Genomic DNA, 57,671 nt, shown 5'->3' with positions numbered 1-57,671 from the left:
TGATCCGGGCATTCCGGCAGTGCGGCAGTGGGTGACGAACATCACGGCAGAAGTGGTCCAGAAATACGATGTCGATGGCATCCAGTTCGACGACTATTTCTATTATGAAACGCAAGGCTCACAGCTTAAAGATGACAAGACGTTCAAACGTTTTGGGACGCGTTTCGCTAGCAAGTATGACTGGCGGCGCTACAATACCTACACGCTGGTGCAGGAAATATCGCACAAGATCAAGGCGATCAAACCACAAGTTCGTTTTGGCATCAGTCCTGGTGGTGTCTGGCGCAATCATGTTGATGATCCGCTCGGTTCGCCGACGCGGGCTGGCAAGACCAATTACGATGGTGATTTTGCCGATACGCGCGCTTGGGTGAAAGATGGTCTCATCGATTACATAGCACCGCAGGTCTATTGGTCTTCGGGACGAAAGGATGTGCCTTACGGGCCAATCGTCAAATGGTGGGCGGATACCGTTCGTGGAACGAAGACCGATCTATATATCGGGATGGCGCTCTACCGGGCAGGCACAGCGAGTAAGTCGGAACCCGAATGGCTTTCTGGTAATGGTGTGGACGAAATCAAGCGCCAGCTCGATATCAATGCCTCTACACCGGAAGTTAAAGGCAGCATTCTTTTCCGTCAGGGCTTTTTGTCCGACCCCAAGCTTAAGAGCGTTTCGTCCTACCTGAAAAAGAGCTGGGGCAAGTGCCGCGCGCTAAAATAATGAGCGTGAGCGAATATAATTATTATCTGATTGATTTCGATCAAAGAACGCTCTCCTGATGGGGTGTTAATGATCGCTTGTTGTCAGGTTCCACCAGAACTGACAGCCCGGGACGTCGAGGCCCAACCTAAAGCGACGTCCCGGCTAATCTGAAGCCATTCAATCTCAATTATTTCAAGGATCTGTCGAGCGCACCAGCGCGATCTTTTGCAATGTTGCATGATCGACAGCCAGCGGGTGCTGTCAACATTGCCCTCCATCTCTCTAAATCGGCACCCGCGAAATTTCTTATGTTTATTATTATTTATCGCATGAAACTGCAGTGTATTTGAGTATAGTTGATTTTAATCAAGGCGCTGTTGCGTCAGGGGAAATACAGAGCTCAATCTGATTAAATAAAATAATTTGCCGCATAATTCAGCTGTGCGGGTTCGCAAGATGATGACGCAGAGGATGTTTCGACATGGGGTTTAATCGCAAACAGTGGATCGTAACCGGTGTGGTCGTGGCTCTGGCAGTCGGAGGCTATTATGCCTGGAAGACATTGAGTGACCCCGGATTGCCCGACGGCATTGCAGGCGGAAACGGGCGTATTGAGGCTGTTGAGATCGACGTTTCGACCAAAAGCCCCGGACGTATCCGTGAAATCCTGGCCGATGAAGGTCAGTTCGTTGAAGCGAATGCCATTCTTGCCCGGATGGATACAGCTCAGCTTGAAAGCCAGCGCAAACAGGCGGAAGCACAATTGCGGCGGGCTGAGATAAGCATTGATACCGCGAAAAGCCTCGTCGCCCAGCGTGAAGCCGAACAAACAGCCGCTGAAGCAACTGTCGCGCAGCGCGAAGCGCAATTGGACGCTGCCAAGCGCCGGCTTGCCCGCTCTCAGCAGCTTTCGGAATCCCGCACGGTTTCGCAGCAGGTACTTGATGATGACCGCGCAACTGCGCAAGGTGCAGAAGCTGCAGTGGGAGCTGCCAAGGCCCAGCTTGCGGCAACCGCTGCCGCGATCAGTGCTGCCAAGGCGCAGGTGGTCGATGCAGAAGCAGCAGTTGAAGCTGCAAAGGCTGCGATCGATACCATCGACACGGATATCAACGACGCGACGTTACGCTCGCCCAAGCCGGGGCGTGTGCAATATCGTGTTGCACAACCCGGTGAAGTTCTTTCAGCTGGTGGCCGCGTACTCAATCTGGTCGATGTCAGTGATGTCTATATGACATTCTTCCTGCCAACATCGCAGGCTGGACGTGTCGCTATTGGAGCGGATGCGCGCATCGTTCTTGATGCAGCACCACAATATGTGATTCCAGCCAAAATCAGCTTTGTTGCCGATGTTGCGCAGTTCACGCCAAAGTCGGTTGAAACAGAAGAAGAGCGCCAGAAGCTGATGTTCCGTGTGAAGGCAAAGATCCCACAGGATCTGCTGCAAAAGTACATCCAGCAGGTGAAAACCGGCCTGCCGGGAATGGCTTATGTCAAGCTTGATGCGAATGCAGAGTGGCCGAAGAACCTCGCGGAAACCGTAAAATGAGTGCGGCTTCGATAAAGGCTGACGTTGGAGACGGCGGCTTTGTCGTCCGTGCCGAAGGTGTAGGGCTGTCCTATGGGTCGGCTGTTGCCCTTCATAGTATCGCGCTTGATATCCCGGCAGGCTGCATGGTTGGCCTGATCGGTCCCGATGGCGTTGGCAAGTCGAGCCTTCTGTCGCTCGTTGCTGGCGCGCGGGCCATGCAACAGGGGAAAATTGAGGTGCTGGGTGGCGACATTGCCAACAAGCGCCATCGTGAATCGGTTTTTCCCCGCATTGCTTACATGCCGCAAGGGCTGGGCAAGAACCTCTATCCGACGCTGTCGGTGTTTGAAAATATCGAGTTCTTTGGTCGCTTGTTTGGACATGACAAGCATGAACGTGAGCGCCGTATTGCCGATCTTTTGGCGCGAACGGGTATGTCTCCTTTTGCGGACCGCCCGGCGGGCAAGCTCTCCGGCGGTATGAAGCAGAAGACCAGTCTATGCTGCTCACTGATCCATGATCCTGATCTGCTGATCCTTGATGAACCGACAACGGGTGTCGATCCATTGTCTCGACGCCAGTTTTGGGAGCTGATCGACGACATTCGCAAAGATCGCCCCGGCATGAGCGTTATTGTGGCAACCGCTTACATGGAAGAGGCCGAGCGCTTTGACTGGCTTGTTGCGATGAATGACGGGGCAATTCTTGCGACGGGCACATCGCAGGAACTGCTTGAACAAACCAATACGCCAAATCTTGATGCGGCTTTTATTGCTCTGCTACCGGAAGAGTTAAGGGAAGGGCACAAGGAAGTTGTCATGCCGCCGCGTAATGCGGAGGCAGATAACGATATTGCCATTGAGGCCGAGCATGTCACCGTGCGGTTTGGCAACTTTACTGCCGTCAATAACGTGAGCTTCCGTATTCCGCGTGGCGAGATTTTTGGATTTCTTGGCTCAAATGGTTGCGGTAAATCTACGACGATGAAGGTTTTGACTGGCCTTTTGCCTGCCAGCGAAGGCACGGCAAGGCTTTTCGGACGTGAGGTTGATCCCAAGGATATCGATATACGCCGCCGCGTTGGCTACATGTCGCAAGCCTTTTCGCTTTATTCCGAACTAACAGTGCATCAGAACCTGGAGCTGCACGCAAAGCTTTTTGGTATGGAAGCGAAAGACACGCAACGCAGAATCAAGGAACTCGCACAACGTTTTGATTTGGCTGACGTTATGGATGAACTTCCAGACTCGATGCCTCTCGGTATTCGCCAACGCCTGTCGCTCGCTGTCGCACTTATTCATTCACCGGATATACTCATTCTGGATGAGCCGACATCAGGTGTCGATCCAGTGGCACGCGATGCATTTTGGCAGATTCTTGCCGATCTTTCGCGCAATGATAATGTGACGATCTTCGTCTCGACCCATTTCATGAATGAGGCCGAGCTTTGCGATCGTATTTCCCTGATGCATGCTGGCAAGGTTCTGATCAGCGATACGCCAAAGGCGATCACTGAGAGCCGCAATTCTGCAACGCTCGAAGATGCCTTTATTGCCTATCTCGAAGAAGCGATAGGTGAGACTGCGCCGCAGAAAAGCAATCAGGAAAAACTCGATCCGATACAAGAAAAGAAGCAGGAGAAGAACCCAAAGCCTTCGTCCAGCTGGTTGCCTAATCCCCGGCGAATGCTTGCATTTTCTCGGCGCGAGGCGCTGGAACTCAAGCGCGATCCGATCCGGGCGACGCTCGCCATTCTTGGCACAGTTATTCTCATGTTCGTCATTGGTTACGGCATCAATCTCGATGTCGAGGATCTGACATTTGCCGTTCTTGATCGCGACGACACGACGATCAGTCGGGATTATACTCAACAGCTGGCCGGTTCCCGTTATTTCACGGAAAAGCCGCCGATCACCGATTATGCTGATCTCGACCGCCGGATGCGGGATGGTGAAATCAGTTTGGCTATCGAAATACCACCAAATTTCGGGAGCAATGTTGCACGTGGTCGTCCGGTTGAAGTTGGCGCATGGATTGATGGCGCAATGCCGACGCGTGCCGAAACCGTGCGGGGTTATGTGCAGGGCATGCACGCCAATTGGATGACACAAAAGGCGCGTGAGCTGTACGGAAACGCTGCCACCGTCGGTAATTTCAATCTTGAAATTCGTTATCGCTACAATCCGGATGTGCAGAGCCTTGTGGCGATGGTTCCGGCTGTCATCCCGCTGCTGCTCTTGATGATCCCGGCCATGCTCGCGGTGCTGAGCGTGGTACGCGAAAAGGAACTCGGTTCGATCATCAATTTCTACGTGACACCGGTTACGAAGTTCGAGTTTCTGCTTGGCAAGCAATTGCCCTACATTGCGTTGGCCTTTCTCAATTTCCTGATGCTGACAGCCTTTGCGGTCTTCATATTCCGCGTGCCATTTACGGGAAGCTTCCTGACCTATGCCACGGCAGCGCTGCTCTATGTCATCATCACGACCGGCATGGGCCTGGTGATATCGACTTTCATCAACAGTCAGATCGCAGCGATTTTTGGCACAGCATTGCTGACGCTCATTCCTGCTGTGCAATATTCCGGTATTATCGATCCGGTCTCATCCTTGCAGGGGGCGGGCGCGTTTATCGGCAAGATTTACCCGACGACCTATTTCGTGACGATCTCGCGCGGGACTTTCTCAAAAGCGCTTGATTTTACCGATCTGGCGGGATCGTTCCTGCCGCTGCTGATTGCGATACCGGTGCTTACCGTTCTCGGCATTGTTCTCCTCAAGAAACAGGCGGGCTGAGATGCGGATTTCCAACATATTCCAGCTTGGTATCAAGGAACTGCGCGGATTAGCGCGTGATCCGATGCTTCTGCTTCTCATCGTCTATGCTTTCACGCTCGCAATCTATACGGCTGCGAAGGCGATGCCCGAAAACCTCAACAATGCTGCCATAGCCATTGTTGATGAAGATCAGTCTCCGGTTTCAGGTCGGATCACCACAGCGTTTTATCCGCCATATTTCGTACCGCCAAAACTCATCTCGTCTCACGAGATGGATAAGCGTATGGATGCGGGTCTTGATACATTCGCGCTCGATATTCCGCCGAATTTCCAGCGTGATCTGCTCGCCGGGCGCGCGCCAACAATCCAGCTGAACGTTGACGCGACCCGCATGAGCCAGGCCTTTACGGGTGGCGGTTATGTGCAATCGATTGTCTCAAGCGAAGTGACTGAGTTTCTCAATCGCTATCGCGGTGACGCCCAAACGCCGGTTGGCCTCAATTTGCGTGCAAGGTTCAATCAGGATTTGAACAAAGGGTGGTTCGGCGCAATCACTAATGTCATCTCGTCGGTAACGATGCTTTCGATCATTCTGACAGGTGCTGCCCTTATCCGGGAGCGCGAGCATGGCACCATCGAACATCTGTTGGTGATGCCGGTAACACCGCTTGAAATCATGGTCTCTAAAGTCTGGTCTATGGGCGCGGTGGTGCTGTTTGCGACGGCCTTTTCGCTGATCGTTGTGGTGCAGGGCATATTGGCGGTGCCGATCAATGGGTCGCTGACATTGTTTCTCGTGGGTGCTGCACTGCAGCTCTTCGCAACCACCAGCCTTGGGATTTTCCTCGCCACGATTGCTGGTTCAATGCCGCAGTTCGGACTTCTCCTGATGCTGGTCCTGCTGCCTCTTCAGGTTCTGTCAGGTGGCACGACACCGCGCGAGAGCATGCCTGAAATCATCCAGAATATAATGCTGGCCGCGCCCAACACACATTTTGTCATGCTGGCGCAATCGGTGTTGTTCCGTGGTGCAGGCCTCAGTGTCGTGTGGCCGCAATTGCTGGCAATGATCGTGATTGGCAGCGTACTTTTCTTCTTTGCGCTGCGTCGCTTCCGTGACTTCTTGAGATAAGAAAAGCTTTGCAATTCAACCATCTGAATCATTTCGTTCCGAATATGATTCAGATGGGGCACATTGTTGCAGTTGATAATCTTCCATCCCCTTGCTATCGCTCGCATCAGGAAATGGTTCTGCCCGCGAGGGTGGATGAAAAGGGAACACGGTGGAACATTAGATTGTTGATACCGAGACTGCCCCCGCAACTGTGACCGGAGAGTCATCCTCCCATGATCGTACTTCACGATCATAGCCACTGAACATTTTAGTTCGGGAAGGCGGAGGACCGATGTAGACCCGGAAGTCAGGAGACCTGCCGTTTCTAGTCACCCATGGCTGACACGAGGGGTGTTCAGTCGCGGCCGTCCGTTGCGGTGACATTGTGAAATGTTGCCGTGGGACAAAGACAGGGCTTGCGCGCTGATTTCTGACACCTGCGGTTATGCAAAGCTCGCGCAGGAAGTAGAAATAAATGTGTATTCTCAGACTATCGGTATATCTTGCATCCACGGTTCTGGTGGTTATTCCGCTGGACGCATTCGCCCAGACAAGCAAGCCGGATGGCCTTGTGCTTGATACGATCGTTGTTACGCCGCTTCGCCGAGCGACATCGTTGCAGCGCTCGACCTCTTCCGTCACGGTGATTAATAAGGCTGAAATTGAGCGCTCAGCATCGCCCGATCTGCAATCGCTGCTGCAATATTATCCCGGGATTTCGATCACCGCGAATGGCGGGCAGGGCTCATCTTCCAATCTCTATATTCGCGGCATGTCTTCGAAACAGACAGTTGTGCTGGTGAATGGTGTGCGGACTGCGTCGGCAACGACCGGGGCCACTGCACTTGCTAACATTCCTCTGAGTTCGATTGATCGTATCGAGATCGCAAAAGGCGCGCATTCCTCGCAATATGGCGCTGACGCGATGGGCGGCGTCATTAACATCATCACCAAGCAGGGCGGAGCTTGTGGTGAGCGATCCTTCTGCGGGAGCGTGACAACAGGTGTAACGCATCCATGGGGCGGTTATGCATCCGGCTCTGTGCAGGGACACAGCAAGGATGGTATCGATTACGCGTTCGGCGCAGCTGTTACCGGCACGCAGGGCTACAATTTTACGACGCCCGAAGCTTTTGGCTATGAGCCTGATCGTGATGGCTTTCTGCAAGGGTCGTTCAACTTCTCGCTGTCGAAGGACTTTGACTGGGGCAAGATTTACACGGATGGGCTGCTGAGCCGTGGGCGCAATCAATATGATGCAAAGGCGCCGTCAGCTAACGAGGCTTACACAACTGCCTTTAGTGGCAAGCTGGGGGCACGGGTAGATCATACGTCAGATTGGTCTTCGACGATCGAGTTCAGTTCCGGTCTGGATCACAGTCGGAATTTCCGCAAAGGCGTCGGTGGTTCTGATCGGTTTGAAACCAAACGCTATGGCTTCTTTGCTTCCACGGAGAAGCAATTTGATACGGGCAACGTCTCGCATGTTGTGACCGGAGGCGTTGAGGCCTATCGCGAAGAGGTGAATGCAACGACTGCTTATGCCGAAACAAGCCGAAATCTGGCTGCGGTGTTTGGGCAATATTCGCTTGAATATGACGCGCTGCGTTTCGATGGCGGTCTACGCTATGATTATAACGAGCAGTTCGGCGATGTCATGACTTACAATCTTGGTGCGAGTTATGAAATCTTGCCTGATCTTGTGCTGCGTTCGTCCTTTGGCACTGGTTTTCGAGCTCCTACTTTCAACGAGCTCTACTATCCCGGCTTTGCCAATGCTGATCTGCAACCGGAGAAGTCCCGCTCTTATGAGATTGGCGTCAACTGGCAGGCCAGTGCCAATACAAGCCTCGATATTGCTTTCTATCAGACATGGCTACGCGATGCGATCATGAGCACAGCGCCTTCCTATTTGCCTTATAATATCGCGCGTGCGCAGGTTACGGGTTTTGAGGCGGCACTTGCTCATCGCTTCAACGATAGCTGGGGCGTCAAAGGCTCCATTGATCTGAAACGTCCGATAGACGAAGACACAGAGAATGACCTCGCTTATCGAGAGCGAGTGAAAGCGACAGCAGAAGTGAACTTTAAGCCGGTTGAGAAGCTCGATCTGACGGCAAGGATGCGTTATGGCGGCTCTCGCTACACGAGTGCTGCGAATACGACCAAGCTTGATCCTTACGTGACGGCGGATTTCATCGCGCTTTATGACATCGACAAACAATCTCAGCTCAAGCTCTCCGTGGAGAATATTTTCGACAAGGATTATCAGACGACCTCTGGCTATAATGCGCCAGGGCGCAGCTTCAATGTCGGGCTGACGCGGAATTTCTGATGAGACGCACAATATGAGAGTGCAGCCAGGATTGTGGAAAATCAGGCTTTGCCTTGTGGTGGGGCTGGTTCTGGCTGCCTTTCATCCGGCTCAGGCGCAGGAGCCACCCAAGCGTGTGGTATCGATCAATGTCTGCACCGATCAGCTGGCGATGTTACTCGCCGATGAGAAGCAGTTACAATCAGTGTCGTATTTGTCGCGCGATCCGCTTTTGTCGGTGATGACGGAGAAGGCAAAGCGGCTGCCGGTCAACCATGGGCAGGCAGAAGAGGTCTTCCTCATGAAGCCCGATCTGGTGCTGGCTGGAATATTTTCTTCGCGCGCTACAGTCGAATTGTTGCGCGATCTGGGTGTGCGTGTTGAAGAGTTTGCGCCTGCGCGTTCCTTTGAAGATATCACGGTACATATGAAGCGGATGGGTGAATTGCTGGGACGCAAAAAAGAAGCGGACGCGCAGATTGCTGCGATGGACGCTGCACTTTCGGCTATCAAACGGCCTGATCGTAAGCTGACTGTCGCGCTTTATTATGCGAATAGCTACACGTCGGGGCGCGGTACTCTGATTGACGAGGCGATCCGCATGGCCGGGCTTGATAATATCGCCGACAAAGCCGGCGTCCGTGGCTCGGCGATGCTGCCGCTGGAAATGCTGGTGATGGAAAAGCCTGATATTCTGGTACGTGGATCACGCGGGCGACCGCCGGCGCTGGCATTCGAAAATTTCGAACATCCGGCATTGCGCGCGCTGGAAGGGCACACGCGAACAGTAGCACTCAACGATAATCTGACTGTTTGTGGTGGGCCGTTCAGCGTTGAGGCGGTGGCAAGACTTGCGGAGGTCGCTCGTGACTGAAACAAGCCGCTTCTATTTTTTGCTTTTTGTGCTTGTCCTGTTGGTTATTGCATTATTTTCTCTTTCACTGCTGGTTGGCCCTGCGTCGATCAGCGTTGGTGACAGTGTTCGGGCGCTGTTGACCGGGCAGGGCGATGCAATTGTGCTGGTGATGCGCGAAATCCGTTTGCCACGTGCACTCCTTGCACTGTTGATTGGCGCCTCGTTAGGCCTTTCAGGCGCTGCTCTTCAGGGCTATTTGCGCAATCCGCTGGCCGAACCGGGATTGCTTGGCGTGAGTTCTTCGGCCTCCCTTGGTGCGGTGATTGCAATTTATACGGGGCTGTCGCAGGTCTTCCCGCTGGCATTGCCTTTGCTGGCGCTGGTCGGTGCATTTATGTCGGTCTTTCTGGTGAAGGCGCTTGCAGGGCGGCATGCCGGAACGCTCGCCGTCATTCTTGCAGGTGTTGCCGTGACTAGTCTGGCGGGTGCAATGACAGCCCTTGCGCTCAATCTTTCACCCAACCCATTTGCTGCTATGGAAATCGTATTCTGGATGCTGGGCTCGTTAGCCGACCGGTCCATGACCCACGTATGGCTTGCAGCACCTTTCATTCTGATTGGCTGGGTGATGCTGTTTTCGTTGGGACGCGCTCTTGATAGCCTCACATTGGGTTCGGACGCTGCGGCAAGCATGGGCGTCAATCTTTCGCGTGTTCAGGTGTTAGCTGTTGTTGGAACCGCGGCCGCCGTTGGTGCATCAACGGCGGTTGCCGGTGCAATCGGGTTTGTGGGGCTGGTGGTGCCACATATCCTGCGCCCGCTGGTTGGCGCACGCCCTTCGCGACTTTTGGTTGCCAGTGCCTTTGGTGGTGCCGTGTTGCTTCTTGCCGCTGATGTTCTGGTCAGAGTTGTCATGCCGGGGCGTGAACTGAAGCTTGGTGTGCTGACAGCCATTATTGGTGCTCCGTTCTTCCTCTGGCTGGTATTCAAATATCGGAGACGGCTGGTATGAGCTCTTTTTCAGTCAAAAATCTTAATGTGTCGCTCGCCAGAAAGCCTGTGCTCGAAGCTGTGGAGTTTCACGCAGGTGAGGGTGAACTTATCGGTCTGATTGGCCCGAATGGTGCCGGAAAAACGACACTGCTGCGTGCCCTTTCAGGGCTAACGGTATCGACGGGTGATATCCTGTTGGATGGAAATGATCTGAGAAGGATACGTGTGGCCGATCGTGCGAAGGTCATTGCGTATCTTCCGCAGGAGCGCGATGTGGCATGGCCGGTTACGGTCAGAACGCTTGTTTCGCTTGGGCGTTCGGCGTTAAAGCCAGTTTTTGCCGGGCTGGACAGGCACGATGAAGCAATTGTCGAAACGGCCTTGCAGCGCATGGGTGTCGCTGAACTTGCCTCACGCCCGGCCAATGAGCTTTCTGGAGGCGAAAGAGCACGAGCATTGATTGCTCGTGTATTGGCGCAGGATACACCTATCATTTTGGCTGATGAGCCGGTTGCAGGACTGGACCCGGCGCATCAGCTGGAGTTGATGGAGCTGTTTGCCGAACTTGCTCAGGAGAAGAGGACGGTGATCGCCTCTCTGCATGATCTTGGTCTGGCAGCGAAATATTGCACTCGCCTGATTGTACTCAACAAAGGCAGGCTGGTTGCAGATGGTGCGCCGGAAGATGTACTGACCCCGGCGCTCTTGAAGGATATTTACGGAATTGACGCGCATCTGATGAAGATCGATGACGAATTCATCGTTCATGCGCGCAGGCGCCTCCGGTAGCTATACCTTCTCCCATTGCCGCTTGCGACTGGAACTATAGATTGCCTCGACCGTCTTCTGGACTTCATAACCCTCGCGGAAATCCGCGTGATTTGTATTGTGCCCTGCGATGCTCAGCAGAAAGTCTCGTACTTCGATTGTTTTCAAATCATTGAAGCCAATCTGATGGCCGCCTGCCACACAGAATGCGCCGTAGGGCTCATGATCGGGGCCAGCGAAAATCTTGCGGAAGCCTTGCTGCCCTTTTTTGTCCGAAAATAGAAACAGGTCGAGTTCGTTGAAGCGTTCCTGCGAGAAAAAGATGGAACCCTTGGAACCCGATATCTCAAAGTCATGCTGCATTTTGCGCCCACTTGCCACCCAATTGGCTTCGAGCGTTCCCGTCGCGCCATTCTCGAATGACACAAAAGCATGGCAGATATCATCGACTTCTACCGCTTTCATCTGTGATGGATTAGCGTAATCGGGACGTTCAGCGATTGCGGTCACGCTCTTCCCCATCACTTCTGCAATCGGGCCAACCAGATAGCGCGCGGCTGCAATGATATGGCTGCCAATATCAGCGAGCGCTCCGCCTCCGCCAGCGGGATCAAGCCGCCACGTCCATGGAATGCGGTCATCTGCCATGAAATCTTCCGCATGAATGCCACGGAAATTTCTGATCTCGCCGATTTCGCCACTGTCGATGATGTCTTTTGCCAACTTGATCATCGGGTTCTTGAGATAATTGAACCCGACAGCAGTTTTAATGCCTCTGCGTTCTGCTGCCAATGTCATTTCAAGGCATTCTGCGGCCGTGGGCGCGAGAGGCTTTTCGCAATAGACATGCTTGCCTGCATTAATTGCTGCTAGCGCCATTTCCTTGTGAAAGCGATTTGGTGTGGTGATATCCACGAGATCAATGGCCGCATCAGTGATCAGGTCATGCCAGTTTCCGGTTGAATGAGCGAAGCCAAGCTGTCGTGCAGCCCGGCTGGCGGTGGTTTCATCCACGTCCGCCAGCATGTGTAGTTCAACCGTTATCGGAAGGTCAAAAACCCGGTTTACATTAGCAAGGGCAAGAGCATGGGTCTTCCCCATGAAGCCAGATCCGATCAGACCCGTTACAACAGCCATTTTCTCCTCCCAGAGCAAAATTTAAAAACTGTTTCCTGCTTTTCAGGATGCATTTCGACTGTAGCTTATGTGATTGACATGAGCTAACAGAAATGGAATTATAATTCCACGACAAATTTCTAATGAATGTTTCATTCTATTAAGGATCGAAAGTCGGAGCGAAATTGCCGGGAATAAATGCGTGGAGGCAGCCCCGGAATTAGCTCTGAATAAGATGCAGATAAATTAACAAACCGGCGGGGAGTGCCGGGCAGGGAGGAGTGAACATGAAATCTCTTTTGAAATCGGCAGTTGCTGGTGTTGCGCTCATGGCTGCGTCTTTCGCAGCGCAGGCACAGGAAGTCAGCATCGTGGTTGTCAGCCACGGTCAGGCATCCGATCCATTCTGGTCGGTTGTAAAGAATGGCGTTGCAGAAGCCGCCAAGGATACGGGTGCGAAGGTTGACTATCGTGCTCCTGAAACGTTCGATATGGTGCAGATGGCACAATTGATCGATGCTGCAATTAATCAGAATCCACAGGGGATCGTCGTTTCTATCCCGGATGCGGACGCACTTGGACCGTCGATTGAACGGGCAGTTGCGGCAGGTATTCCGGTTATTTAGATGAATTCCGGATCCGATGCATCCAAGAAGCTTGGCGCTTTGCTGCATGTCGGTCAGGACGAGTTCGATGCTGGCAAGGTTGCCGGTGAAGCTCTGAAAAAGGCTGGTGGCAAGAAGGGCATTTGCGTCAATCAGGAAGTCGGCAATGTCTCGCTTGATCAACGTTGCGCAGGTTTCAAGGAAGGCTTTGGCGATGTGTCCGTTCTGCCGACATCGGCTGATCCGACTGAAAACGAATCCAAGGTCCGCGCAGCACTTGCGTCCGATACTGCCGTCGATACGATCCTGACCCTTAACGCGACACTTGCCGGCGAACCAGCAGTGAAGGCCGCTTCGGAAAGTGGGCGAGAAGGCATTCATATCGCGACTTTCGATATGTCGGCTGGCTTCCTTGAAGCAGTTGAAAGTGGCAAGGCGGATTTCGCAATTGATCAGCAACAGTTCCTGCAGGGTTACCTGCCGGTCGCATTCCTTGCGCTCAATGCAAAATATGGTCTGATGCCAGGTGGTAATGTGCCTTCGGGACCAAACCTGATCACCAAGGACAAGGCCAAGCAGGTGGTTGAACTGTCTGCCAAGGGCATTCGCTAACAAAGCGTAATTTCAGAATGCCTCACCCGCCCATGTAAATGGGCGGGAACGGGCACCTGTACCCTGAATAATGCTGCGAGGGTTAGAGCACGTTTTTCTCAGATTGAATCAACGTGTTGCTCTAAGTATTTGTTTATATGCGCATATTTCTGAAAGCTGTTTTGCACTTTTCGGGGATGCGCTTGAAGGAGGAAATCATGAGTGAGCCAAACTCACCGGAACAGCCTGCTCAGGCAACCGCAAATAGCCCGGCTATCACTGCTGCACAGAGCGATGAACGGCTGAAAAATGCCAGTCCGTTGCAGCGGATGTTGAGCCGGCCTGAACTGGGTGCGGTTTCCGGGCTTGTGCTCATTACGATCTTCTTCTTATCGACTGCCAATCCTGCGATGTTTACCGCCGCCGGTATCATGAATTTCATGGCACCTGCTTCTCAGCTAGGCATTCTGGCCGTTGCTGCTGCACTGCTGATGATTGGTGGGGAGTTCGACCTTTCCATCGGATCAATGATTGCTTTCGCTGGACTGATATTTGCAGCAGCGCTGGTCGTTTTGCAGGTGCCTCTTATCATTGCGATCATTCTGACGCTGGTTTTTGCAGCTCTCATTGGCGCGATCAATGCGCAGATTGTTCTCAAAACCGGACTGCCGTCCTTCATTGTAACGCTGGCATTTCTCTTCATTCTGCGCGGGCTTTCGCTGGTCGGTCTCAAATGGGCGACAGGTGGCGCGACACAGTTGCGCGGTGTGAAGGAAGCCGTTGGTACCAGCTATCTCGCGGGATTGTTTTCGGGCGATGCTTTTCAGGGGCTCTTCGCGTGGCTTGCAGAAAATGACCTAATCGCAAAATTCCCGAACGGACAGCCGACGGTCAAGGGCGTTCCTGTGGAAGTGCTTTGGTTTATCGGTATCGCATTACTGGCCACGTATGTTCTGGTGCGGACGCGTTTTGGCAACTGGATTTTTGCATCAGGTGGTGACGCGCTGGCAGCGCGCAATTCCGGTGTCCCTGTCCGCCGCGTGAAGACCATCCTTTTCATGTGTACGGCGATGGCCGCAGCGCTCGTTGCAATTCTCACCGTGCTTGATGCCGGATCGACGGATGCCCGCCGCGGATTTCAGAAGGAGTTTGAGGCGATCATCGCGGCGGTCATCGGCGGATGTCTGCTGACAGGCGGTTATGGCTCGGCGATTGGTGCGTTCTTTGGCTCGATCATCTTCGGCATGGTGCTGATCGGCCTGACTTACACGACGATTGATCAGGACTGGTATCTGGTTTTCCTTGGCGGAATGCTGCTGATCGCCGTTCTCTTCAATAACTTCATTCGTAAGCGCGCCACTGGCGAGCGTTGATAGGGAAGGTAAGTCATGACAACCCCAATCATTGAAGTTCGCAATCTCGTCAAACACTTTGGTCCGGTTATTGCACTGAATGGTGTATCACTCAGTGTAGAGCCAGGGCAGGTGCATTGTCTGCTCGGCGATAACGGCGCAGGTAAATCGACGCTGATTAAGACACTTTCCGGCGTCCACAAGCCAACGAGCGGTGAGTTTTTCGTCGAAGGCAAACAGGTGACCTTCAACAGTCCGCGCGATGCGCTCGATCATGGTATTGCAACCGTCTATCAGGACCTTGCCATGATCCCGCTCATGTCTGTTATGCGGAATTTCTTTCTCGGTCGCGAACCGACCAGGGGCATTGGGCCACTTCGCTGGTTTGACGCGCAGTTTGCAGAAGATGTGACGCGTGAGGAGATGAAGAAGATCGGCATCGATGTGCGCGATCCTCAGCAAGCGGTTGGAACGCTTTCGGGGGGCGAGCGGCAATGTGTGGCGATTGCGCGTGCGGTGTATTTTGGTGCGAAAGTGCTGATCCTAGATGAGCCGACGTCCGCCCTTGGTGTACGTCAGACAGCAATGGTGCTGAAATACATCAATCTTGTGCGTGAACGTGGGCTTGGAGTGATTTTCATCACGCATAATGTGCGTCATGCGCATGCTGTTGGTGACAAGTTCACGGTGCTCAATCGCGGTGCCACGCTCGGAACGCGCACGAAAGAGGATGTCGATATGGACGAGTTGCAGAGCTTGATGGCGGGCGGACAGGAACTGGCTGCGCTGACATCCGAACTCGGTGGACGTGTTTAGGCCAGTTATTGGAGTTAAGAATGAGCGGACAATTGACCGGTAAGGTTGCTGTCATCACTGGCGGAACCCAGGGACTTGGTGCGGCCACGGCGCGGCTTTTTGCAGAACGGGGCGCAAATGGCATTGTGATCTGCGGGCGTTCCGCCGGGAAGGGCAGCGCACAGGTTGATGCATTGGAAAAGCTGGGCGCGAAAGCTGTCTTTGTTCAGGCTGACCTTGAGAAGGTAGAGGATTGCCGCAAAGTAATTGCTGCAGCTGATCAGTCCTTTGGCAGAGTGGATATCCTTGTTAATGCGGCGGGGTTGACGGATCGCGGTGATATACTCGACACCACGCCTGAATTGTTTGATCGACTTTTTGCCGTTAACACGCGTGCGCCGTTCTTCCTCATTCAGGAGGCAATCAAATTGTTCCGGCGGGACAAGGTTGAAGGCACTATTGTCAATATATCGTCCATGTCTTCGATGGGCGGGCAGCCTTTCATCGCAGCTTACTGTGCTTCCAAGGGGGCACTTGATACATTGACCCGCAATGTCGCTTACTCGGTTTTACGCAATCGTATCCGCGTCAACAGCCTTAATATTGGCTGGATGGCATCGGATGGCGAAGATCGTATACAGCGCGAATTTCATGGTGCGCCCGCCAACTGGCTTGATGAAGCCGTGAAGGCACAGCCATTTGGCCGTTTGATTGATCCTGCCGAAGTTGCTCGTGCGATTGCATTTCTCGCGTCTTCTGAGTCCGGGCTTATGACGGGTGCGATCGTTAATTTTGACCAGTCGATCTGGGGTGCATACGATTCGTCACCGCACCCTGAGAAGCCGCTTTGACGCTCCAGCCAGACAATTCTGTGCAAAATCCTTCCCAAATGTGCAGGATTTTTGCACCGAATAGTCAAAAAATTCCAAACTTTAGTGATCCTGCTTGCTCTTACAATTTCTTGTGATTAACCAATCAGTCCTTAGATACCGTTGAAATTGCGCTAAAAGGATGAGAAATCGTGGAGCAGGCAACGAGCGGAAAACGCAAAGGCGGACGCAAAGCGCTTTGGGCAGCTGTAGCAGTCATCGCCATCGCCGCAGCAGGTGCGGTCGGATACAAGATTACCCTCGAGAAGACAATCAACGCTCAGCTTGAAAGACGTGGCGGCAAGGCGGCTTCCGCTTCTGCTGACTTTTTCGGTCGCATTCATCTGACGGATGTTGTTCTTCCGCTCAAAGATGGCACCGATATGCGCATTGCTTCAGTTGAGGGGCGCCCGAAGATTTTGTTCCTCAATGGCATGCTTGATGCCAAGGGTATCAATACCGAGGTCGCGCAGTTCAGGATTTCTGTGCCAAGTGTTCGCATCGACGACGCGAACTTTGATATTCAGATGCTTCGCGATACGTTTGGCAATGGCGAGCTGAGCCTTGCAGAGCGTGTGGGTCGTGTTTCGGCCAAGCGCATGTCTGTACCGGAAATCAACATTGTTCAGATGTTGAATGGAAAAGAACAGAAGACATCCTACAAGGATGTGGTTCTGGAAGACGTCGTTCATGGCCATGTCGCCCGCTATTCCTCTGGCGGGGCAACCTTCGATATCGACCTTTCGTTGCCTGACGAAAATGGCACGATCAACGAAGAGCGTTTGGCGGGCACGATCGGCGTTTCCGAAGGTAAGGATATCGACGGCGTATTCATCGCGCGTCTTTACACTGACAAAGCCGGACCTAACGATACGGAAGCCAAACCGGTTTATGGTCCGTTTTCTGCCAAGAACATTGTTGTAAAGGGCACAAAGACGAGCTTCAGCTACGATGAAGTCAGCAGCAACGGTTTCACAATGCGTTTGCCAGCTGAACCATTTACAGAAACGCTTCAGAAGCTTGAAACTGTCAAGAATCTCGATGACCTTCCGCCGGAAGAACGTAAAGAGTTCTTCATGCGCCTGATCGGCATCTTCGATACGATCGGCAAGGGCGATATCGAAATGACCGGCATGAAGATTAAGCCGGGCGAAGGTAAGGAAGGTGAAGGCAGCATCGACAAAATGATGATGGCCTTCGACAACAAGAAGCTCGACATGTCGATGAATGGCTTCTCGGTTGGCAACGGCACAGACTATATGAAGCTGGAAGAGTTCTCACTCAAGGGCTTTAACTGGGCGCCTTCAGCAGATGCCGTGACAAAGTTCGCCGGTCTGAGTGAAGAGGAAATGGAAAATTTCCCGTTCACGACGATGCTGCCTGAATTTGGCACATTGGTTATCAAGGGTGTTGATGCCGATCTTCCGGGTGATAGCCACGCCAATGACGACGTCGATGTTGAAGAAGATCAGGACGGCACAGCAACGCCACCAGCGTCCGGCCTGCCGGAACGTATCAAGTTCAGCATGAAAAGCTATGAGCTTGCGCTGAATAAGCCGTTTAACGGTATTCCGACTGATATTCGCGTTGCTTATGAAGATATGTCGCTGCCTCTTCCTGCAAACAGCAGTGAAGAAATGTATCAGCAGCTGCGTAAGCTCGGTTATGATCGCGTGACGATTTCGTCCAATCTGGAAGCAAACTGGGATGAAGCAAGCCAGAGCCTGATCATCAAGGATCTTTCGCTCAGCGGTAAGGATATGGGCAAGGTTTCCATGTCTGGTCTGATGGGTGGTTTCACCAAGGAGTTCTTCTCGGGTGACAAGGTGATGGCACAGGTTGCGCTTCTCGGTCTCAAGGCTCGCGAAGTGAAGCTTAAGATCGAAGAGCAGGGCATGATCGCCAAGGGCCTTCAGTTCTATGCCGAAGAAAATGACATGACGGTGGATGAAGCGCGTAGCACGCTGACGTTGATTGCCAGTGCAGTTCTGCAGGAACTTGCCGCTGACCAGCCAAAGCTTCAGGATGCGATTACCGCATTCTCCACTTTCCTTGCAAAGCCGAATGTTTTTGAACTGACGGTGAAGTCGAAATCCGACAGAGGTATTGGTGCGCTGGAAATGGTTGCTGCATCGCAGGATCCGCTATCGCTGCTCGAAAAGGTTGATATCGAGGCGAAGGCTGAGTAAGGGCTTTTTCCCGTCGATTGATCAATAAGAAACGCCGGCTGAATTCAGCCGGCGTTTGCATTTCTCGGCCGCTCTGAAGCCTTGAATCGACGCATTGTGCTTTCTAAAAATCGATATCGATTTATGGGACGATGCGATAGGGTGAGGGAATTAAAACTCCATCATTCGGAATTCATCCAATGCTTAAAAACATAAATCCATTGCTCACCGGATCACTTCTCGAAGTGCTTGCGGATATGGGCCATGGCGACGATCTGGTTATTGTTGACGCTAATTATCCTGCACAGGCTTCTGGCGTGCAGGTTCTGGACTTTCCGGGCGTCAGCGCGACTGATGTTGCAGAAGCTGTGCTCTCACTGCTGCCGCTCGACGACTTTGTCGATAAGCCAGTGGCTGTGATGGAAGCGCCGAATGAAACGCCTGCGATTTTTGGTGAGTTTGAAGCCATCATCGAGAAGGCTGAAGGACGCAAGATCGCCGTCGATGCGATTGAACGCTTTGCATTCTATGATCGCGCGACTGCTGCCTATGCAGTCATCCGCTCCGGCGAAAAGCGCCTTTATGGCAATATCATTTTCAAGAAGGGCGTTATTCGCTCCTGAACTGAAATAGAAAAGGCCCCGGAAACCCCGGGGCCTTTTGTTTTATACGGAGATTACTGCTGTGGCTTAGGCTTGTGATGTTCCATCATGCCTTTGCCGTGATGTTGCTGACCTCTCGGGCCATTGTGATTGAACTTTTTCGATGCGCGTAGTTCGTGGCGGTCGAGTTTGCCATCGTCGTTGCGGTCGAGAGCTGCAAATTCCTTCTGGCGCTGCTTCTCAATCGCTTCCAGCGTTATTTTACCGTCGCCCTTGACGTCGAGGCGACGTTCCATGCGGTCGGCGGCACGGCTCACAATGCGCTTGAGCGCAAGTGCTTCGATTTCTTCACGAGAGAGCACACCGTCGCCATTGGTATCGGCGGCTTTCAATTCTTCCATACGAGAAAACTTCTCAAGATCAATCGGGCCACGCTTGCCTTTGGCTCCATCATTTTGCGTAATGGAAGTATCCGTCGCCGACTTGTCTGTATTATCGCTCGAGTTATCCTGAGCAAACGCAGGGGCTGAAAGCAATGCCGATGCGATTACGGCAATATACAATGTCTTCGATTTCATAGTGCTTTGACTCCATCACTCTATACAAGGGCGCCATTGATTGGCGTGTGAGTAATGTCGGCCATATTAGGTGAACCTGATATGAACAAGCCAATTAATAATTCGTAATGTTATGATGGCTTCTTTGCGAGGTATCTTTCTCTGAACATGGAGAAGAGACCTGCTGCCACAACGATGCTTGCGCCTGCGATGACGTTCCAGGTCAGTTGTTCATGGAACACGAGGACGGCAATGAAAGCGCCGATGACGAGCTGTAAGTATGTGAGGGGCTGTACTTCACCCGCTTCGAGAATGTCATAGGCCCGAATGAGGCAGTAATGGCTTGCAATGCCGCAGGCGCAGAGGGCTGCCATCCACGGCCAATCGTGAGGGGCAATCGGTTCCAGATGAAACAGGCCAACCGCTGTAAGAACAACCGCACCGCCAATGCCCGTATAGAAGAAACTGGTCATCGCACTGTCGTATTTGCTGACAGCACGTGTCGCGATTACGTAAATTGCAAACATTGTTGTTGCCGTTAGCGGGAACAACAGGTTCCAGTCGAAATGGACATGCGTCGGGTCAATGATGAGCAGAACGCCAAACAGTCCAACGACAATGGCCGTCCATCGACGCCAGCCCACCTGCTCGCCCAGGAAGGGCACAGAGAGCATCGTGACGAGCAGAGGTCCTACCTGAAAGATTGACTGTGCCATGGCCATACCGACCCTGCTCAGGCCGAATACGAAGACAACAATTTCCGCGGCGAGCAGCACTCCGCGAAAAATCTGTAACAGAGGGCGCTTGGTTGCAGCTGCACGAGCAATGCCCCCGGATCTGGTGGCAAGCAGAATCACAAACACGGCAAAAGCCCAGTACCGCACCATCGTGATAAATATCGGTGAGTAATGCGATCCGAGATATTTCGAGATGCCGTCCTGCGCAGCGAAAATGGCGACGGCAACAAGCGTAAATGTGTAACCAAGGCTTTTGGGGGTCATGAGGCACTCATAATCCCACAGCAACAGTTTCGCCATGTTTAATTATGCGTGGCCGTCGCTATTTATGCTCGATATTTCCAGGGAGTGAAAAGCACATTCAAAGCCCGCGAAAGGGCAGAGGCCTTATCGTCCGGCCATCGGGTAATCAGCGGTAACTCTTTGTAAGAAGAGGAGAAAATGGTGGGTGATGTAGGGATCGAACCTACGACCCGCTGATTAAGAGTCAGCTGCTCTACCAACTGAGCTAATCACCCACTCGCTTCTCCGAGGCAGCGGCCCCGGTGAGGTGAGCGGTTCTATAAAGGCCGCTTTTCTGTCTGTCTAGCCTTCAATCGAAAAAAACCGAAAAAAAGTGGAGTGCTTTTCAAAAAGCCCGGGAATGCGAGGTTTTCTCAAAATGCCTTTTGCACGCATTTCGTGTATAAGTAACGACTAATCGTTTTAATTGCTGAGAAATGAATATTCGAAAGGAATCAAATCACGCATGATTCTGTTTTTGAATCATTTTTTCGGCTCGATGTTGTAACCGGCCTTGTAAATTTCCATATTTGCAAAGCTCGTTCGGGCATGTCCATGCCGCGCAATTGAGGGGACTGGCATTATTCGTCTGGGCTAAATCATTTGCGCTGCAAATGTCGCAGTCATGTCATCAATTTTTGATGCTTGTCTGAGATGGTTGGGCATATAAAAGACTTGATAAGCAAGTATGATTTTTGCCATTGAGTAAAAATGCTGCAAGCGTTTGCGATGCGCAGGCAGGCGAGGGGTTCATGCACCGGATTGTCCTCGTTTTAGAAAACCCGAAGCTGCTTTGCGGCTTCATAATCCGGTTAGCGGCATTTTGAGGACGGAATGGAAAGCATAATTAGCGATCTCGGGCAGTTCATTTCCGATCATCGGACATGGGCGGGTCCTATCGTGGGCATTATAGCCTTCGGCGAGTCTCTCGCTATTATCGGAATGTTCATTCCAGCCACGCCGATCATGCTTGCGATTGGTGGTCTGGTCGGTGCCGGGATCGTTGAGCCTTGGCCAATCATCATCGGCGCGATAATCGGTGCTGTTATCGGCGATATCGTTTCTTATTTAATCGGCTGGTGGCTCGGTCGTAGCATTATCCATAAGTGGCCGCTGAACAAGTACCGCAGCGGTGTGGCGCGTGCGCGCCTGCTGTTCAGACGGTATGGTTTTTCCGCGGTATTCCTTGGGCGTTTCTTCGGACCAGTACGTTGTACCGTGCCTATGGTCGCGGGCATGATGTCGATGGATCAGAAGCGTTTCCAGACAGCCAACATCCTGTCGGCCATGGTTTGGGCGCCTGTCATGTTCCTGCCAGGCTGGCTTGCTGGTCGCGGCTGGCTTGCGGGTCGCGATTCCGGTGCTTTTGCGAAAATGAATGGCGACCACATGTTCTGGTTCGTCATTGGCATTACGGTTGTGACGATCGTCGTAACAGTGATCGGCGTGCGCTTCTTCAAGGGCCGTCCGCGGCGCGAGCGTAAGCGCGGCGTGCATGTTTCACCGGCTGAATAACATATGTTCTTGCGCACAAGCCGTGCGTCTGCATAATGCAGCGATCACATGTTCATATGACAATATGGCATTCAGGAGCAGGCAAAGGGCCTGCTTCGTGTCTCTTTAAAAGGTTCATCGCGCTTTATGCCCGACGACAGTTCTGACGATTCGTCTTCACGAAGTCCCGCTCCCTGTACGGGAGCATCAGACTTAACAGGCTTTGAGCTTTCTCACGCCGTTTGCAGTTTCTTCTGGTCGATCCGTGTTTCAGCGGCTCGGGAAGGAAACGCATGCGGCGTTTTTTCTGTTTCCTCTTTCTTGTGATTTAGAACACCGATCTGCGGAAATCAGATCGGTGTTCTGATCGTTTGTTTTAACGCGCATCTTGTCCGAAAACTGCTTCACACTTTTCGGGATGCGCTCTTACAGGAGCCGACACATCATGGATTGGTCCATGGACTGGATTGCCGACCCCAATGCCTGGATAGGTCTCGTGACCCTGGTGGTGCTGGAAATTGTTCTCGGCATCGACAATCTCGTCTTTATCGCAATTCTGGCCGATAAACTCCCGCCCCATCAGCGTAATCGTGCGCGCATAATTGGCCTGTCGCTGGCCTTGCTGATGCGCCTTGCGCTGCTCGCATCCATTTCGTGGATCGTGACATTGCGCGAGCCATTGGTTACCGTGATGGAGCTTTCGTTCTCCGGCCGCGATATCATCATGCTGGTCGGTGGTCTGTTCTTGCTTGCCAAGGGCACGATGGAACTGCATGAGCGTCTTGAAGGCGCACATGGGCCCAAGAATACCCGTGTTGCACATGCAATTTTCTGGCAGGTGATCGTTCAGATCGTGGTGCTTGATGCTGTCTTCTCGCTCGATAGCGTGATCACGGCTGTCGGCATGGTGCAGCATTTGCCGGTTATGATGATTGCAGTGATTATTGCTATCGCGGTGATGATGTTGGCTTCTCGTCCGCTCATGGACTTTGTCAACAAGCACCCGACGGTGGTTATCCTCTGCCTTGGCTTCCTGATGATGATCGGTTTCAGTTTGATCGTTGAAGGTTTCGGCTTCCATATTCCAAAGGGCTATCTCTACGCGGCTATCGGCTTCTCAGTGCTGATTGAGGCTGCGAACCAGATGGCGCGCAAGAATCGTGAGAAACTGGTCACCACCAACGATCTGCGTGAAAGAACCGCTGGTGCTGTGTTGCGTCTGCTGGGTGGCCATCGTGGCGATAATCCCCTGTCGGATACGGTTGATGTAATTGCTCAGCAAACCGCAGCCAGCGATGTCTTCCTGCCGGAAGAAAAAGAGATGATACGCGGCGTTCTCGATCTTGCAGATCGTCCTGTGCGCTCGATCATGTCGCCGCGAAACGAAATCGAATGGCTTGATCTTGATGAAGATGAAGCGGAACTTCATCTGGCGATCCGCAAACTTTCACATTCGCGCGTAATCATTGCCCGTCGTCAGGTCGATGAGTTTGTCGGTGTTGCTTCAGTGAAGGATTTGCTGCTCGATATGAGCGATAAAAAGCCAATTGACTGGGACAGCATCGTCAAGCAGCCGCTGGTCATACATGAAAACGCCAATGTGTTGCGGGTCATGGAACAGCTTCGTGTTTCGCCTGTACAGCTGGCTGTTGTCGTCGATGAGCACGGCTCGTTCGAGGGTATTGTAACGCCTACTGATGTTCTTGAAGCAATCGCTGGTGAATTTCCTGATGAAGACGAAGAAGCCGCTGTTGCGGAATCGGATGGACAGGGTGGCTATCTTGTTGATGGCTTCACCGATATTCGCCGTCTGAGCAGCATCCTTCAGCGGGATCTCGTTGATGATGGTGATCGCTACACGACCCTTGCAGGTTACATTCTCTGGCATTTGGGGCATCTGCCTCTGGGCGGAGAAAGCTTTGTGGCGGATGGGTTCGCATTCACAATCGAGGCCATGAGTGGCCGGCATGTCGAGAAGGTGCGGATTAAACCCGTTTACGATTACGAGGTGTAATCTGGAATAATTTTGCGGGCATCTGCAGAGATGCTCGCAAAATATTTCACCCTGTTAACTCCTATAAAATAAGTCGGATATTGACTTTATCGTAGAAGCCTTCAAAATTAACCCATCGTTCATTGTTGCGGCGAAAGCACGGCACTGAAGTGGCGATCGTGAAACGGGCGCGAACAGGAGGCTCTTATGAACCGCAAACTGCAACTGCTGGCGCGAGGCTTAAAAGATGCCGTATTGCGCATGACAGCTCATCTCGAGCAGCCTTGGCGGGGAATGAAGCTGAACGCCGAAGAAATAGCTGAGCGGCGTCGTAGCCGTCTTGAGCGCGGTGAACAGAGTTTTCTGTGGTGCTGGCAGCATCGTGGTTTCTGGTAGACGACAAAATTTGAAAAAAGTTTCGAAAGCCGGGAGCATTTGTTCCCGGCTTTCTTGTTTTTATTTCCTTGAACGGCGGTTCAGTGGAAAATTTTTCTCATGCTCATTTTGTAATTAGGCGCACGTTCCAAGAATGATTGCGAAAGTAGTTTATATATTTAAATCAATGATTTAGATTGATTCTTGCTGCTCTCACTGTAGATTTGTTTCCTATAGCACAGGCCCAAAAATCGGAATCGGTTTTTGGAAGCTTGATGCACAGATTCAATAGTTTAGAGCGTCCTTTGTGGGTCCAAGAGGGTGCCCGGCGCTCTGACTGAAGTCGATTTATGGGCGCTTTGCGCAAGCAAAGTGAGAAGGGTGCAATCTATGAAGAAAATTATTCTATACGCGGCTGTGGCGCTTGGCCTGGGCGCGGCTCCTGTTCATGCTGATGAGCCAAAGGAAATTCTCAACGTTTCGTATGATATCGCGCGTGAGTTGTATGAGCAGGTCAACAAAGCATTCGTTGCTGACTGGAAGACGAAGACGGGTGAAGATCTCACAGTCAATCAGTCCCATGCTGGTTCATCTAAGCAGGCCCGCTCTATTCTGGAAGGCCTTGAAGCTGATGTCGTGACCTTCAATCAGGTGACTGACGTTCAGGTTCTGCATGACAAAGGTAACCTGATCCCTGCCGATTGGCAGCAGCGTTTGCCGAATAATTCCTCGCCTTACTATTCATTCCCTGCTTTCCTTGTCCGTGAAGGCAATCCGAAGGGGATCAAGAACTGGGATGACCTTGCACGCGAAGATGTAAAGGTCGTTTTCCCGAACCCTAAGACTTCTGGTAATGCACGCTATACCTATCTGGCAGCGACTGCGTATGCCAATGAAGCGTTCAAAGGCGACCAGGAAAAGGTTCGTGAGTTTATCGGTAAGATCTTCAAGAACGTGCCGGTGTTTGATACCGGTGGTCGTGGTGCAACGACTACCTTTGCCGAACGCGGCATTGGCGATGTACTCGTAACCTTCGAAGCCGAGACACGTGGCACCGAGAAGGTTCTGGGCGAAGACAAATATGATGTTGTTGTGCCCGAAGTCAGCCTGCTGGCTGAGTTCCCTGTAACGGTGGTGGATAAGGTCGTGGACAAGCGTGGTTCGCGCAAGATCGCGGAAGCTTATCTCAATTACCTTTACGCACCGGAAGGTCAGGAAATTCTCGCGCAGAACTTCAATCGCGTACACGACAAGGACGTGATCGCCAGGCACAAGGATATTTATCCGGATGTGCGTCTGGTAACAGTCGAAGATGCTTTCGGCGGTTGGGAAAAAGTGCAGAAAGATCACTTTGCCGAAGGCGGTGTGCTTGATCAGCTGTTCACAGCTAAGTAAACAGGACTATCTGGCGAGAGCATCCAGCTCTCGCCTTTCTTTTGGAAAAATCCAGTGTCGCTTCTGAGCATGAAACGCAATTCGGTGCTGCCGGGGTTCGGACTGACCCTTGGCTGTACTTTGCTTTATCTGGCTATCATTGTAGCCCTGCCGCTTCTGGCAATGATCTTGAAAACTGCGAGCCTTGGCTGGAGTGATTTCTGGAGGATCGTCACATCGGATCGCGCACTGGCAACTTACCGCATAACGTTAAGCGCTGCTGCTGTTGCCACTATTCTCAATGGACTGTTTGGCTTGTTGCTGGCCTGGGTGCTGTCACGTTATCAGTTTCCGGGTAAGCGATTGATTGATGCGGCAGTTGATCTGCCGTTCGCGCTGCCAACTGCCATTGCCGGTTTGGCACTGGTGACGTTGTTTGCGCCAAATGGTTGGTTTGGTCGCTATTTGGAGCCACTTGGTATCAAGGTTGCCTATGCGCCGCTCGGTATCATGATTGCCATGTTCTTCACCAGCATCCCCTTTGTCATCCGGACGGTACAGCCGGTGCTTGAAGACATGAGTGCGGATGTGGAAGAGGCCGCACGCAGTTTGGGTGCAAGTCCATGGCAGGTTTTCTCGCACATTATCTGGCCAACGATTTTTCCGGCTTTTCTCGCTGGTGCGTCGCTGTCATTTGCGCGCAGCCTCGGCGAATTTGGATCGATTGTTTTCATCTCCGGTAATTTGCCCTTTGAAACGGAAGTGACGTCGCTACTCGTTTTCATTCGGCTGGACGAATATGATTATCCGGCCGCAGCCGCTTTGGCCTCCGTCATGTTGCTGATGGCGTTCTTTATGCTACTCGTGACCAATCTTATTCAGGCAAGGCAGCTTCGTTATGCAGAGCGCTAGTGCGAGCCAACAGGCGCGCAATGCGCCCGGACCTATGCGCAACCTGCTGATCTGGCTGGCGACCATTCTGTCGATCATTTGTATCGGCGCACCGCTGGCGCTTATTTTTTCTTATGCCTTCAGCAAGGGCGTTGGCGTCTTTTTCGGCGAGATCCTCAAGCCTGATACGCTGCATGCCATCTGGCTGACCATTCTTACTGCGATTGTCGTCGTGCCGATCAACATGGCATTCGGTATTTGCGTTGCGTGGCTCGTCACGAAGTTTCGCTTCCCGGGCCGAAGACTGTTGATTACCTTCGTGGAAATCCCGTTCTCGGTTTCACCGATTGTTGCTGGTGTGACCTATCTCTTCCTCTATGGTTCGCAAGGCCTGCTCGGGCCGTTACTCGAATCTTATGATGTGAAGGTGATGTTCACGGTTCCGGCGATCTTTCTGGTGAGCCTGTTTGTGACATCGCCTTTTGTGGCGCGTGAGCTGATCCCGCTGATGGAAGTGCAGGGCAGTGATGAGGAAGAGGCAGCCCTTACGCTCGGTGCCAACGCGTGGCAGACATTTTTCTACGTCACTTTGCCCAACATTAAGTGGGCGTTGCTTTATGGCGCTGTGCTTTGCAATGCGCGCGTCATGGGCGAATTTGGTGCCGTGTCGGTCGTATCTGGTGCTATTCGCGGCAAAACCAATACGCTGCCGTTGCAGGTCGAACTTCTGTTCAATGATTATAATGTTGCCGGCGCTTTTGCGGCTGCTTCAACACTGGCTGGTATTGCGCTTCTAACGCTCGTTCTGAAGATCTGGCTCGAACGAAAGCAGCATAGCTAAAAAGAAACCGCCCGTTCTTGTAAAGTAACGGGCGGTTTGCGGTCACGCTGCTTGGGAGAGCGTGTGTGCGATCGGTTCGCGGTGCAGCGAAGAGGCTAAGATCGAGCCTTCCGGCCAGCTGCTGAAGCCGCTTTCAATATTGATGTGCCCGGCATGGCCGACATCGACAAAACCTGAACCCCAGACATTTGCGAGTGCTTCCGCCTTGGCGAAGCTCATATAATTGTCATTGCGGCTTGCAACGACAATGGATGGGAAAGTCAGTTCATGACGCGGTAAAGGAGCGAAACTGCTAAAACGTCTATCCTTGCGGGCCATGGTCTCGACGTCTGCAGGAGCGACCAGAAGAGCACCCGCAACATGCGCTGCCGCAGGGCGGCTTGCGAGATGTGATACAAGAATACAGCCAAGACTATGAGCTACCAGAACCGCGCCGGGATTTTCGGCGAGCTTGGCTTCGAGCGCGTGCATCCAGTCGGATAGCACCGGATAGTGCCAGTCATCTTGTTCGACGAGCACTGCTGACGGATCGTCATGCAACCATTGGCGCTGCCAGTGGCCTGCTTCCGATCCCTTATAACCGGGGATGATCAATGTCGCAGGCATGCGTTAGTTCCTCTTGGAAAGGCCTTGGGAGAAGGCTATTTGTGCTGTGCATTGGGAGGTTATGCGAAGCAATTTCCAAGATAGGGACTGTTTGATGCCAGTTTAAGGAAAATTAATTCAAATTGAGGCGGGTAAGTGAAAATTATACCCGCCTTTCAGGTGCTACTTCTTTTGCTTGTCGTTCCAGCGAAGAACGAATTGCGACTTCTCGAAAACCAGAACCACGATCAGCGATATGGCGAATGGTATCAGAAGGTAAAGCAAGCGGAAGACGATGAGAGCTGCCAGAACATCGGCCTGATTCATATCCGGCAATCCTGTGAGGAACACCAGTTCGAGAACGCCCAGTCCGCCGGGTGCGTGGGATATGAGGGCTGCCGAGAATGAGACCAGAAAGATGCCGAGGATGATCAGGAAGCCGGGGTTTCCTGCTTCTGGAAGCGCAAAATAAATGATGCCAGCAGCGCCGATCAATTCGAGCGGAGCCACGATGAGCTGTTGTGTCACCACCGGCAGACGCGGATACTCCAGACGAAACTTTCCGATCTGCAATGGGCGAAGCTGCAGCCAGCTGCCAAAGACATAGAGCAGAACGAAAGCAAGCATAATCAATGCGATGACTATGGAGACTGTCGGGGTCAGGTCTTCATTGAAGCGCATCAGGATATGCGGCTCCAGCAGTAGAACGATGCTGGATGTAATGATGACACCGAGCACGAAGGTGAATGAGCAGAATGCGATCAGTACCGCAATTTCACTGCCAGGCATGCCCTGCGAGGAATAGGCGCGGTAACGCACAACAGCGCCCGAGACAACCGATGCACCGATATTGTGCGACAAAGCGTAGGTGGTGAAAGAGCAAAGTGCGATGAAGAGCCAGGATATTTTGCGGCGCAGATGAAGAAGCGCGATGCGGTCGTAACCTGCAAGTGAGCTATAAGCGAGAAGTGCGGCTGCGCTCGCGAGCAACCAATGATGGGCGCGGATCGCATAAAGGCTATCCAGAACGTCATCAAGAGATATGCTGCGCAATTCCCGATAAAGAAGCCATGCTGAAATAGCGACTGCGCAGATGCCTATTACTGGCCAGATATAATCCTTGAATTTCATTAACTGGCCACCGCACATTCAATTCGCATGTTTTCCCCTTTGCTCATCTGTCTTTCCGATCCTTCAGGTTGCTTTGGGTTCCATCCCATTCATTGCAACCGGTGGTTCGGACGGTGCGTGAGGTGCCTGAACGCTCTCGCTCCGCTTTCCATTTATAATAGCTCTCTCCATGGCCCCAGCGATTTCCGCTTCGCCAAGAATGACTGAGTCTGCACCAAGATCGTGCAGATATTGTGCTTCAGCTGGCGAACAGGCACGCACAATAATGCGCAAATCCGGGTTCGCCGCGCGGGCAAGTGATGTTGCACGACCTGCTTCAAATGCATTTGGAATGGCAATCACGAGATTGATTGCCTCCTCAGGATTCGCCGCCTTCCATATTTCAGCATCTGACGCATTTCCCGCAATAGCTTCAATGCCAATTTCTTTCAATCTGAAATAAATCTTGGGCGAATCTTCGATCACGAGAAAAGGCATGTGCTTTTCCTGAAGGCTTGCCGCCACACGCTTGCCGATTTGCCCATAGCCAACGACGATTGTGTGACGTTTGAGAGCAGTCAGCGGCAGAGGTTCGGGTTCCGATACATCCACATTCGCTTCACCAGAGTCAGCGGCCGTTATGTCGTTGCCCATTCTTTTCTCAATCCATGGTCGCATCCGCTCGGCAACGATGAACATGACCGGATTGAGGAAGATGGAGAGAATTGCCCCGGCGAGAATCAAATCACGACCTTCGGGGGGCAGCAGATTGAGGCTGACACCGAGGCCTGCCAGAATGAACGAGAATTCGCCGATCTGTGCAAGGCTTGCCGAAATTGTCAGAGCAGTTCCAACTGGTCGCTTGAAAAGGCGGACGATAAAAAACGCGGCAACCGATTTGCCGATCAGAATAATGGCGAGAGTTGCAATCAGGGGCAGGGGATCACGGATGAGGCTCATCGGATCAAACAGCATGCCAACGGAAATAAAGAACAGCACTGCGAAAGCGTCCCGCAGCGGCAGAGATTCTTCCGCTGCCCGATGACTGAGTTCGGACTCGCTCATCACCATGCCTGCGAAAAACGCACCCAGTGCAAAAGAAACGCCAAACAGATGGGCTGCGCCAAAAGCAACACCGAGCGCAATGGCGAGAACACCCAACCTGAAAAGTTCACGCGAGCCGGTCTGAACAATGACATTCAGCAACCAGGGGATCACCTTGCGCCCCACGACCAGCATAAGCGCCACGAAAACGGCAACCTTCGCGATGGTGAAAAGAATAATGCCACCGATACCAAGACCGAGCCATTCAGCAATAGGATCACTTGCTGCGACATGGTCGGTCTGGCCTCCAATGCTTGCCAGCGCAGGCAGAAGAACCAGCGCCATGACCATTGCAAGGTCTTCGACAATAAGCCAGCCAACAGCGATGCGTCCTCGTTCCGTATCGATGAGACGAAGATCCTGCATCGCGCGCAAAAGGACCACGGTGCTCGCTGTTGAGAGAGCGAGGCCAAAAACAAGACCAGCTTTCACGTCCCAGCCAAGTGCCAGACCAAGGGCGGTGCCCAATGCCGCGGCGGTTGCGATCTGCGCCAGCGCGCCGGGTACCGCAATGGCTTTCACAGAGAGAAGGTCTTTGAGCGAGAAGTGAAGTCCGACGCCGAACATCAGCAGGATAACGCCAATTTCGGCAAGCTGCGGAATGAGGTCCTGATCGGCCACAAAACCGGGTGTATGCGGGCCAGCAATGACACCGGCGAGCAGATAGCCGACGAGGGGAGATATCTTGAGACGGGTGGCGATGGTGCCGAAAATAAAGGCCAGGCATAACCCAATGACGATTGTCGCAATCAAAGGCGTGTCATGGGGCATAGGGATGCCTTCCCGTTCTCAGTCTTGTAAAATTTTCAGGGAGAGCCGGGCATGGTCGAAACCATGCCCGGCAAAGGGATTATTTCTGCGCTGCAGCGTTGTCTTCAAGAGCCTGATGGGCCTGCTGGCGGTGCTGCCACCAGTTACCCAGCAGAAGCAGGATCGGTGCTGCAATGAAGATCGACGAAGAGGTCGCAATAAAGATACCGAACAACATCGGCACGGCAAAATTGTGAACCGCACTGCCGCCCCATATAGCCATTGGAAGCATACACAGGAATGTTGTCATGGAGGTATAGATACAGCGTACGAGCACCTGATTGATACTCAGATCGACAATCTCGCGCAGTGGCTTCGATTTATAAAGGCGCATGTTTTCACGCATGCGGTCATAAACCACGACCTTATCGTTTACGGAGTAACCGATAGCCGTCAGAAGGGCTGCGATGGCTGTGAGGTTGAAATCGAGCTGGAATAGCGCGAAGAACCCGACCATCTTTGTGGTGTCAAGGATAAGCGTGATAATCGCGCCCATCGCAAAGAACCACTCGAAACGCCACCAGAGATAGATAAGCATACCGAGTGCGGACAGGATGACGGCGATGAAGCCGGAGCGAGCGAGCTCGCCGGAAACCTTCGGTCCGACAACCTCGGTGCGTTCGATTTTCACACCAGAATCGAGTTCCGTCACGGCTTCGCGCATTTTGTTGACGGCAACCGTCTGCGCTTCCTCACCACCATCCTGACGCTGAATACGGATCAGAACGTTATTCGGGCTACCAGCAGACTGAAGTGCAACTTCACCCAATCCCAACGCGCCAAGTTTCTCACGCAGCTGCGCCAGATTGGCTGGTTGTGATGTAACGATTTCCGCCTGAATACCGCCCTTGAAGTCGATGCCGTAATTCAGGCCCGGCTTGAAGAACAGGCCGATCGACAGGATCGACAGAACGATTGAGACGCCGATACCGATAAAGCGTGCATTCATGAAGCTGATATTCGTCTTTTCAGGAACGAATTTCAGGAATGGCTCGATAATAAGTACTTTCAGCTTACGCTTGCGAACGTACCAGGCCATTGCCATGCGCACCAGCGTCACGTCCGTGAACATGGAAATCGCGATACCGAGCATCATGGTAATTGCGAAACCACGTACTGGACCCGTACCGAATGTAAACAGCAGCAATGTGGAGATCAGGGATGTGACATTCGCATCCACGATGGTCGAAAAGGCGCTATGAAAGCCTTTATCGAGTGCAGCCATTGCACCCAGACCTTTTCGCGTTTCTTCACGAATACGTTCGTTGATGAGAATATTCGCATCAACCGCAATACCGATACCCAGAATGATACCGGCGATACCGGGCAATGTGAGCGTCGCTCCAATGAGGCTCAACGCGGAGAAGGTCAAAAGGGTGTGGAGCAGAAGCGCTACGTTGGCAATCGTCCCCCAGACACCATAAAGGAGCTGGATGAATACGGCCACGAGAACAAAGCCGATGATGCCTGTAACGAGACCCATCTTGATGGCGTCGCCACCCAGATCCGGACCGACTGTGCGTTCTTCGATAACTGTGAGCGGAGCTGGCAGGGCGCCAGCGCGCAGAAGCGCCGAAAGAACAACACTATCCTGAACCGTAAAACTGCCGCTGATCTGGCCGTTGCCACCCGTAATCGGTTCGCGAATAACCGGGGCGCTCAGCACCTTGCCATCGAGCACGATTGCAAAAGGGCGGTTGACGTTCTTGGTCGTGATATCAGCAAACTGACGTGCACCAAGACTGTCGAAACGGAATGACACGATTGGTTCGTTGGTGCGCTGATCGAAGCCGGCGCGCGCATCAGTCAGGCGTTCACCGGAGAGGGCGATCTGATCTTCAATCGGGTATTTGATATTCGGATCTTTGGAATCCGGCAGAATGCTGACCCCGGGAGGCGGCGCATCATTTGGATTTGCGTCCGCTACCATATGGAAGCTCATCTTCGCGGTGCTTCCGAGAAGCTGACGAAGTTGTGCAGGGTCCTGAAGACCGGGAAGCTGAACGACGATACGGTCGGAACCGACACGCTGGATCGATGGTTCGGCAACGCCGACCTGATCCACACGCTGGCGAATGATTTCAAGGCTCTGCTGAAGGGCTGAGTCCAGACGATAGTTGAAGCCAGCTTCCGTCAGCGTCAAACGAATCTGATTGTCAGTGGAGGTGACATCGATATCGTTGATTGCTGTGCCAAAGCCGCTCGTATTGACCTGCGAAATCAAAGTACGCAGTGCAACTTCAGCCTGTGTACGCTGAACCGAGTCCGGGATGCTCACGATGACAGCATCGCCTACAGCGCGGATGGATTGCGGCTGAATGCGCTCGGTACGCAATTTGCTGCGAGCGTCATCAAGCAAGGAGCGAAGGCGATCTTTCTTGAGAGTAGCTGCATCCACTTCGAGAACGAGATAGGAGCCACCACGCAGATCAAGGCCAAGCGTTACCTGTCGTTTCGGGAACCACGACGGCATCGCTTCGAGTTGCTGTTGTGTGAAGAAATTGGGCAAGGCGATAATGATACCGATCAGAACGATCAGTCCATAAAGCACAGCGACCCATTTAGAAGTACGCATGAGTTGAAATTCCGGATATTGAGCGCTTAGAATTTCGTATTAAATACAAAAGCTTAAGGCGCATTTCTTCGTAAGTGATTCAGGATTGGTCAGTGCCAATCTCAAGGATGGCTTTCAGGCGCTTAATGGTGGCGCGCGAACCGAAGCATAAGTGCTTCGCGAAAGTCTCAAAAACTTGGCAGCGTTTACAGCTTCGACAGGTTTTGCTTCGAAGAACGCCAGTTCATTTGGCAGAGCCGAAAGGCCTGTGCCGTTTCCGTCAGGATACGTGGCCTTGATTTTCGCTGCAATTGCCTCGGCCAGCACAGCACGCATTGGCTGCGATGCAGGCGTTGATTGCTGACGAGCAGGTATTGCAGGCGCATCTGCGACTTGCTGCGCGGCCATATTTTTGGGTGTGTTGCGGAAGGCTTCGTTGCCGAGTGCTGAAAGGTCCACCGCAAACATAAAGGCTGCAAACGACAGGACGCACGTCACAAACAGCATGAGGCCATGCTGGTGACGACGATCAGTGTCCTGATCTCTGTTTTTAATGCCTTTAATCAAAACGCTCGGACTTTCCTCTACAGTCTTTCCGCAGAAATTAGCCAGTGCCAGAGCGGTTTTCCTAACGGTCTAACCTGCTCTAGTTATTCGATTTTATGCAAAGCCCGATTGGAAAAGTTCGTCATCTTCTCGGTACTTAGCGTTGACACCTACAGCATCGATTCACAAATTGGAATCTATTTCTGTCGCGTTCAGCATGTCGTTTTAAATGGAGGCTTGTGGTACAGAGCGAATTCGCACCTGAGTATGGGCCAAACTCACCAACAGAAACATTCGTTCGACTACAAAACAGATTTGGATTTTCAGGCCGATGTTGTAGGGCTAGTGGATTGAATTTGACGTTTGAATCTTGGCCGACGCTCGTGCTGTTTCAAATATCAAATTCAAAAAATCCACTCGTTGAATGTGATTGCTAGCCGTCTCTTGATTCCGATATTTGCTTTCCCGGATGACAGGCGTCGAGCAAATATCGGAACCTGAACACTAGATTCCGCTTTAAAGCGCTTTATGTTGAAACAGTGATTGTGAAATTGGCAGAGTTCAAATTGGCATATTTATCGACGTTCCGCGCCGTTGCATTTGCAATGACCACTTTTGCTGTGTCGCTTGGCGCGCTGGATAATTCGTTTGCCCAGGATAACAAGCCGCAACAGGCGCAGCCTGCCGCCGCACAAACAGCTCCAGCAAAACCAGCGGAAACTGCGGTTCCGTCCGCTCTTGCAACTCCGGCGGAGAGTGTGCCTGTATCCAGCGTGGTGCAGCAGCAAAAGCCGATCATCAACGATCTCAAGCAGCAAACCAAAACTATCAATGATCAGTTGCAGAAGTCGGCAACCAGTGATGAAACGCTTGCCAACCTCAAGCTGCAGCTTGATGGCCTTTCCAAGAAGCTTCTCGATGCAGGCGTGGCGTTTCGTCCGCGTCTGACGGAAATCAATACGCGTCTTGAGCAACTTGGTGCAGCCCCTTCCGGCGATCAACCGGCAGAGCCTCCCATCGTTGCGGAAGAACGTGCGCGATTGGCGGCTGAAAAGGCCGAAATCAACGCAGTGATTGGCGAAACGGAAGATGCATCGCTTTCAGTCAATCAAATGTCGGCAAAAATCGGCAATATGCGGCGTGATTTGTTCGCCCAGACCCTGTCGCAACGCGTCAGCCTTGATCTGACGCTTGGGTCGGAAGTGACATCGGCTGCAAATGACCAGATGATTTCACTCTGGAGTATCGTGAAATCATGGTGGCGTTTCGTTTCCACGTTTAAATTGAATTCGTTTCTGGCTGCCGCATTTTTTGCCTTCGTTGCAGCGCTCGTCATCCAGCTCGGTGCACGCCGTGTGCTTGGTTCCCTTTATGAGCGTGATCCGACAATTGAAGCACCGTCCTATCTTAGCCGCCTGTCAGTGGCCTTCTGGTCTACCGCGATCCCATCGGGTGCCGTTGGCGTTTTTCTTGCCACTACATATTTCTTTCTGAATTATTTCAATGTTTTGAGACCTGATATAGCAGCACTTTTACAGTCGCTCTTTATCGTTCTCGGCATTGTTTTCTTTATCAGCAGGCTCGCATTTGCCTGTATCAGTCCTTACACACCAGCATGGCGACTGGTGCCTGTTGCGCCCCGTCCGGGCAGGGTTCTTGTCTGGCTCATTACAGGTATGGCTTTGATCAACGGGCTCGACTCGTTCTTCGGAAAAGTCAATCAGATCCTTTCCTCACCACTTTCGCTGACGATGGCGAAAAGCCTGCTTTCAACGGTCGTAATTGGCATTTTTATACTGATCATCGCGTTGTTGAAGCCTATCGAGAGAAATGGTGAAGAGGGCGTTCGTCCCTGGCCTAAAGCATTCAAGATTTTCCTGATAATTCTGGGTCTTCTGCCGATCGTTGCGGCGGGTTTCGGTTTCATTGGTCTTGCCCGCTTTGCTGCACAGCAAATCGTTGTGACCGGAGCCTTCCTTGTTACGATGTATCTCGGCTTTCTGACGGGACGAGCAATTTCGGAAGAACAGGCTTTCGCTTCCAGCCCGATCGGGCGGGTAATGCGTGACCGGTTTCATTTTGATGAAGCAACGCTCGACCAGATCGGGCTGGCGGTCGGTATTCTGATCAACTTTGTCGTTGCATTGGTCGGCATACCGCTGGTGCTGATGCAGTTCGGTTTTCAGTGGTCGGAGCTGAAAAGCACATTCTACAATCTGATGACGGGCTTCCAGATCGGCAGTATTTCCATTTCGCTGATGGGAATTTTCACGGGGATCGCGCTTTTCGTTCTTGTGTATCTGATGACGCGCTGGTTCCAGAATTGGCTTGATAACAGCGTTATGGCGCGCGGGCGGGTTGATTCCGGTGTGCGCAATTCGATCCGTACTGTGATTGGTTATGTCGGATTGGTTCTTGCCGCACTTGTTGCGGTGTCCGCGGCAGGCTTCAATCTTTCAAGCCTTGCACTCATTGCAGGTGGTCTGTCACTTGGTATCGGTTTTGGTCTTCAGAATATCGTCCAGAACTTCGTATCTGGCCTTATCCTGCTGGCTGAACGGCCGTTCAAGGTTGGAGACTGGGTTGAAGCGGGAACCGTCAGCGGTATTGTCAAGAAGATCAGTGTTCGTGCGACCGAAGTCGAGACGTTCCAGAAGCAGTCAATCGTGGTTCCGAACTCCACGCTTATTAACGGCAATGTCGGTAACTGGACGCTTCGCAACAAACTTGGCCGCATCGATATCAATGTTCAGGCAGCGTACACAGATGAGCCGCGTCGTGTTCATACGCTGCTGCTTGAAATCATCCGCAGTCATCCATCGATCCTGAAGAACCCCGAGCCGTTCGTAGCGTTTCAGAGCATGACTGACTCGCTGATGATCTTTGATGTCTACGCGCATGTCGCAGATATTACATCGACCGGTGGTATCAAAAACGAGTTGCGATTCCAGATTGTGGAGCGGTTCCACGCGGAAGGCATTCAGCTGGCTTCATCTTCCACGGACCTTGTGCTTGGTGTGCCTGAAATCGAGAAGCTTTCCGAACTCGTGAACAAGGATGCGCCACGCGCTGCGAAAATGCAGAAGGAAAAGCCGGCAGAGCCTGAAAAGGCCGAAAAGCCGGAACACGACGACAAGGTCTGAACAAACGGAAGCAATTTATGAACGTGTCGTTCAGTTGCAGTTCAGTTTTGAAGCCTTATAAATGATGATGAAGAGGGCAGGCGGACTGTCTCGGAGTAATGGGGTCGAATACTCGGCCCGAATATTCGGATTGTAGCGGGAGCGGCGGAAACGCTGAAACGATATGAACAGAACTCAGGTCAATTATGCTGGCAAGGTCGCGATCGGTGCGATGCTCGCGATTTCATTCTCCATACCGAGCCTTTATGCAGCGACAGTTGCCAATAATGATAGCTCAGCGCAGACTATCGTCGTCACAGAAGGCGCGTCCAAGCGTGAAATGCTGGTTGCTCCGGGTGAGACGGTTGATTTTTGCAGTAGCGGTTGTTTTGTAACATTCCCGAACGGTGATCGTGAGGCGCTGAAGGGCGACGAAACAATTACGATTTCCGGCGGTAAGGCGACCATTCAGTAAGCAGACCGTTTGAAACTGAAAAAGCCGGGGTATTGCCCCGGCTTTTTGTTGGCTTTTGTTATCAGCTGCGAGGCTTGAGATTTTCGGGGTCGTAAAGCGGCTTGTAGCCAATCGATACAACCTCGACAGGATAGGTCTCGCCGAAATATTCGACGTTCAGCTGGCGACCTTCCTGACAATAGGACCAGGGCAGATAGGCAAGCGCAATGTTCTTGCCGATGGTCGGGCCGTAGGCGATGGATGAGGTGAACGAACGGCGGCCGAGTTCATCGACCAGTGTTTCACCGGTTTCAGGGTCCATGACCGGCAAGATGCCAACCGGATAGCGAGCGACGCCTTTGGAATCGACGTTCTCGCTCATAACCAGTGTGCAAAGCATGGCGGGCTGGTGCTCGCGAGCCTTATATTCAAGATGTTTCGCCTTGCCACAGAAATCAGCTTCCTTGACTTTTGGGCGGGCGAGGTCTGCTTCGAGCAGATTATACTCGGTCAGCAGATCAGCATTCTGAAGACGAAGGCTTTTTTCCATACGCCGTGTATTGGCATAGGTCTCGACGCCGACGGCGATTGCGCCAGTGGAGCGTAGCGCATCCCAGACGGCGAGGCCGTCTTCATAGCGCATGTGCAATTCCCAACCCTGTTCGCCGACATAGGAAATGCGGAAAGCGGTTACATCTTTACCTGCTATACGGAGTGGCTTGATCGCTGCAAACGGGAAGTTTTCAAGATCGAGGCCTGCCGGGTTCTCCACGACTTTCTTGAGGTTATCACGTGCATTGGGTCCCCATATGCCGATGGTGACGTATTTTTCCGTTACATCGGTAATGTTGACGTCAAAGCCCTTATCCTCGGCTACGCGGCGCATGTAATGGAAATCGCGCGGACCAGCATCGGCACCGTTAATCATGCGGATGCGGTCAGCCATGCGGATTGCGGTGAAATCGGCGCGCACCATGCCCTCATCATCGAGGAAGTGCGTGTAGATACCTTTGCCGATATTTGCATCGCTGCCAATCTTGGCAGCACATAGCCATTCCATCAGCTCAACATGATCGGGGCCTTCAATATCGTACATGGCGAAGTGCGAGAGATTGATGATGCCGCAATCCTCGCTCAGTGCGAGATGTTCGGCATTGGAGACGCGCCAGAAATGGCGGTTGTCCCACTCGTTTTCGCGCACCGGAATACGGGCGCCATATTTTTCCAGCAGGTGCTCGTTAGCGGCATAACCGTGTGCACGCTCCCAGCCGCCCAATTCCATGAAGTGGCCGCCAAGCTCCTTCTCGCGTTCGTAAAACGGCGAACGGCGAATGTTACGACCCTTTGAAAAAGGCTCACGCGGGTGGACCGCCGGATTATAGACCTTCATCGCGGTTTCCGTGCAGCGATCCCAGATGAACTGTTCGGTCATCTGATGTGGATAGAAGCGGGAATAATCGATGGCGTGGTGATCAATTGCCGTGCGGCCATCGGTCATCCAGTCGGCAATGAGCTTGCCCATGCCGGGGCCATCTTTGACCCAGATTGCGACGGCATACCAGAGGCCGCGCACCTTCTGACTTTCGCCCATGGATGGGCCGCCGTCGGTTGTGACCTGAAGGAAGCCATTGAAAGAGTGGCTTTCATTGTAACCCAGTTCGCCAAGGATAGGCGTCAGCTCGATTGCGCGCTCCAGCGGTTCGATAACCTGTTCCATGTCGAGATCACGCTGCGACGGCGACAGGCGCGCCTCGTGCTTTTCCAGAAGATCGCGCGGATGGCAGAGGCGGGGATTGGTTTCCTCATAGTAGCCCCATTCGATCTGGCCGCCTTCAGCAGTCTTCGGATCTCCGGTGTCGCGCATATAGGCTGAGTTGCCCTGATCACGCAGAAGCGGCCAGCCAATTTCTTTGCCAGTTCCGGCAAATTCATTATAGGGACCGAAGAATGTCAGTGGATGGTCAATTGGCATGACCGGGAGGTCTTCACCAACCATTTCAGCGATAAGGCGTCCCCATAGACCGGCGCAAATGACGACATAATCGGCTTCAATCGTACCACGATGCGTGACCACCCCCTTGATGCGACCGTTTTCAATAACGAGCGACTGCGCGGAGGTATTGGCAAAGCTTTTCAGTTTACCGGCAGCTTCGGCCTGATCAATCAACTTGCCGGCAACAGTCTGCGAGCGGGGAATGACAAGTCCCGCATCCGGGTCCCACAAGCCACCCTGAACCAGACTTTCTTCAATAAGCGGAAATTTTTCTTTGACCTCGGAAGGCTCCATCAGGCGCGCGCGCGTGCCAAATGCCTTGCCGGATGCCACCTTGCGCTTCAGCTCTTCCATGCGGGAATCGTCGCCGACGCGGGCGACTTCGATCCCGCCAACACGGGCGTAATGGCCCATCTTCTCATAGAAATCGATGGAATAAAGCGTGGTCCAGCAAGACAGAAAGTCATGGCTGGTCGCATAGCAGAAGTCGGATGCGTGTGCTGTCGAGCCGATATCGGTTGGAATACCGGATTTATCGATGCCGACAATATCGTCCCAACCCCGTTCGATAAGGTGATGGACGACCGATGCGCCGACGATGCCTCCAAGCCCGATGATTACGACTTTCGCTTTCTTAGGAAACTCTGCCATTTTATGCGATCCCATTTGTATTTGACGGAATCATAGTGGTTGGCTGGGGTCAACAATTGTCATTCTACGACATAATAACGGCGTGAGGCGACCGAAGCTTGCTGGATATTAAATGGCGCTGCGATCAGGAAAATCTGACCATCAGATAAGTTGACGATTTGATTCAAAGGTTGTGGTTATCTATATGTTTTCAAAAGAAAAGCCACACCTTGAAAGGTGCGGCTCCTATGGATTGGCTTGGGATCAGGCGGCGATGAGCATTTTACGCTCGGCCCGCTCTTGTTGCGGCGAGCGCCCGTAAAGTTCGCGATAGCACTTGGAAAAATGCGACGCGGAAACGAAGCCACATGCGACGGCGACTTCGACGACTGGCATCGACGATTGCAATAGCAGATGCCGCGCTCGGTCGAGGCGTATTTCGAGATAGTATCGTGCGGGCGACCGGCCCATCTCCTGTCGGAACAGACGCTCGACCTGACGGCGTGACAATCCAATATTATGGGCCACATTGATGAGAGCTTCTGGTTCTGAAAGATTGGCTTCCATCATTTCGATGATGGTGAGAATTTTAGAATTTTGAATGCCGAGACGCGCACGCAGCGGCAGACGCTGGCGATCATGCGGATTGCGGACACGGTCAGTGAGTGCTTGTTCGCAAATGCGATTGACGAGATTGTCATCGAAATCGTCGCCTATAAGTTTCAGCATCATATCGAGAGATGCTGTTCCACCTGCGCAAGTGTAGATGTTGCTGTCGACCTCGAATAGATCCGCATAGACTTCTGCTTTCGGAAAAGCTTCTGAAAAGCCGGGCAGATTTTCCCAGTGAATGGCGCAGCGTTTTCCTGAAAGAAGGCCGGATGCTGCAAGAATATGTGCGCCTGTACAAAGACCGCCCACCGCGACCCCGCGGTTATATTCCTCGCGCAACCACGCAAAGACCGACTTGTTGCGGAATTCTTCGACGTAGACGCCGGAGCAGACAAACACCATGGATGGGCGCTGTTCGCGCTGAAGAAAACGACGCTCGTCTTCCAGTGATGCATTGACCGCGCATTCCACGCCATTGGATGCCGTTACCGGTTTGCCGTCGGTTGATGTCAGTCGCCAGCGATAAGCCTCAAAACCAAGCATTCGATTGGCAATGCGCAGCGGTTCGATCGCTGTCGCGAATGCGATCATCGAGAAGTCAGGTACAAGAAAAAAAACAATAGACCGCTTAACCGATGAAGCTTGATTCATAGCCTGATCGTTCCCATTCTCGAAAGCCTTTGCTGCGGTTCCCGACGCAGTTCAGACTTTGTGCCTCCGTCATGACATTGGGACCAAAATCAGGCCCAGTCACCCGGTCGTTTTTTGACCGGTTATTCTGTCGCTCCAGCCCGGATTTATAGGGGATAGGCTATGACGCAAACAGGATAGACATATTGAGACATAGAACTTTCAGATTGCATAGTGCGGCTAAATGCCTGCCGTAAATTGGCAGCTGAATGTCGCTAAATTGAGGGCAGGGCTTATCCTGCCCTCAATTGCATTTTTGCATTCCCATCAGGAAGGCTTTCTGGGTATGCCTGGGAGGCGGTCATCAACGTTTGGCCAGCCGATATCGTGCAGGATATGTTCCGGCAATGCCTCCAGCACGCGGCGACTGCGCGTGACGCGGCGCTGATAAATCCAGCTGGCATACCATTGCATGACGAGGGTGCGAGCCTGTTCCAGTCGGCTTATGACCACCGGCAGACTTGATGCACTGCTTTTCTGCATCATTTCACATTGAATGCTCATTTTTGTTCTCCTGATCAAAAAGAGAGATCGAATGGTTTTTGCAGTCAGAGTGATCTCAATTGCCAGGAAGTGTGCTTCCATCTTGACGATCAATCAAACGAAATATAGAAAGGTATAAGATCAGAAAAATTGAACTAAGAAAAAGCGGAGTCCACTATGACAGCGCCAGTTCAGCATCCACTGCCTATGCTCGATATTGATGTGCTGCGTACATTTGCAGCCATTGCAGATACGGGCAGCTTTTCAGCAGCGGCAAACGTGGTGTTTCGCACGCCTTCAGCTGTTTCAATGCAAATCAAGAAGCTTGAGGAACAGCTCGGTGTTGCGGTCTTTGAGCGTGATGCTCGGTCTGTGACACTCACAAGCGATGGCGAAGTACTGCTTGGTTATGCGCGACGCTTGCTTGCTCTCAATCGCGAAGCGGTGGCAAAATTTGTTGCGCCGACCGTTACGGGCGTGGTTCGGCTCGGTTCGCCCGATGATATCGGCGAATGTGTCCTGCCACTTGTGCTGAAGCGTTTTGCAGAAACCCATCCTGGTGTGACAGTCGATGTGGTGATTGATCAGAGCAGCAATTTACGCAAGCGTCTTGATGAGCGGCGTCTGGATGTGACCCTGATCAACCTCTCTCATACGGTTCCAAGCAAAGGCGATATCGAGGTATTGCTTGATGAAGAGCTGGTTTGGGCAGGAGCCAAGTGCGGTACAGCTTATCGTCGCGATCCGCTGCCCCTTTCCATTTGGGAAGAGGGCTGCGCATGGCGTGGAAATGCGCTGGAAGCGCTGGAAAAATCAGGGCGTCCTTACCGCATTGCTTATATGAGCTCTCACTCAACAGGCCAGCGTGCTGCGATCATGGCTGATCTTGCCATTGCTCCTTTTGGTAAAACGCTGCTTGGAGAGGGGATTGTCGCACTGGGGGCGGAGCATAATCTGCCTCAGCTTGGTCGTTATCAGCTTGGAATGCTTATCAAGCCTGACGCGAGACAGCATATCCAGGTCGTTGCCGAACATCTGCGTAATGTGTTTGAAGCTTATCGCCGCAGCGGTCGTTTCGACACCTTTCGATCAGGTTAAGCCGGGAAACCACACTTGATAGGATAGCCAGAGCAGGTTCAATGAACGTTGAATCGTTAGAATTGCTCTAAATATTTGTTTTAATGGATTGTCCTGCGCAAATCCGTTTCGTACTTTTGCTGGAAGTTCTCCCAATTTCTCTCTTGCCAGCTAAAATTGGTGCGCTAAGTTTTATAGGTGACAGCCGACTAACGGCTTCACCGCCAGAATACCCGGCAGCGCGTGTCAGGTAGTTTGGGAGGCATATTTGGTTGAATTGCGCATCTCATGGAGAGACTGTCATGAAGCTATCCCGCATTGTCCCCGTTGCCATCGTTCTGTGTGCTTTCACGCTAGCATCTTGTGCGAACACAGTTCGCGGTGTTGGACGTGACGTAAAAGGCACAGCACACGCTGTGCAGGAGACTGTTGAGTAAATTAAAAAGGTCCGGGTTTGTAGCCCGGACCTTTTTTTAGTTCTGCAGGAAATAACTTACGGTCATATTCATGTCTGGACGGGTTCTGTACGAGATTTTTGTCGTACTGATGCCTGTCTCAGGGATTTTGATTTGTGCCTCATTGATAAGCGCTGTTATGCGCTCATTGGGCTTTGAATCGCCGAACCACATCACCAGCGTGGGTCTGGCTATATTTGAAGCGCCGAAAGGCGTTTCCGGGTGAATGACTTGAAGCGACGGATCAAACAGCCGGAAATTACCAGGTATCTGGGCATTGTCGGTAAGGATCGTCCTGAATTCACCCTGCTGTTTCACTTCATCATATAGCCGCTGATATTCGAGCTGCCCATAAGGCGGCGTGCTTGAGCCATATGTGAGGTAATAGCCGAGAATAGGCGGTACAATCAGTGCGGCAAAGATGCTGACCCTCGCAAAATCTCTCAGTGCATTACTGCGCGTGCGATAATGTTCAAACCAGACGGCTGTTGCGGCAGGTAGCAGGAACAGAACCGGTTGCAGCCAACGGTCTTTAATATTGTTGACGCCTGCTGCAACAACACCGACAAGAACGATCAACATGCCGATGACGAGCAGGCGACGCATGAATTCTTCGCCAGGTGTAAATTGCTTTGACGGCGTTGAACGCTGTTTGGAATGAATGAGTGCGATGATAGCAGCAATCGCAATCACGAGGATCGAAAACAGAAATGCGGCTTCGATGAAGCTTCCAACGCCGTACAAGCGATCTTCTATAAGATTACCCGAAGCACCAATTTGCAGTTTGGCAGATCGTGCGATGACGCTTGATTTATGCGCCCACATCCACAAGCCAGTTGGTGCAAACGAAACTCCGAAGGCGATGATCGTGACGAGTGAGAGCTTGGAAAGCAGGATTTTCCTATATTCCGAGACCGACAGACCCGTAGCAATCAACATGATGACGAAAATTGATGCGTTGAACTTGCCCAAAATGGCCGCCGTCATAGTGATTCCCAGCAGAGCTGCCGAACCCACATGACGGGCACGCATGTGCCATGCGAAAGCCAGGAAGGCCCAGCCACAACCCGCTGTTCCTGCGATGGAATGTGTGAGCGCACGCTGGGATTCCCAACCGATTTGCGGAACGAGAAACAGTCCAAGCATGGATGCTGATGCAACGCTGCGGGAGAAACCCAGCAAACGCATCGCGCCGAATACACTCAAAAACAAGCTTGCAAGCATGCTGAATTTGACGATTTGCAGCGTCAACATTGAAGTGCCAAGCACCGACGCAGCAATATTTGTTATCCATGTGTAAAGTGGTGGCTGCGAGCCGCCATATCCCCAATCGAGATAACCAATATTGGCGAGCTGCTCTGCATCATCAAGGCCTGCACCATTTGATACAAAAGTGACCAAAATCGCCTGAAAGGCAAAATAGCAAAGCACAAAGACAATTGCCGCGGGAAGCCCGAAGGTGTTTTTTTCGGCAGAAGGCGCCGTTATTGGTCTTGTCGTATTCAAAATCTATGGGCCCCAGCAAAAAAATCGTTTTACTAATCCAGAAAGCAGGGGCTAGCTTTCACAGGATTATGGCCTTAATTCAATCGCAGAGGCCAAATCTTGTTCAAAAATCACGTATAATTTATGACGTTGGAGCGCGTTTCGGTCTGATGAATAAGATCAAAGCTCTGATTATTTGCTTTCACCTCTATTCGTTTTGAAAATTGTCTCTCCCTTTTCGGGGGCGCGCGCCAGTGAAACGGCAAAAACCGCGCTGCCTCGTCAGGTGCACGGTCTTGCCAAAAACGCATGGCGTTCCCACCAAACAATACACAGGTGGGAGAGACTAAAGCTCCGGTACGCAGTACCAGATCCGGAGCATCGAGAAGGTTTGAACCGTCTCTTGCTCCTTTCTAGCTCAACATCGTTACCGGACGGTTATCAGATACTTAAGCAAATCTAAACAAAGCGAGTTTTTTCACTTTTCTGGAAAGAAATTGCTTCATACTTTTGCTGAAGGCTTCCTAATCACCAGAATTGGCTGTGCGCAAAAAGTTGATGATTCCCGAGAAGTCATCTCCGCCATGGCCGTCGCTATCGAAGCGGCTATATAATTCTTCCGCATGGGCACCCAACGGTGTGGTCGCTCCAGAACTTTTTGCGGCCTCCTGTGAAAGTTTCAGGTCTTTCAGCATCAATGCCGCAGCAAATCCGGGCTTATAATCACGATTGGCCGGTGAGGTCGGCACTGGACCTGGCACAGGGCAATAAGTCGTCAGCGACCAGCACTGGCCGGATGAAGTTGAGGCCACATCAAACAATGCTTGATGGGAAAGCCCTAGTTTTTCAGCCAGTACAAATGCCTCGCTGACGCCAATCATGGAAATGCCGAGTATCATATTGTTGCAAATCTTGGCGGCCTGTCCGGCACCGTCGTTGCCGCAATGAACAATTTTACCGGCCATAGGTTTGAGAATTGGTTCGGCTTTGCCAAAAGCGCCATCGCTGCCGCCTGCCATGAAAGTGAGAGTGCCTGCCGCAGCTCCGCCTGTACCACCTGATACGGGGGCATCAACGGAAAGGTGGCCATGTTTGGATGCGATCTCATGGGCTCTGCGTGCCGAATCGACATCAATGGTCGAGCAATCGATGAAAAGTGAGTCTTTTCGGGCTTTAGGTGCAATGTCTTCATAGACTGAAAGAACATGTTTGCCAGCAGGAAGCATGGTGATGACGGCATCGGTATCGGCAACCGCTTCCTCCGCACTGCCGGCGATCTCAAGGCCATTGCCTTTCGCCTCTTCGAGATGTGCTGCCAGCAGATCGAAACCAACGACCTTATGCCCGGCTTTGACCAGATTAGCTGCCATTGGGCCGCCCATATTGCCGAGGCCGATAAAAGCGATAGTGGCCATAATTTCCTCCCTTGGGATATATGTATCAGCGTCCGATCATCTGGCGCGCAATGATAACGCGCATGATCTCGTTTGTGCCTTCAAGGATTTGGTGAACACGCAAATCGCGGACGAGCTTTTCGATGCCATAATCGTGCAGATAGCCATAACCGCCCAAAAGTTGCAGCGCGTCATTGGCGACGTCGAAGCCTGTGTCAGTCACAAAACGTTTGGCCATGGCCGACCATTTGCCCGCATCGTGTGTTTTGCGATCAAGCTTGCTCGCCGCAGTATAAAGAAGCTGTCGCGCTGCAGAAAGCTCGGTTTCCATGTCGGCGAGGCGGAACTGTAAAGCCTGAAAGCGATCAATCGTCTGGCCAAAAGCTTTGCGTTGACCTGAATACTCCAGTGCCTTGTGAAGCGCTGATTGCGCGCCGCCCAATGAGCAGGCAGCGATGTTCAGTCGTCCGCCATCCAGACCGGCCATGGCGATCTTGAAGCCAGTACCTTCGTCGCCCAAACGATTGGCAACTGGAACGCGGCAATTGTCGAAAATGACGGTACGGGTGGGCTGCATGTTCCAGCCCATCTTGTGTTCATTGGCACCAAAAGACAGGCCGGGTGCATCTTTGGGCACAACGAGCGTGGAAATCCCCTTAGGACCGTCCTCGCCGGTACGCACCATAGTGATGTAGATATCTGTAGCGCCTGCACCCGAAATGAACTGTTTTGTTCCGTTAACGACGTAGTGATCGCCATCACGTTCTGCGCGTGTGCGAAGCGCGCTCGCATCAGAGCCGGAACCGGGTTCGGTAAGGCAGTAGCTTGCGAGCGTTTCCATGGACGTCAGTTTGGGCAGGAATGTCTGACGCTGGTTTTCATCGCCAAACGTGTCGATCATCCATGCCGCCATATTGTGTATGGAAATGAATGCCGAAAAAGCCGGACAAGCTTCAGCCAGCGCCTCAAAAATGAGGACAGCATCTGAGCGCTTGAGCGCCGAGCCGCCGACATCGTCGCGCACGTAAATACCACCCATGCCTAATGGGCCGGTATCTTTAATAACGTCGATCGGAAAGTGCTTGTCGCGATCCCATTGCAATGCATGGGGTGCTACGAAATCGGCAGCGAAGCCACGTGCCATTTCCTGAATAGCGAGTTTGTCTTCGTTGAGTTCGAATTGATTCTGGTCCGCCGTATCCATGGTTTCCTCCCTATGAGCACCGCGCCTCCTATCGCAACTAGATCATAACCTCGCCAAGCTGCCAACGCTCCATTGGAATAATGTTGCTCACTTTTGTAATAAACGGATGCGCATTTTTGCATATAAGCTTGCTTAAAAGGCCGGAGATTGCCAGTCGCGGAAACTTGGGATAGGCACGGGGCATGACACGCGCGATCATGTTTCAGGGAACGGGCTCGGATGTCGGCAAAAGCGTGCTTGTTGCAGGTCTTTGCCGCGTGGCACGCAATCGCGGGCTGAAAGTTCGGCCATTCAAGCCGCAAAATATGTCCAATAATGCAGCTGTCAGTGATGATGGTGGCGAGATTGGTCGCGCACAGTGGCTTCAGGCATTGGCTTGTGGTGTGCCGTCTTCCTTTCACATGAATCCGGTTCTTTTGAAGCCGCAGACCGATATGGGCAGTCAGGTGATTGTTCAAGGGCAGGTGCGGGGCGAAGCACGTGGACGTTATTATCAGCAGTTGAAGCCGCAACTGATGGCGGCAGTGATGGAATCCTTTGCGATCGTCAGCGACGGCGCTGATCTTGTACTGATCGAAGGGGCCGGTTCGCCTGCAGAGATCAATCTGCGCGCTGGCGACATCGCTAATATGGGCTTTGCCACCCAGGCCAATGTGCCGGTGGTACTGGTGGGAGATATTGACCGGGGCGGTGTTATTGCTTCGCTGGTTGGTACTCATACGATCCTGTCGGCAGAAGACCGTGCAATGGTGCGCGGTTTTCTGATCAACAAGTTTCGTGGCGATATTTCGCTGTTTGATGATGGTTTAACCGCAATCACGGACTTCACCGGTTGGCGTTCTTTCGGCGTCGTGCCGTGGCTGAAAGCCGTTTCACGCTTGCCAGCAGAGGATTCCGTTGTATTGGAACGGGTGACGCGTGGTGATGCCAAAGCCCTTAAAGTGGCAGTGCCCATGCTGCCGCGTATTGCTAATTTTGACGATCTGGATCCGCTTAAGGCGGAAGAGCAAGTCGAAGTTGTCATGGTTCCGCCCGGCCAGTCCTTGCCGCATGACGCAGGCCTTGTGGTTTTACCGGGAACGAAATCCACTATAGCGGATCTGATTGCTTTCCGCGAAAATGGTTGGGAGCGCGATCTTCACGCTCATGTGCGACGTGGAGGTCATGTTCTCGGCATTTGTGGCGGGTTTCAGATGATGGGAAACCGTATCAGCGATCCTGACGGTATTGAAGGTGAGGTTCGCGAGATTGAAGGGCTTGGCCTGCTCGATGTTGAGACTGTTATGGAGCCGGAAAAGGTTGTTCGTAATGTTGCGGCACAATCGGCGTTTTTGGATGCTTCCCTTGACGGGTATGAAATCCATATAGGGCGCACGAATGGTCCCGATACTGTCCGTCCTTTTGCTCGCATCGGCGATCATTATGATGGGGCCGTGTCAGGGAATGGCCGTATTATGGGTACTTATCTGCATGGTGCGTTTGGCTCGGGTGTATTCCGGCGCAAGTTTTTGAATTCGCTTGGCGTGAGTGGCTCTGGTGAAAACTATCGAGAGAGTATTGAAGCTGCTCTTGATGAGCTGGCTTTGGGGCTGGAAAATTGTCTCGATATCGATGCGTTATTTTCGCTCGATTGATATTGGATCCTTTGCAACCGGACCGGTTCTGATTTTCTCCGCTTTTGCTCTTTTACATAGCTGAATTATTCGATTAAACCGAGTTTTTGACAGATTAATCTTGCTCGCAAATAAATATAAATACATTCTGTAGTTAAAATATAACCATTATCTAAAGTGAAATTCATCGTAAATTTTCCAAACAAAAGCCAATTTTCTGACTTTTTATATTTTATATTGTTTTCATATTTTATAATGTAATGTTTATATTTAGAGGTTGTTGTGCGTACTTCATTATATTCGAGCCGTTTTATAACGGATTCATTTATTCGTTGGGAGCGAATTTATTTATATGTATTCATTGTAACCAGCGGTTTCTTTATCATTTTTCCTCATGTTGATCTGGATGTATCTGGATACTTATTTCAATCAGGCGATTTTTCCGCGTCGCATAACACATACTTGATTGCTCTGAGAGACATCCATCGGCTTAGCCTATGGTATTTGATGACAGGTATGTTGTCGCTACTTGTGTTATATATGTTGTGGTGGCGCCCACTGCCTTTGATAGCCCCTCATAAAATGCTGTTTGTCATTTTGACCTTCATTCTAGGTTCCGGGGTTCTGGTGCAGGGACTGAAACTCATCATTGGAAGGGCGCGACCCAGGCACTTGATAGAATTCGGCGGTACGGCGCATTTCACACCGGCATGGCAATTGGCTGGCGTGTGCCGCCACAGCTGCTCATTTCCTTCAGGTGAATCGTCGGTGGCTGCTGTCATGCTATCGTTACTGGTATTGGTGCCTCCGCGCTTCCGAGTGCCATCGGCAATTGTTCTCGTACCTTTGTTGGCCCTGATATCGCTCAACCGCGTCTTTATGGGAGCGCACTTCCTATCTGATGTTGTTATTGCATGGACCTTGGTCCTGGGGCTGATGCTTTGGCTGTGGCCAAGGCTGATGCTGAACGCTGACACAATCGACAATTGGGTAAGGCTTAAAGGCAAAGGTTTACGCAAGAAGTTCAGCATTGCGAACTGATTGACGCCATCAAGGCGAAAGCCTAGTGTCTTTTAATGCAACAGGTTTTCGTTCGGACGAATCTGAACGAAAACTAAAAGGGAATGCGACGGACGGACCCATGTCGGGCGTCTTTATCGCAGCCGACCCCGCGACTGTAGAGCGGTGAGGGATGAAGCCATGTCGGGCAACCGGCGGCCACTGGAAAATTGAATGTTTCCGGGAAGGTGGCTTTAATCCTTAAGACCCGTGAGCCAGGAGACCTGCCTGTTGCGTGAAGGGTATTTTACCCGCACCTCAAGGGAGGTTTTCCCTGCTGCCTGCACGGAGGTTGTCATGGCTGCGCGTACTCAAAACTCTGTTCCCAACACTTTGGCCATTCCACTCGCTACGCGTCTTGGTACGGCTGTTGTCTCGCTGCTTCTTGGTGCGTTCCTGATTTACGGCGTGGGTCTTGCCCATTCCGATACGCTGCACGATTCGGCGCACGACACGCGTCATTCCTACGGTTTTCCCTGCCATTGAGCAGTTAAAGCGTTTGTTTCCAGGACTTGGTGCTTTGCAGCGCCCGATGGTGGACGGCCGTCGGCGCAAATTTTCGTTGTTGAGGGACAAAAATGTTAATCCGTTATCTTCTGGCCACGCTCGCAGCGGGCCTTCTGGCGGGGCTTCTGGTTACGCCTGCGATGTATTTAAAAACTGTGCCGCTTATCATTCAGGCGGAAACCTATGAAGACGCCGGTGGCGGACATAGCCATGCGGCAGAAGCTGAGCCGCATGATCATGCGGCTGCTGCACCTCTGGCCAGCGTGGGCGAAGAAGCGGGAGCCGAACTGCCCTTCGGTCGTCTTGGCAATACAATCCTCGCCAATCTCGTTGCTGGTACAGGTTTTGCACTGCTGCTTGGCGGTGTTGCGCTGCTGCTTGGTCGCCGTATCACGCCACAAAACGGCATCTTTTGGGGTATGGCCGGTTTCTTTGCGATTGCTTTCCTGCCAGCACTTGGCCTTTCGCCGGAACTGCCCGCCATGCCTGCCGCAGACCTGGCGCAGCGTCAGCTCTGGTGGCTTTCAACGGTCGTTCTGAGCGGCATCGGCATTTACCTGCTGGTTCTGCGTGGTGAGATGATTTCCAGGATCCTGGGTCTTGTGCTGATTATCGCACCGCATCTTTATGGCGCGCCGCATCCCGAAGATATTTCTTCCCCCATCCCGTCGCTGCTTGCTTCGCAATATGCGGTTGCATCTTTGGCGACAAATCTCTTCATGTGGGTTGTTATTGGTCTGGCTCTTGGCTGGTTCATTCAGGCTTACGCGAAGTCGGAAGTTGAGGGCTGACAATCATGGCTTCGTCCGGAAAAATCACATTCGTTCTTGGCGGAGCCCGCTCAGGCAAGTCGTCATATGCTGAAAAACTGGTTGAAGCTTCCGGGCTTCAACCAGTTTATCTGGCGACAGGACGTGCGTTTGACAAAGAAATGGAAAGCCGTATCGCCGCGCACCGCGACCTTCGCGGTTCACAGTGGCAAACGGAGGAAGAGCCGCTCGAACTTGTGAGCTCTCTTGAAAAATATACCGGCAATGACCGCTTTGTGCTGGTTGATTGTCTGACGCTCTGGGTTACCAATCTGATGATGGCAGAGCGTGATATTGCTGATGCGATCGATGCGCTTGTTGCAGTATTACCAAAGCTTTCCGGCCCTGTTGTTTTTGTGTCCAATGAGGTGGGGCTTGGTATCGTGCCGGAAAACCGTATGGCGCGGGAATTTCGCGATCATGCCGGTTTTCTGCATCAGGCGGTGGCATCAGCGGCAGATGAAGTTTATTTCATGGCGGCAGCACTGCCGCTCAAAATGAAGGGATAATTCGATGCAGGGACAAAAAATTCCGGCAACCGTGATCACCGGCTTTCTGGGTTCCGGCAAAACCACGATGATCCGCAACTTGCTGGAAAATGCCAATGGCAAGCGGATTGCGCTCATCATCAATGAGTTTGGCGATCTCGGCGTTGATGGCGGTATTCTGAAAGGTTGTGGCATTGAGAGCTGCCGCGAGGAAGATATTATTGAGCTGAATAATGGCTGCATTTGCTGCACCGTTGCCGATGATTTTATCCCGACGATGACCAAGCTTCTGGATCGTCCTGACCGCCCCGATCATATCGTCATTGAAACCTCCGGTCTGGCGTTGCCGCAGCCGCTGGTCGCGGCTTTCAACTGGCCGGAAATCAAGACACAGGTCACAGTCGATGGCGTGGTTACCGTTATTGATGCAGCAGCCGTTGCTGAAGGCCGTTTTGCTGACGATCATGACAAGGTCGATGCGCAACGCGCGGCTGATGAATCTCTTGATCATGAAAGCCCTTTAGAGGAACTTTTTGAGGATCAGATTCATGCCGCTGATCTGATTGTTCTCAACAAATCCGATCTTGTTGATCCGGCCAGGCTGGAGCAGGTAAAGGCCGATGTTGCTGAACGTTCGTCGCGCCGCGTCAACATGGTTCCGGCCAGCTTCGGCAAGCTTGGTGCCGATGTGCTGCTTGGCCTTGGTGTTGGCACGGAAGACGATATTTCAAACCGCAAATCGCATCATGAAATCCATCATGCCGATGGTCATGAACATGATCATGATGAATTTGAGAGCTTTATCGTTGAAGCTGGATCGGTTGCCGATCCCAAAGCATTTGCTGAAAAGCTGAAAGCGATTATCGCCGATCACGATGTGCTGCGTCTTAAAGGCTTTGTCGACGTGCCGGGCAAGCCAATGCGTCTGGTCGTGCAGGCGGTTGGTTCGCGCATCGAGCATTATTTCGATCGCCCATGGGGTGCGGGAGAGGATCGCAAGACGCGTCTCGTTGTCATTGGCCTGCATGACATTGATGAAGCAGCAATTGCCACAGCGGTGAAAGACGCCGTTTAATCCATGCATCTTCTGCTCGCGAGACAAGGAACAATCAGCGACGGCAACGAGGCCATTGATCTTGGCCAGACTCCGGGCGACATATTGTTTCTTTCTGCCGCCGACACAGAATTGGCAAGCCTTGCCCAAGCCCATAAGTTTGCGCACGGCTTGCCAAGCCTGCGGCTCGCCAATTTCCTGAGCCTAACCCATCCCATGTCGGTGGATACCTATGTGGAGCGTACGGCACGTCATGCGAAGCTGATCGTGGTGCGCATCATTGGCGGTGAAACCTACTGGCCTTATGGGCTTGAGGCCCTGCATGCCTGTGCGCTTACGCATGGTATAAAGATTGCCGTGCTGCCGGGTGATGATAAGCCTGATCATGGCCTCGACAGGTTTTCCAATGTGTCTGCTGCGGAGCGCGAGGCGCTTTGGCATTATCTGATCGAAGGCGGAACGGCGAATACGATCGCGTTCTTGAGCTACTGCACAGCACTGGTTTCAGACTCTGAAAAGCCGGAAGAGGCAGCCCCCTTACTGAAAGCCGGGCTGTGGTGGCCGGATGATGCGGTATCGTCGCTCGATAGTATCAAACGCCATTGGCTGGATGCCAGCGGCCCGGTTGCAGCAATCATATTTTACCGTGCGCTGGTGCAGAGCGGTCAGACGCAACCAGTTGAAGCGCTGATTGTTGCTTTGCAGGCGCAGGGTCTCAACCCGTTGCCGATTTTTGTTTCGAGCCTCAAGGACCGGCTGTCGGCGGCCGTCGTTGATGGGGTGTTTGAAGATTGCACGCCTGATATTGTACTCAATGCCACTGGCTTCGCCATTTCCTCGCCGGGCGCGGAGCGTAAAGCTACTGTGCTTGATAAGCGCGGCAATATGGTTTTGCAGGTGATTTTCTCCGGAACGCCGAAAGCGACATGGGAAGCTTCGCAGCAGGGCCTGCTTGCGCGCGATCTTGCGATGAATGTCGCGCTGCCAGAAGTGGATGGGCGTGTGCTGTCACGCGCTGTTTCCTTCAAGTCGGCCAAGCAATTTGATGCCTCGGTTGAGGCAAATATTGTCACCCACGAACCAGATGCGGGCCGCGTTGCGTTTGTGGCCGAACTCGCTGCCAATTGGGTGAGGCTGAAGCGAAAGAATGCGTGTGCGCGCCGCATTGCGCTGATCCTCGCCAATTATCCAAATCGTGATGGGCGGCTTGGCAATGGCGTCGGGCTTGATACGCCAGCCGGAACGGTCGAAGTTTTGCGCGCTATGAAAGGCGCGGGCTATGTGGTTGGCGATATTCCAGCCGACAGCGATGACCTGATGCGCCAAATTATGGCCGGGCCTACCAATGCTGCGCGTGATGGTCGCGAAATCCGTGAGATCATTTCCTTGAATCAATACAAGCGCTTCTTTGAAACGCTTCCCAATGTGATTCAGGATGCAGTGACCGCGCGATGGGGCACACCGGAGAACGATCCTTATTTTGCGAATGAGCTCACTGCCCTTGCTTTGCCGTTGATGCGGTTTGGTGAAACGCTCGTTGGTATTCAGCCTGCACGCGGGTTTAATATCGATCCCAAGGAAACCTATCATTCGCCTGATCTTGTGCCGCCGCATGGTTATATGGCTTTCTATGCTTATCTGCGGGAAGTGGCGGGCGTTGATGCCATTGTTCATATGGGCAAACATGGCAATCTGGAATGGCTTCCCGGCAAGGCTTTGGCGTTGTCTGAAAACTGTTATCCGGAAGCCGTGTTGGGGCCGATGCCTCATGTCTATCCGTTCATTGTGAATGATCCGGGTGAGGGTACTCAGGCCAAGCGTCGTGCAGGTGCAGTGATCATTGATCATCTGACACCGCCGCTGACACGTGCCGAAAGCTATGGGCCGCTCAAAGACCTCGAAGCATTGGTGGACGAATATTATGAGGCGTCGGGCGTTGATCCGCGACGTCTGTTGCGGCTCAAAGGGCAAATCCTTGATCTGGTCCGTGATATTGGCCTTGATCGTGATGCCGGCATTCATGCCCATGATGATGAAGACATGGCGCTGCAAAAGCTTGACGCCTATCTTTGTGATCTCAAAGAAATGCAGATCCGCGATGGCTTACATATTTTCGGTCTGGCACCAGAAGGACGGTTGCTGACCGATCTTCTTGTCGCGCTGGCGCGTGTACCACGCGGCATTCCACTTTCGCTGGGTGGATTGCCGGGCGATCAGAGCCTGCAAAGAGCGATTGCCCGTGATGCAGGGCTTGGCGAAGGTTTTGATCCGCTTGATTGTGTGATGTCTGATCCTTGGACAGGACCACAGCCAGAGCCGCTGGCGGCGGTAAGCACGGCCAGTTGGCGTATTGCAGGCGATACGGTTGAGCGTATTGAACTGCTTGCCGCGCAATTTGTTGCCAGTGAAGCGGTCTGTCCGGCAGATTGGCTTGCAACTCTGGCCGTGCTGCAAGCAATTAATGAACATTTGCGCACGATGGTGGTGTCGTGCGGGCCGTCCGAGATCGACGGATTTTTGTCTGCGATTTCGGGTTGTTTTGTTCCGCCGGGGCCATCTGGTGCGCCGACACGTGGTCGGCCCGATGTGCTGCCGACAGGGCGCAACTTCTTTTCAACTGATAGCCGGGCCGTACCAACTCCCGCCGCATGGGACCTTGGGCGTAAATCCGCAGAACTGCTAATCACCCGCTACACGCAGGATCATGGTGAATGGCCAACGTCGTTTGGCCTGACGGCTTGGGGCACGTCCAACATGCGTACCGGTGGCGATGACATTGCGCAGGCCTTGGCGCTTATCGGCGTGAAGCCGGTTTGGGATATGGCCTCGCGCCGGGTCACGGGCTATGAGATTGTCCCGCTCGCAAAGCTTGGGCGTCCACGTGTGGACGTGACTTTGCGTATCTCCGGCTTTTTCCGTGATGCTTTTCCAGAGCAGATTGCTCTGTTTGATAAAGCTGTGCGCGCTGTCGGCGCACTTGATGAAGACGTGGATGACAACCCCATAGCTGCACGCATAAAGGCGGAGCGAGAGCGGCTGATTGCAAGCGGTGCGGATGAAAAGACCGCAGACCGCCGCGCAGGTTATCGGGTGTTCGGTTCAAAACCCGGTGCCTATGGTGCAGGTTTGCAGGCCTTGATTGATGAAAAGGGCTGGGCTGGTCGTAACGATCTGGCCGAGGCATGGCTTGTCTGGGGTGGCTACGCTTATGGAGCGGGCGAAGACGGTCAAGCCGAGCGCGGACTTCTCGAAGAGCGTCTGCGATCCGTGCAGGCCGTGGTACAAAATCAGGATAATCGCGAGCATGATCTGCTCGACAGTGACGATTATTATCAGTTTGAGGGCGGTATGGCCGCAACGGTCGAGAAGCTGACCGGTGCAATGCCGGAGGTTTATCACAATGACCACTCGCGGCCAGAAAAGCCGGTAATCCGCACGCTGGAAGAAGAGCTTTCGCGCGTCGTGCGAGGGCGGGCTGCAAATCCTAAATGGATCGCTGGTGTCATGCGCCATGGCTATAAGGGCGCGGCTGAAATTGCGGCCACAGTCGACTATCTGTTTGCTTTTGCAGCGACCACTGGCAAGGTCGGAAATCATCATTTCGAGGTGGTTTATCAAGCCTATATCGCCGACAAGTCAGTGCAGGATTTTATACTTGAGAAAAACCCGGCGGCACTGGCAGAGACTGCGGCAAAACTGAATGAAGCAATCGAACGCGGGTTTTGGACACCACGCTCCAATTCAGCGCGATTTGCACTTGAACAACTCATGAAAGTGAATCCGGGCACCTGACCCCGAAACGTTGCTGACTTTTCGGATGAGATCACGCGTTACAGCGGATCCAGTTAAGACTGAATCGTTGAAGATGCTGTAACTATTTGTTTTTACGCATTATCCTACGCAAAACTGCTTCGCACTTTTGCTGGAAATGCTATGATAAGGAGGCATTAAATGGCTGAGAAATCTGCAAAACTTCTTTCGATGACGGAAGAAGAACTGAATGCCCGTCATGCGGATAAGATGCGCAAGAAGAAGGTCGCACGCGACAAGATACAGGCCACCAAGACGGCAGAAAAAGGCCTTATCATTGTCAATACCGGCAAGGGTAAAGGCAAGTCGACCGCAGGGTTCG

General features: G+C 52.5%; 45 protein-coding genes, 1 tRNA gene, 1 pseudogene and 2 riboswitches (2 of these 49 running past the window's edge). Of the genes and pseudogenes, 32 read left to right on the top strand and 15 right to left on the bottom strand.

Annotation, left to right across the window (positions count from 1 at the left end):
* The 8 genes from CEV32_RS13265 to CEV32_RS13230 form a co-directional block, all read left to right on the top strand.
* Positions 1–724: the 3' portion of a glycoside hydrolase family 10 protein gene (locus CEV32_RS13265; RefSeq protein ID WP_094577593.1), read on the top strand. It extends 470 nt beyond the left edge of the window; 724 of the gene's 1,194 nt are visible here — the last part of the coding sequence; its start codon lies off the left edge, out of view; the stop codon is at positions 722–724.
* A gap of 463 nt (positions 725–1,187) precedes the next feature.
* On the top strand, positions 1,188–2,255 hold the full coding sequence (locus tag CEV32_RS13260) for an HlyD family secretion protein (RefSeq protein ID WP_094577592.1): 1,068 nt from the start codon (positions 1,188–1,190) through the stop codon (positions 2,253–2,255).
* Positions 2,252–5,032, top strand: coding sequence for a ribosome-associated ATPase/putative transporter RbbA (rbbA, locus tag CEV32_RS13255; RefSeq protein ID WP_094577591.1), 2,781 nt, complete (start codon positions 2,252–2,254; stop codon positions 5,030–5,032). Before CEV32_RS13260 ends, rbbA begins: the two co-directional genes overlap by 4 nt.
* A 1-nt stretch (position 5,033) precedes the next feature.
* The gene (locus tag CEV32_RS13250; protein WP_094577590.1) at positions 5,034–6,146 is read left to right on the top strand and encodes an ABC transporter permease; all 1,113 of its coding nucleotides are present in this window, start codon (positions 5,034–5,036) and stop codon (positions 6,144–6,146) included.
* A gap of 97 nt (positions 6,147–6,243) precedes the next feature.
* Positions 6,244–6,466: riboswitch (cobalamin riboswitch) on the top strand.
* 137 nt (positions 6,467–6,603) lie between these two features.
* Entirely contained in the window at positions 6,604–8,463 is a 1,860-nt protein-coding gene (locus CEV32_RS13245; RefSeq protein WP_094577589.1) for a TonB-dependent receptor domain-containing protein, read from the top strand.
* A 13-nt stretch (positions 8,464–8,476) separates the two neighbouring features.
* Positions 8,477–9,316, top strand: a complete 840-nt coding sequence (locus CEV32_RS13240; RefSeq protein ID WP_094577588.1) for an ABC transporter substrate-binding protein — start codon at positions 8,477–8,479, stop codon at positions 9,314–9,316.
* Positions 9,309–10,310: a FecCD family ABC transporter permease gene (locus CEV32_RS13235; RefSeq protein WP_094577587.1), complete on the top strand. Its 1,002-nt coding sequence runs from the start codon at positions 9,309–9,311 to the stop codon at positions 10,308–10,310. The genes CEV32_RS13240 and CEV32_RS13235 overlap by 8 nt, the downstream gene beginning before the upstream one ends.
* Positions 10,307–11,080, top strand: a complete 774-nt coding sequence (locus CEV32_RS13230) for an ABC transporter ATP-binding protein (protein WP_094577586.1) — start codon at positions 10,307–10,309, stop codon at positions 11,078–11,080. Before CEV32_RS13235 ends, CEV32_RS13230 begins: the two co-directional genes overlap by 4 nt.
* Here the strand turns inward: CEV32_RS13230 and CEV32_RS13225 are convergent, their stop codons facing one another.
* Positions 11,081–12,196, bottom strand: coding sequence for a Gfo/Idh/MocA family protein (locus tag CEV32_RS13225; RefSeq protein ID WP_094577585.1), 1,116 nt, complete (start codon positions 12,194–12,196; stop codon positions 11,081–11,083). It lies immediately after the preceding gene.
* Positions 12,197–12,462: 266 nt separating this feature from the next.
* On the opposite strand from CEV32_RS13225, the pseudogene CEV32_RS13220 reads away from it, so the two are divergent.
* From CEV32_RS13220 to CEV32_RS13195, 6 genes and pseudogenes are all read left to right on the top strand, one after another.
* Positions 12,463–13,392: pseudogene (locus CEV32_RS13220) on the top strand (sugar ABC transporter substrate-binding protein).
* A gap of 197 nt (positions 13,393–13,589) precedes the next feature.
* On the top strand, positions 13,590–14,744 hold the full coding sequence (locus CEV32_RS13215; protein WP_235818819.1) for an ABC transporter permease: 1,155 nt from the start codon (positions 13,590–13,592) through the stop codon (positions 14,742–14,744).
* A gap of 15 nt (positions 14,745–14,759) precedes the next feature.
* A complete protein-coding gene (locus CEV32_RS13210; RefSeq protein ID WP_094577584.1) occupies positions 14,760–15,539 on the top strand; it encodes an ATP-binding cassette domain-containing protein in 780 nt (259 codons plus the stop codon).
* Positions 15,540–15,559: 20 nt separating this feature from the next.
* A complete protein-coding gene (locus CEV32_RS13205) occupies positions 15,560–16,369 on the top strand; it encodes an SDR family oxidoreductase (protein ID WP_094577583.1) in 810 nt (269 codons plus the stop codon).
* A gap of 170 nt (positions 16,370–16,539) precedes the next feature.
* The gene (locus tag CEV32_RS13200) at positions 16,540–18,576 is read left to right on the top strand and encodes a hypothetical protein (protein ID WP_094577582.1); all 2,037 of its coding nucleotides are present in this window, start codon (positions 16,540–16,542) and stop codon (positions 18,574–18,576) included.
* A gap of 179 nt (positions 18,577–18,755) precedes the next feature.
* Complete coding sequence (locus CEV32_RS13195) at positions 18,756–19,178, top strand: RbsD/FucU family protein (protein WP_094577581.1); 423 nt, start codon at positions 18,756–18,758, stop codon at positions 19,176–19,178.
* A gap of 53 nt (positions 19,179–19,231) precedes the next feature.
* On the opposite strand, the gene CEV32_RS13190 is transcribed toward CEV32_RS13195, so the two are convergent.
* From CEV32_RS13190 to CEV32_RS13180, 3 genes are all read right to left on the bottom strand, one after another.
* Complete coding sequence (locus CEV32_RS13190) at positions 19,232–19,735, bottom strand: EF-hand domain-containing protein (protein ID WP_094577580.1); 504 nt, start codon at positions 19,733–19,735, stop codon at positions 19,232–19,234.
* 110 nt (positions 19,736–19,845) lie between these two features.
* A complete protein-coding gene (locus tag CEV32_RS13185; protein WP_094577866.1) occupies positions 19,846–20,715 on the bottom strand; it encodes a DMT family transporter in 870 nt (289 codons plus the stop codon).
* A 178-nt stretch (positions 20,716–20,893) separates the two neighbouring features.
* Positions 20,894–20,969, bottom strand: a tRNA-Lys gene (locus tag CEV32_RS13180).
* A gap of 598 nt (positions 20,970–21,567) precedes the next feature.
* Here CEV32_RS13180 and CEV32_RS13170 point away from each other — a divergent pair.
* The 6 genes from CEV32_RS13170 to cysW all read left to right on the top strand — a co-directional run bounded on the left by CEV32_RS13170 (position 21,568) and on the right by cysW (position 27,701).
* The gene (locus CEV32_RS13170; RefSeq protein WP_094577579.1) at positions 21,568–22,248 is read left to right on the top strand and encodes a DedA family protein; all 681 of its coding nucleotides are present in this window, start codon (positions 21,568–21,570) and stop codon (positions 22,246–22,248) included.
* Between the two features lie 424 nt (positions 22,249–22,672).
* Positions 22,673–24,241 (top strand): TerC family protein, encoded by a 1,569-nt coding sequence (locus CEV32_RS13165; protein ID WP_094577578.1) that lies wholly within the window; start codon positions 22,673–22,675, stop codon positions 24,239–24,241.
* 186 nt (positions 24,242–24,427) lie between these two features.
* On the top strand, positions 24,428–24,616 hold the full coding sequence (locus CEV32_RS13160) for a hypothetical protein (RefSeq protein ID WP_094577577.1): 189 nt from the start codon (positions 24,428–24,430) through the stop codon (positions 24,614–24,616).
* 369 nt (positions 24,617–24,985) lie between these two features.
* Positions 24,986–25,990, top strand: a complete 1,005-nt coding sequence (cysP, locus tag CEV32_RS13155) for a thiosulfate ABC transporter substrate-binding protein CysP (protein WP_094577576.1) — start codon at positions 24,986–24,988, stop codon at positions 25,988–25,990.
* 69 nt (positions 25,991–26,059) lie between these two features.
* The gene (gene cysT / locus CEV32_RS13150; protein WP_094577865.1) at positions 26,060–26,881 is read left to right on the top strand and encodes a sulfate ABC transporter permease subunit CysT; all 822 of its coding nucleotides are present in this window, start codon (positions 26,060–26,062) and stop codon (positions 26,879–26,881) included.
* Complete coding sequence (cysW, locus tag CEV32_RS13145) at positions 26,868–27,701, top strand: sulfate ABC transporter permease subunit CysW (protein WP_094577575.1); 834 nt, start codon at positions 26,868–26,870, stop codon at positions 27,699–27,701. The genes cysT and cysW overlap by 14 nt, the downstream gene beginning before the upstream one ends.
* Positions 27,702–27,743: 42 nt before the next feature.
* On the opposite strand, the gene CEV32_RS13140 is transcribed toward cysW, so the two are convergent.
* The 5 genes from CEV32_RS13140 to CEV32_RS13120 all read right to left on the bottom strand — a co-directional run bounded on the left by CEV32_RS13140 (position 27,744) and on the right by CEV32_RS13120 (position 34,371).
* Positions 27,744–28,307: an alpha/beta hydrolase gene (locus tag CEV32_RS13140; protein WP_094577574.1), complete on the bottom strand. Its 564-nt coding sequence runs from the start codon at positions 28,305–28,307 to the stop codon at positions 27,744–27,746.
* 162 nt (positions 28,308–28,469) lie between these two features.
* On the bottom strand, positions 28,470–29,417 hold the full coding sequence (locus CEV32_RS13135) for a lysylphosphatidylglycerol synthase domain-containing protein (protein WP_094577573.1): 948 nt from the start codon (positions 29,415–29,417) through the stop codon (positions 28,470–28,472).
* Positions 29,418–29,480: 63 nt separating this feature from the next.
* Complete coding sequence (gene ybaL, locus CEV32_RS13130) at positions 29,481–31,271, bottom strand: YbaL family putative K(+) efflux transporter (RefSeq protein WP_094577572.1); 1,791 nt, start codon at positions 31,269–31,271, stop codon at positions 29,481–29,483.
* A 79-nt stretch (positions 31,272–31,350) separates the two neighbouring features.
* The gene (secD, locus tag CEV32_RS13125) at positions 31,351–33,885 is read right to left on the bottom strand and encodes a protein translocase subunit SecD (RefSeq protein ID WP_094577571.1); all 2,535 of its coding nucleotides are present in this window, start codon (positions 33,883–33,885) and stop codon (positions 31,351–31,353) included.
* Positions 33,886–33,999: 114 nt separating this feature from the next.
* The gene (locus tag CEV32_RS13120) at positions 34,000–34,371 is read right to left on the bottom strand and encodes a hypothetical protein (protein ID WP_235818818.1); all 372 of its coding nucleotides are present in this window, start codon (positions 34,369–34,371) and stop codon (positions 34,000–34,002) included.
* Positions 34,372–35,015: 644 nt separating this feature from the next.
* Here CEV32_RS13120 and CEV32_RS13110 point away from each other — a divergent pair.
* A complete protein-coding gene (locus CEV32_RS13110; RefSeq protein WP_374882976.1) occupies positions 35,016–37,553 on the top strand; it encodes a mechanosensitive ion channel domain-containing protein in 2,538 nt (845 codons plus the stop codon).
* A gap of 163 nt (positions 37,554–37,716) precedes the next feature.
* Entirely contained in the window at positions 37,717–38,007 is a 291-nt protein-coding gene (locus CEV32_RS13105) for a hypothetical protein (RefSeq protein WP_094577569.1), read from the top strand.
* A gap of 61 nt (positions 38,008–38,068) precedes the next feature.
* Here CEV32_RS13105 and CEV32_RS13100 read toward each other — a convergent pair whose 3' ends face one another.
* From CEV32_RS13100 to CEV32_RS13090, 3 genes are all read right to left on the bottom strand, one after another.
* Positions 38,069–40,630, bottom strand: coding sequence for a GcvT family protein (locus tag CEV32_RS13100; protein ID WP_094577862.1), 2,562 nt, complete (start codon positions 40,628–40,630; stop codon positions 38,069–38,071).
* A gap of 243 nt (positions 40,631–40,873) precedes the next feature.
* A complete protein-coding gene (locus tag CEV32_RS13095) occupies positions 40,874–41,872 on the bottom strand; it encodes a GlxA family transcriptional regulator (protein WP_094577568.1) in 999 nt (332 codons plus the stop codon).
* A gap of 306 nt (positions 41,873–42,178) precedes the next feature.
* Positions 42,179–42,415: a DUF1127 domain-containing protein gene (locus tag CEV32_RS13090; protein ID WP_094577567.1), complete on the bottom strand. Its 237-nt coding sequence runs from the start codon at positions 42,413–42,415 to the stop codon at positions 42,179–42,181.
* A gap of 156 nt (positions 42,416–42,571) precedes the next feature.
* Here CEV32_RS13090 and CEV32_RS13085 point away from each other — a divergent pair, with 156 nt between their 5' ends.
* Both CEV32_RS13085 and CEV32_RS13080 read left to right on the top strand, forming a co-directional pair.
* Positions 42,572–43,492, top strand: coding sequence for a LysR family transcriptional regulator (locus CEV32_RS13085; protein ID WP_094577566.1), 921 nt, complete (start codon positions 42,572–42,574; stop codon positions 43,490–43,492).
* Between the two features lie 281 nt (positions 43,493–43,773).
* The gene (locus CEV32_RS13080; RefSeq protein WP_007875604.1) at positions 43,774–43,908 is read left to right on the top strand and encodes an entericidin A/B family lipoprotein; all 135 of its coding nucleotides are present in this window, start codon (positions 43,774–43,776) and stop codon (positions 43,906–43,908) included.
* A 36-nt stretch (positions 43,909–43,944) separates the two neighbouring features.
* Here the strand turns inward: CEV32_RS13080 and CEV32_RS13075 are convergent, their stop codons facing one another.
* The 3 genes from CEV32_RS13075 to CEV32_RS13060 form a co-directional block, all read right to left on the bottom strand.
* Positions 43,945–45,432 carry an ArnT family glycosyltransferase gene (locus CEV32_RS13075; protein ID WP_094577565.1) on the bottom strand — a complete coding sequence of 496 codons (1,488 nt, stop codon included), beginning with the start codon at positions 45,430–45,432 and terminating at the stop codon, positions 43,945–43,947.
* Between the two features lie 503 nt (positions 45,433–45,935).
* Entirely contained in the window at positions 45,936–46,826 is an 891-nt protein-coding gene (gene mmsB / locus CEV32_RS13065; protein WP_094577563.1) for a 3-hydroxyisobutyrate dehydrogenase, read from the bottom strand.
* A gap of 25 nt (positions 46,827–46,851) precedes the next feature.
* Positions 46,852–48,009 carry an isobutyryl-CoA dehydrogenase gene (locus CEV32_RS13060; protein ID WP_094577562.1) on the bottom strand — a complete coding sequence of 386 codons (1,158 nt, stop codon included), beginning with the start codon at positions 48,007–48,009 and terminating at the stop codon, positions 46,852–46,854.
* 182 nt (positions 48,010–48,191) lie between these two features.
* Between CEV32_RS13060 and CEV32_RS13055 the strand changes: the two genes are divergently transcribed.
* From CEV32_RS13055 to cobO, 8 genes are all read left to right on the top strand, one after another.
* Positions 48,192–49,643 carry a cobyric acid synthase gene (locus CEV32_RS13055; RefSeq protein WP_094577561.1) on the top strand — a complete coding sequence of 484 codons (1,452 nt, stop codon included), beginning with the start codon at positions 48,192–48,194 and terminating at the stop codon, positions 49,641–49,643.
* 261 nt (positions 49,644–49,904) lie between these two features.
* A complete protein-coding gene (locus CEV32_RS13050) occupies positions 49,905–50,663 on the top strand; it encodes a phosphatase PAP2 family protein (protein WP_143128828.1) in 759 nt (252 codons plus the stop codon).
* 25 nt (positions 50,664–50,688) lie between these two features.
* A riboswitch (cobalamin riboswitch) is annotated at positions 50,689–50,927 on the top strand.
* 51 nt (positions 50,928–50,978) lie between these two features.
* On the top strand, positions 50,979–51,167 hold the full coding sequence (locus CEV32_RS13045) for a CbtB domain-containing protein (protein WP_094577559.1): 189 nt from the start codon (positions 50,979–50,981) through the stop codon (positions 51,165–51,167).
* Between the two features lie 92 nt (positions 51,168–51,259).
* Complete coding sequence (locus CEV32_RS13040) at positions 51,260–51,979, top strand: CbtA family protein (RefSeq protein ID WP_094577558.1); 720 nt, start codon at positions 51,260–51,262, stop codon at positions 51,977–51,979.
* 5 nt (positions 51,980–51,984) lie between these two features.
* Positions 51,985–52,506 carry a bifunctional adenosylcobinamide kinase/adenosylcobinamide-phosphate guanylyltransferase gene (gene cobU / locus CEV32_RS13035; protein ID WP_094577557.1) on the top strand — a complete coding sequence of 174 codons (522 nt, stop codon included), beginning with the start codon at positions 51,985–51,987 and terminating at the stop codon, positions 52,504–52,506.
* Positions 52,507–52,510: 4 nt separating this feature from the next.
* Positions 52,511–53,560: a cobalamin biosynthesis protein CobW gene (gene cobW / locus CEV32_RS13030; RefSeq protein ID WP_094577556.1), complete on the top strand. Its 1,050-nt coding sequence runs from the start codon at positions 52,511–52,513 to the stop codon at positions 53,558–53,560.
* A 3-nt stretch (positions 53,561–53,563) separates the two neighbouring features.
* Positions 53,564–57,331, top strand: coding sequence for a cobaltochelatase subunit CobN (gene cobN / locus CEV32_RS13025; RefSeq protein ID WP_094577555.1), 3,768 nt, complete (start codon positions 53,564–53,566; stop codon positions 57,329–57,331).
* Positions 57,332–57,490: 159 nt separating this feature from the next.
* Positions 57,491–57,671 carry the start of a cob(I)yrinic acid a,c-diamide adenosyltransferase gene (gene cobO / locus CEV32_RS13020; protein ID WP_094577554.1) on the top strand. 458 nt of this gene lie beyond the right edge of the window, so only the first 181 of its 639 coding nucleotides appear in the window; its start codon is at positions 57,491–57,493; its stop codon lies off the right edge, out of view.

It is taken from the genome of Brucella rhizosphaerae (assembly GCF_002252475.1).
Classification (GTDB): Bacteria; Pseudomonadota; Alphaproteobacteria; order Rhizobiales; family Rhizobiaceae; genus Brucella; species Brucella rhizosphaerae.
Note: the sequence above shows the minus strand (reverse complement) of the source record. Positions and strands in the feature narration are given on the sequence as shown.

Bases quoted from the DNA above. Each gene is read 5' to 3' on its own strand.
- cysT (WP_094577865.1), top strand. From the start codon at position 26,060: ATGAAACGCAATTCGGTGCTGCCGGGGTTCGGACTGACCCTTGGCTGT.
- CEV32_RS13135 (WP_094577573.1), bottom strand. From the start codon at position 29,417: ATGAAATTCAAGGATTATATCTGGCCAGTAATAGGCATCTGCGCAGTC.
- CEV32_RS13160 (WP_094577577.1), top strand. From the start codon at position 24,428: ATGAACCGCAAACTGCAACTGCTGGCGCGAGGCTTAAAAGATGCCGTA.
- CEV32_RS13110 (WP_374882976.1), top strand. From the start codon at position 35,016: ATGACCACTTTTGCTGTGTCGCTTGGCGCGCTGGATAATTCGTTTGCC.
- CEV32_RS13185 (WP_094577866.1), bottom strand. From the start codon at position 20,715: ATGACCCCCAAAAGCCTTGGTTACACATTTACGCTTGTTGCCGTCGCC.
- cobN (WP_094577555.1), top strand. From the start codon at position 53,564: ATGCATCTTCTGCTCGCGAGACAAGGAACAATCAGCGACGGCAACGAG.
- CEV32_RS13165 (WP_094577578.1), top strand. From the start codon at position 22,673: ATGGATTGGTCCATGGACTGGATTGCCGACCCCAATGCCTGGATAGGT.
- CEV32_RS13170 (WP_094577579.1), top strand. From the start codon at position 21,568: ATGGAAAGCATAATTAGCGATCTCGGGCAGTTCATTTCCGATCATCGG.
- CEV32_RS13205 (WP_094577583.1), top strand. From the start codon at position 15,560: ATGAGCGGACAATTGACCGGTAAGGTTGCTGTCATCACTGGCGGAACC.
- CEV32_RS13040 (WP_094577558.1), top strand. From the start codon at position 51,260: ATGTTAATCCGTTATCTTCTGGCCACGCTCGCAGCGGGCCTTCTGGCG.
- CEV32_RS13090 (WP_094577567.1), bottom strand. From the start codon at position 42,415: ATGAGCATTCAATGTGAAATGATGCAGAAAAGCAGTGCATCAAGTCTG.
- cysP (WP_094577576.1), top strand. From the start codon at position 24,986: ATGAAGAAAATTATTCTATACGCGGCTGTGGCGCTTGGCCTGGGCGCG.
- secD (WP_094577571.1), bottom strand. From the start codon at position 33,885: ATGCGTACTTCTAAATGGGTCGCTGTGCTTTATGGACTGATCGTTCTG.
- CEV32_RS13140 (WP_094577574.1), bottom strand. From the start codon at position 28,307: ATGCCTGCGACATTGATCATCCCCGGTTATAAGGGATCGGAAGCAGGC.
- CEV32_RS13120 (WP_235818818.1), bottom strand. From the start codon at position 34,371: ATGCTGTTTGTGACGTGCGTCCTGTCGTTTGCAGCCTTTATGTTTGCG.
- CEV32_RS13080 (WP_007875604.1), top strand. From the start codon at position 43,774: ATGAAGCTATCCCGCATTGTCCCCGTTGCCATCGTTCTGTGTGCTTTC.
- CEV32_RS13240 (WP_094577588.1), top strand. From the start codon at position 8,477: ATGAGAGTGCAGCCAGGATTGTGGAAAATCAGGCTTTGCCTTGTGGTG.
- cobW (WP_094577556.1), top strand. From the start codon at position 52,511: ATGCAGGGACAAAAAATTCCGGCAACCGTGATCACCGGCTTTCTGGGT.
- CEV32_RS13190 (WP_094577580.1), bottom strand. From the start codon at position 19,735: ATGAAATCGAAGACATTGTATATTGCCGTAATCGCATCGGCATTGCTT.
- CEV32_RS13085 (WP_094577566.1), top strand. From the start codon at position 42,572: ATGACAGCGCCAGTTCAGCATCCACTGCCTATGCTCGATATTGATGTG.
- CEV32_RS13210 (WP_094577584.1), top strand. From the start codon at position 14,760: ATGACAACCCCAATCATTGAAGTTCGCAATCTCGTCAAACACTTTGGT.
- mmsB (WP_094577563.1), bottom strand. From the start codon at position 46,826: ATGGCCACTATCGCTTTTATCGGCCTCGGCAATATGGGCGGCCCAATG.
- CEV32_RS13105 (WP_094577569.1), top strand. From the start codon at position 37,717: ATGAACAGAACTCAGGTCAATTATGCTGGCAAGGTCGCGATCGGTGCG.
- CEV32_RS13095 (WP_094577568.1), bottom strand. From the start codon at position 41,872: ATGAATCAAGCTTCATCGGTTAAGCGGTCTATTGTTTTTTTTCTTGTA.
- cobU (WP_094577557.1), top strand. From the start codon at position 51,985: ATGGCTTCGTCCGGAAAAATCACATTCGTTCTTGGCGGAGCCCGCTCA.
- CEV32_RS13245 (WP_094577589.1), top strand. From the start codon at position 6,604: ATGTGTATTCTCAGACTATCGGTATATCTTGCATCCACGGTTCTGGTG.
- CEV32_RS13230 (WP_094577586.1), top strand. From the start codon at position 10,307: ATGAGCTCTTTTTCAGTCAAAAATCTTAATGTGTCGCTCGCCAGAAAG.
- CEV32_RS13045 (WP_094577559.1), top strand. From the start codon at position 50,979: ATGGCTGCGCGTACTCAAAACTCTGTTCCCAACACTTTGGCCATTCCA.
- CEV32_RS13195 (WP_094577581.1), top strand. From the start codon at position 18,756: ATGCTTAAAAACATAAATCCATTGCTCACCGGATCACTTCTCGAAGTG.
- CEV32_RS13250 (WP_094577590.1), top strand. From the start codon at position 5,034: ATGCGGATTTCCAACATATTCCAGCTTGGTATCAAGGAACTGCGCGGA.
- cysW (WP_094577575.1), top strand. From the start codon at position 26,868: ATGCAGAGCGCTAGTGCGAGCCAACAGGCGCGCAATGCGCCCGGACCT.
- CEV32_RS13215 (WP_235818819.1), top strand. From the start codon at position 13,590: ATGAGTGAGCCAAACTCACCGGAACAGCCTGCTCAGGCAACCGCAAAT.
- CEV32_RS13060 (WP_094577562.1), bottom strand. From the start codon at position 48,009: ATGGATACGGCGGACCAGAATCAATTCGAACTCAACGAAGACAAACTC.
- CEV32_RS13260 (WP_094577592.1), top strand. From the start codon at position 1,188: ATGGGGTTTAATCGCAAACAGTGGATCGTAACCGGTGTGGTCGTGGCT.
- CEV32_RS13055 (WP_094577561.1), top strand. From the start codon at position 48,192: ATGACACGCGCGATCATGTTTCAGGGAACGGGCTCGGATGTCGGCAAA.
- CEV32_RS13225 (WP_094577585.1), bottom strand. From the start codon at position 12,196: ATGGCTGTTGTAACGGGTCTGATCGGATCTGGCTTCATGGGGAAGACC.
- ybaL (WP_094577572.1), bottom strand. From the start codon at position 31,271: ATGCCCCATGACACGCCTTTGATTGCGACAATCGTCATTGGGTTATGC.
- CEV32_RS13100 (WP_094577862.1), bottom strand. From the start codon at position 40,630: ATGGCAGAGTTTCCTAAGAAAGCGAAAGTCGTAATCATCGGGCTTGGA.
- rbbA (WP_094577591.1), top strand. From the start codon at position 2,252: ATGAGTGCGGCTTCGATAAAGGCTGACGTTGGAGACGGCGGCTTTGTC.